The organism is Streptomyces sp. NPDC059874, assembly GCF_042731135.1.
Classification (GTDB): domain Bacteria; phylum Actinomycetota; class Actinomycetes; order Streptomycetales; family Streptomycetaceae; genus Streptomyces.
The window spans coordinates 1-56,787 of record NZ_JBHWJY010000001.1 but is presented as its reverse complement, the minus strand read 5'-3'; the positions used below and the strand labels follow the sequence as shown (position 1 = coordinate 56,787).

At 71.6% G+C, this 56,787-nt stretch carries 47 protein-coding genes (1 of these 47 only partly in view); 24 read left to right on the top strand and 23 right to left on the bottom strand.

The features are described 5' to 3' along the window. Positions 1–937 carry the 3' end of an ATP-binding cassette domain-containing protein gene (locus ACFV9H_RS00235; RefSeq protein WP_385391313.1) on the top strand. It extends 1,796 nt beyond the left edge of the window, so only the last 937 of its 2,733 coding nucleotides appear in the window; its start codon lies off the left edge, out of view; the stop codon is at positions 935–937. Position 938: 1 nt separating this feature from the next. Here the strand turns inward: ACFV9H_RS00235 and ACFV9H_RS00230 are convergent, their stop codons facing one another. Further along, positions 939–2,003 (bottom strand): enoyl-CoA hydratase/isomerase family protein, encoded by a 1,065-nt coding sequence (locus ACFV9H_RS00230; protein WP_385391312.1) that lies wholly within the window; start codon positions 2,001–2,003, stop codon positions 939–941. A gap of 27 nt (positions 2,004–2,030) precedes the next feature. On the opposite strand from ACFV9H_RS00230, the gene ACFV9H_RS00225 reads away from it, so the two are divergent. Next, positions 2,031–2,600, top strand: coding sequence for a dihydrofolate reductase family protein (locus ACFV9H_RS00225; protein WP_385391310.1), 570 nt, complete (start codon positions 2,031–2,033; stop codon positions 2,598–2,600). Here the strand turns inward: ACFV9H_RS00225 and ACFV9H_RS00220 are convergent. Then, on the bottom strand, positions 2,585–3,334 hold the full coding sequence (locus ACFV9H_RS00220) for an AraC family transcriptional regulator (RefSeq protein ID WP_385391309.1): 750 nt from the start codon (positions 3,332–3,334) through the stop codon (positions 2,585–2,587). The two genes, ACFV9H_RS00225 and ACFV9H_RS00220, sit on opposite strands and share 16 nt — an antisense overlap. A gap of 120 nt (positions 3,335–3,454) precedes the next feature. Between ACFV9H_RS00220 and ACFV9H_RS00215 the strand changes: the two genes are divergently transcribed. Continuing rightward, the gene (locus tag ACFV9H_RS00215; RefSeq protein WP_385391583.1) at positions 3,455–4,603 is read left to right on the top strand and encodes an MFS transporter; all 1,149 of its coding nucleotides are present in this window, start codon (positions 3,455–3,457) and stop codon (positions 4,601–4,603) included. Positions 4,604–4,605: 2 nt separating this feature from the next. Here ACFV9H_RS00215 and ACFV9H_RS00210 read toward each other — a convergent pair whose 3' ends face one another. Continuing rightward, on the bottom strand, positions 4,606–5,178 hold the full coding sequence (locus tag ACFV9H_RS00210; RefSeq protein WP_385391307.1) for a DUF6434 domain-containing protein: 573 nt from the start codon (positions 5,176–5,178) through the stop codon (positions 4,606–4,608). An 85-nt stretch (positions 5,179–5,263) separates the two neighbouring features. On the opposite strand from ACFV9H_RS00210, the gene ACFV9H_RS00205 reads away from it, so the two are divergent. Together ACFV9H_RS00205 and ACFV9H_RS00200 are read left to right on the top strand one after the other, a co-directional pair. Continuing rightward, positions 5,264–5,698, top strand: coding sequence for a MarR family winged helix-turn-helix transcriptional regulator (locus ACFV9H_RS00205; protein WP_385391305.1), 435 nt, complete (start codon positions 5,264–5,266; stop codon positions 5,696–5,698). A gap of 48 nt (positions 5,699–5,746) precedes the next feature. Further along, a complete protein-coding gene (locus tag ACFV9H_RS00200; protein ID WP_385391303.1) occupies positions 5,747–6,331 on the top strand; it encodes a hydrolase in 585 nt (194 codons plus the stop codon). A 31-nt stretch (positions 6,332–6,362) separates the two neighbouring features. Here ACFV9H_RS00200 and ACFV9H_RS00195 read toward each other — a convergent pair whose 3' ends face one another. Beyond that, entirely contained in the window at positions 6,363–6,815 is a 453-nt protein-coding gene (locus ACFV9H_RS00195) for a YbhB/YbcL family Raf kinase inhibitor-like protein (RefSeq protein ID WP_385391301.1), read from the bottom strand. Between the two features lie 146 nt (positions 6,816–6,961). Between ACFV9H_RS00195 and ACFV9H_RS00190 the strand changes: the two genes are divergently transcribed. From ACFV9H_RS00190 to ACFV9H_RS00180, 3 genes are read left to right on the top strand one after another with little or no spacing between them, the layout of a single operon-like run. Then, entirely contained in the window at positions 6,962–7,177 is a 216-nt protein-coding gene (locus tag ACFV9H_RS00190) for a hypothetical protein (protein ID WP_385391300.1), read from the top strand. Positions 7,178–7,214: 37 nt separating this feature from the next. Continuing rightward, positions 7,215–7,682, top strand: coding sequence for an ATP-binding protein (locus tag ACFV9H_RS00185; protein WP_385391299.1), 468 nt, complete (start codon positions 7,215–7,217; stop codon positions 7,680–7,682). Between the two features lie 41 nt (positions 7,683–7,723). Then, positions 7,724–7,906: a DUF6126 family protein gene (locus ACFV9H_RS00180; protein ID WP_385391297.1), complete on the top strand. Its 183-nt coding sequence runs from the start codon at positions 7,724–7,726 to the stop codon at positions 7,904–7,906. 3 nt (positions 7,907–7,909) lie between these two features. Here the strand turns inward: ACFV9H_RS00180 and ACFV9H_RS00175 are convergent, their stop codons facing one another. The 4 genes from ACFV9H_RS00175 to ACFV9H_RS00160 all read right to left on the bottom strand — a co-directional run bounded on the left by ACFV9H_RS00175 (position 7,910) and on the right by ACFV9H_RS00160 (position 12,191). Continuing rightward, entirely contained in the window at positions 7,910–8,161 is a 252-nt protein-coding gene (locus ACFV9H_RS00175; RefSeq protein WP_385391295.1) for a hypothetical protein, read from the bottom strand. Between the two features lie 66 nt (positions 8,162–8,227). After that, on the bottom strand, positions 8,228–9,133 hold the full coding sequence (locus ACFV9H_RS00170; protein WP_385391294.1) for a DUF6339 family protein: 906 nt from the start codon (positions 9,131–9,133) through the stop codon (positions 8,228–8,230). Further along, positions 9,130–10,107 carry a hypothetical protein gene (locus ACFV9H_RS00165; protein WP_385391293.1) on the bottom strand — a complete coding sequence of 326 codons (978 nt, stop codon included), beginning with the start codon at positions 10,105–10,107 and terminating at the stop codon, positions 9,130–9,132. The genes ACFV9H_RS00170 and ACFV9H_RS00165 overlap by 4 nt, the downstream gene beginning before the upstream one ends. After that, entirely contained in the window at positions 10,104–12,191 is a 2,088-nt protein-coding gene (locus ACFV9H_RS00160) for a helix-turn-helix transcriptional regulator (protein WP_385391292.1), read from the bottom strand. Before ACFV9H_RS00160 ends, ACFV9H_RS00165 begins: the two co-directional genes overlap by 4 nt. Before the next feature lie 525 nt (positions 12,192–12,716). Here ACFV9H_RS00160 and ACFV9H_RS00155 point away from each other — a divergent pair. From ACFV9H_RS00155 to drmB, 5 genes are all read left to right on the top strand, one after another. Continuing rightward, positions 12,717–12,866 carry a hypothetical protein gene (locus tag ACFV9H_RS00155; RefSeq protein WP_385391290.1) on the top strand — a complete coding sequence of 50 codons (150 nt, stop codon included), beginning with the start codon at positions 12,717–12,719 and terminating at the stop codon, positions 12,864–12,866. A 103-nt stretch (positions 12,867–12,969) separates the two neighbouring features. Next, positions 12,970–17,766: a DEAD/DEAH box helicase gene (locus tag ACFV9H_RS00150; protein WP_385391289.1), complete on the top strand. Its 4,797-nt coding sequence runs from the start codon at positions 12,970–12,972 to the stop codon at positions 17,764–17,766. After that, on the top strand, positions 17,763–19,700 hold the full coding sequence (locus ACFV9H_RS00145; protein ID WP_385391288.1) for a UvrD-helicase domain-containing protein: 1,938 nt from the start codon (positions 17,763–17,765) through the stop codon (positions 19,698–19,700). Before ACFV9H_RS00150 ends, ACFV9H_RS00145 begins: the two co-directional genes overlap by 4 nt. Continuing rightward, positions 19,693–22,926 carry a helicase-related protein gene (locus ACFV9H_RS00140; RefSeq protein WP_385391286.1) on the top strand — a complete coding sequence of 1,078 codons (3,234 nt, stop codon included), beginning with the start codon at positions 19,693–19,695 and terminating at the stop codon, positions 22,924–22,926. Before ACFV9H_RS00145 ends, ACFV9H_RS00140 begins: the two co-directional genes overlap by 8 nt. A gap of 3 nt (positions 22,927–22,929) precedes the next feature. Beyond that, positions 22,930–24,777: a DrmB family protein gene (gene drmB, locus ACFV9H_RS00135; protein WP_385391285.1), complete on the top strand. Its 1,848-nt coding sequence runs from the start codon at positions 22,930–22,932 to the stop codon at positions 24,775–24,777. Positions 24,778–24,803: 26 nt separating this feature from the next. On the opposite strand, the gene ACFV9H_RS00130 is transcribed toward drmB, so the two are convergent. From ACFV9H_RS00130 to ACFV9H_RS00100, 7 genes are all read right to left on the bottom strand, one after another. Continuing rightward, positions 24,804–25,310, bottom strand: a complete 507-nt coding sequence (locus ACFV9H_RS00130) for a nitroreductase/quinone reductase family protein (protein ID WP_385391283.1) — start codon at positions 25,308–25,310, stop codon at positions 24,804–24,806. A gap of 93 nt (positions 25,311–25,403) precedes the next feature. Next, positions 25,404–27,230 carry an ABC transporter ATP-binding protein gene (locus tag ACFV9H_RS00125; protein ID WP_385391281.1) on the bottom strand — a complete coding sequence of 609 codons (1,827 nt, stop codon included), beginning with the start codon at positions 27,228–27,230 and terminating at the stop codon, positions 25,404–25,406. 92 nt (positions 27,231–27,322) lie between these two features. Continuing rightward, positions 27,323–28,642: a cytochrome P450 gene (locus ACFV9H_RS00120; RefSeq protein ID WP_385391279.1), complete on the bottom strand. Its 1,320-nt coding sequence runs from the start codon at positions 28,640–28,642 to the stop codon at positions 27,323–27,325. A 130-nt stretch (positions 28,643–28,772) separates the two neighbouring features. Continuing rightward, positions 28,773–30,104: a TfuA-like protein gene (locus ACFV9H_RS00115; RefSeq protein ID WP_385391277.1), complete on the bottom strand. Its 1,332-nt coding sequence runs from the start codon at positions 30,102–30,104 to the stop codon at positions 28,773–28,775. Beyond that, positions 30,104–31,279: a YcaO-like family protein gene (locus ACFV9H_RS00110; protein ID WP_385391275.1), complete on the bottom strand. Its 1,176-nt coding sequence runs from the start codon at positions 31,277–31,279 to the stop codon at positions 30,104–30,106. Before ACFV9H_RS00110 ends, ACFV9H_RS00115 begins: the two co-directional genes overlap by 1 nt. Before the next feature lie 20 nt (positions 31,280–31,299). Continuing rightward, positions 31,300–32,109, bottom strand: a complete 810-nt coding sequence (locus ACFV9H_RS00105; protein ID WP_385391274.1) for an ABC transporter permease — start codon at positions 32,107–32,109, stop codon at positions 31,300–31,302. 4 nt (positions 32,110–32,113) lie between these two features. Next, positions 32,114–33,055, bottom strand: a complete 942-nt coding sequence (locus tag ACFV9H_RS00100) for an ABC transporter ATP-binding protein (RefSeq protein ID WP_385391272.1) — start codon at positions 33,053–33,055, stop codon at positions 32,114–32,116. Positions 33,056–33,225: 170 nt separating this feature from the next. Between ACFV9H_RS00100 and ACFV9H_RS00095 the strand changes: the two genes are divergently transcribed. From ACFV9H_RS00095 to ACFV9H_RS00070, 6 genes are all read left to right on the top strand, one after another. Continuing rightward, the gene (locus ACFV9H_RS00095) at positions 33,226–34,239 is read left to right on the top strand and encodes a hypothetical protein (protein ID WP_385391271.1); all 1,014 of its coding nucleotides are present in this window, start codon (positions 33,226–33,228) and stop codon (positions 34,237–34,239) included. Between the two features lie 13 nt (positions 34,240–34,252). Beyond that, positions 34,253–34,702 carry an aroma-sacti cluster domain-containing protein gene (locus tag ACFV9H_RS00090; protein WP_385391269.1) on the top strand — a complete coding sequence of 150 codons (450 nt, stop codon included), beginning with the start codon at positions 34,253–34,255 and terminating at the stop codon, positions 34,700–34,702. A 52-nt stretch (positions 34,703–34,754) separates the two neighbouring features. Next, positions 34,755–37,739 carry an adenylate/guanylate cyclase domain-containing protein gene (locus ACFV9H_RS00085; protein WP_385391267.1) on the top strand — a complete coding sequence of 995 codons (2,985 nt, stop codon included), beginning with the start codon at positions 34,755–34,757 and terminating at the stop codon, positions 37,737–37,739. Positions 37,740–37,983: 244 nt separating this feature from the next. After that, positions 37,984–38,847 (top strand): S8 family serine peptidase, encoded by an 864-nt coding sequence (locus ACFV9H_RS00080; RefSeq protein WP_385391266.1) that lies wholly within the window; start codon positions 37,984–37,986, stop codon positions 38,845–38,847. After that, positions 38,844–39,482: a GAF domain-containing protein gene (locus ACFV9H_RS00075; RefSeq protein WP_385391265.1), complete on the top strand. Its 639-nt coding sequence runs from the start codon at positions 38,844–38,846 to the stop codon at positions 39,480–39,482. Before ACFV9H_RS00080 ends, ACFV9H_RS00075 begins: the two co-directional genes overlap by 4 nt. An 81-nt stretch (positions 39,483–39,563) precedes the next feature. After that, positions 39,564–40,853 (top strand): helix-turn-helix domain-containing protein, encoded by a 1,290-nt coding sequence (locus tag ACFV9H_RS00070; RefSeq protein WP_385391263.1) that lies wholly within the window; start codon positions 39,564–39,566, stop codon positions 40,851–40,853. 22 nt (positions 40,854–40,875) lie between these two features. Here the strand turns inward: ACFV9H_RS00070 and ACFV9H_RS00065 are convergent, their stop codons facing one another. The 5 genes from ACFV9H_RS00065 to ACFV9H_RS00045 form a co-directional block, all read right to left on the bottom strand. After that, complete coding sequence (locus tag ACFV9H_RS00065; RefSeq protein WP_385391261.1) at positions 40,876–42,723, bottom strand: S9 family peptidase; 1,848 nt, start codon at positions 42,721–42,723, stop codon at positions 40,876–40,878. Continuing rightward, a complete protein-coding gene (locus ACFV9H_RS00060) occupies positions 42,713–44,125 on the bottom strand; it encodes an NAD(P)/FAD-dependent oxidoreductase (protein WP_385391259.1) in 1,413 nt (470 codons plus the stop codon). The genes ACFV9H_RS00065 and ACFV9H_RS00060 overlap by 11 nt, the downstream gene beginning before the upstream one ends. Continuing rightward, a complete protein-coding gene (locus tag ACFV9H_RS00055; protein WP_385391258.1) occupies positions 44,122–44,427 on the bottom strand; it encodes a PqqD family protein in 306 nt (101 codons plus the stop codon). Before ACFV9H_RS00055 ends, ACFV9H_RS00060 begins: the two co-directional genes overlap by 4 nt. Next, positions 44,402–45,901 carry a StsB family radical SAM/SPASM domain sactipeptide maturase gene (stsB, locus tag ACFV9H_RS00050; protein ID WP_385391256.1) on the bottom strand — a complete coding sequence of 500 codons (1,500 nt, stop codon included), beginning with the start codon at positions 45,899–45,901 and terminating at the stop codon, positions 44,402–44,404. Before stsB ends, ACFV9H_RS00055 begins: the two co-directional genes overlap by 26 nt. A 76-nt stretch (positions 45,902–45,977) precedes the next feature. Next, entirely contained in the window at positions 45,978–46,244 is a 267-nt protein-coding gene (locus ACFV9H_RS00045; RefSeq protein WP_329376901.1) for a StsA-related sactipeptide RiPP, read from the bottom strand. A gap of 368 nt (positions 46,245–46,612) precedes the next feature. Here ACFV9H_RS00045 and ACFV9H_RS00040 point away from each other — a divergent pair, with 368 nt between their 5' ends. Both ACFV9H_RS00040 and ACFV9H_RS00035 read left to right on the top strand, forming a co-directional pair. Further along, on the top strand, positions 46,613–47,365 hold the full coding sequence (locus ACFV9H_RS00040; RefSeq protein ID WP_385391255.1) for a BTAD domain-containing putative transcriptional regulator: 753 nt from the start codon (positions 46,613–46,615) through the stop codon (positions 47,363–47,365). 121 nt (positions 47,366–47,486) lie between these two features. Continuing rightward, complete coding sequence (locus ACFV9H_RS00035; RefSeq protein WP_385391254.1) at positions 47,487–48,104, top strand: DUF4232 domain-containing protein; 618 nt, start codon at positions 47,487–47,489, stop codon at positions 48,102–48,104. A 38-nt stretch (positions 48,105–48,142) separates the two neighbouring features. Here the strand turns inward: ACFV9H_RS00035 and ACFV9H_RS00030 are convergent, their stop codons facing one another. Genes ACFV9H_RS00030 through ACFV9H_RS00020 form a run of 3 tightly spaced genes read right to left on the bottom strand, consistent with a single transcriptional unit; the run spans position 48,143 to position 52,181 of the window. Continuing rightward, positions 48,143–49,342, bottom strand: a complete 1,200-nt coding sequence (locus tag ACFV9H_RS00030) for an NAD(P)/FAD-dependent oxidoreductase (RefSeq protein WP_385391253.1) — start codon at positions 49,340–49,342, stop codon at positions 48,143–48,145. Further along, positions 49,339–50,748: an FAD-dependent oxidoreductase gene (locus ACFV9H_RS00025; protein ID WP_385391252.1), complete on the bottom strand. Its 1,410-nt coding sequence runs from the start codon at positions 50,746–50,748 to the stop codon at positions 49,339–49,341. The genes ACFV9H_RS00030 and ACFV9H_RS00025 overlap by 4 nt, the downstream gene beginning before the upstream one ends. Next, a complete protein-coding gene (locus ACFV9H_RS00020; RefSeq protein ID WP_385391251.1) occupies positions 50,745–52,181 on the bottom strand; it encodes an FGGY family carbohydrate kinase in 1,437 nt (478 codons plus the stop codon). The genes ACFV9H_RS00025 and ACFV9H_RS00020 overlap by 4 nt, the downstream gene beginning before the upstream one ends. Positions 52,182–52,469: 288 nt before the next feature. Between ACFV9H_RS00020 and ACFV9H_RS00015 the strand changes: the two genes are divergently transcribed. From ACFV9H_RS00015 to ACFV9H_RS00005, 3 genes are all read left to right on the top strand, one after another. Then, the gene (locus ACFV9H_RS00015; RefSeq protein ID WP_385391249.1) at positions 52,470–53,450 is read left to right on the top strand and encodes a hypothetical protein; all 981 of its coding nucleotides are present in this window, start codon (positions 52,470–52,472) and stop codon (positions 53,448–53,450) included. A gap of 84 nt (positions 53,451–53,534) precedes the next feature. Then, on the top strand, positions 53,535–55,067 hold the full coding sequence (locus tag ACFV9H_RS00010) for an amino acid permease (protein WP_385391248.1): 1,533 nt from the start codon (positions 53,535–53,537) through the stop codon (positions 55,065–55,067). Positions 55,068–55,591: 524 nt separating this feature from the next. Continuing rightward, positions 55,592–56,536 carry a restriction endonuclease gene (locus tag ACFV9H_RS00005; protein WP_385391246.1) on the top strand — a complete coding sequence of 315 codons (945 nt, stop codon included), beginning with the start codon at positions 55,592–55,594 and terminating at the stop codon, positions 56,534–56,536. Positions 56,537–56,787 lie beyond the last annotated feature (251 nt).

The window sequence follows — 56,787 nt, the reverse complement described above, 5'->3', positions numbered from 1 at the left end:
ACACCGGGCGCGTCTGCGGGAGTCGGTGCGCGTCCCGAAGGGCCACCTCTCCGTCAAGGGCGCCGATCTGCACAACCTGAAGGACGTCAGCGTGGACGTGCCGCTGGGGGTGCTGACCGTGGTGACCGGGGTCGCCGGCTCCGGGAAGAGCTCGCTGATCCACGGCCATCTGGCCGGGCGGGACGGGGTGGTGGTCGCCGACCAGTCGCCGATCCGCGGTTCGCGCCGCTCCAACCCGGCCACGTACACCGGCCTGTCGGGCCCGATCCGGACGGCCTTCGCCAAGGCCAACGGAGTCAAGGCGGCCCTGTTCAGCGCGAATTCGGAGGGAGCCTGCGCGAACTGCAACGGCATCGGTCTGGTCTACACGGACCTGGCGATGATGGCCGCCGTGTCCTCGGTCTGCGAGGAGTGCGAGGGCAAGCGGTTCACGCCCGAAGTGCTCACGTACCAGCTGCGCGACAAGAACATCAGCGAGGTGCTGGACATGCCGGTGGCGGAGGCGTACGAGTTCTTCACCACCGGCCAGGCCCGGGCGATCCTGGGCCGCCTCGCCGACGTGGGGCTGGGCTACGTGCGGCTCGGCCAGCCGCTCAGCACCCTGTCGGGCGGTGAGCGTCAGCGGCTGAAGCTCGCCATCAGCATGGCGGAGAAGTCCTCGACGTACATCCTCGACGAGCCGACCACCGGCCTGCACATGGCCGATGTCGACAAGCTGCTCGCGCTGCTGGACCGGCTCGTCGACGACGGGAACTCGGTGATCGTCATCGAACACCACCAGGCGGTGATGGCGCACGCCGACTGGCTGATCGACATCGGCCCGGGCGGCGGTCACGACGGCGGCCGGGTGGTCTTCGAGGGCACCCCGTCGACCCTGGTGGCCGAGGCGGACACGCTGACCGCCCGCCATCTGCGGGAGTACGTCAGTCGCGGCTGACCTACGGGAAGGTCAGTTCGCGGCCGGCGCCGAGCGGGGCGAAGAACCGCTCCACCTCGGCGTCGGTGACCTCCTCCAGGCGGGCCGGGGACCAGCGGGGGTCGCGGTCCTTGTCGACCACCTGGGCCCGGATGCCCTCCACCAGGTCGGGCGAGGTCAGCGCGTTGCAGGAAACCCGGAACTCCTGGGCCAGTACCCGCTCCAGGGTGGTCAGGCCGGCGGCCCGGCGCAGGGCGGCGAGGGTGGTCTTGAGGGCGGTCGGGGACTTGGCCAGGATCGTCTCGGCGGTCTCCTTGGCGGCCGGGTCCCCGTCGGCGAACAGCCGCTCGACGATCTCCTCGACGGTGTCCGCCGCGTAACAGCGGTCGATCCAGGCCCGCCGCTCGGCGAGTTCGCCGGGCGGCGGCGTGGCCGCGTACCGCGGGAGGACCTCCGCCACCGGGGCCCCGGCGAGTTCGGCGGTCAGCTCCGGGAGCCGGGCGGCCGGTACGAAGTGGTCGGCGAGCCCGCACAGCAGTGCGTCGGCGGCACCCACGGCGGATCCGGTGAGGGCGAGATGGGTGCCGAGCAGGCCGGGGGCGCGGCCGAGCAGCCAGGTGCCTCCGACGTCGGGCACGAAGCCGATGCCGGTCTCGGGCATGGCGACGCGCGAGCGTTCCGTGACGATGCGGACGCCGCCGTGGGCCGACACCCCGACGCCGCCGCCCATGACGATGCCGTCCATGAGGGCCACGTACGGCTTGGAGTAGCGGGCGATATGGGCGTTGAGCCGGTACTCGTCGCGCCAGAAGGCCGCGGAGGCGGTGGTCCCGGCCTTGGCGTCGTCGTGGATGGCGCGGATGTCCCCGCCCGCGCACAGCCCGCGCTCACCGGCCCCGCGGATCAGGACCTGATGGACGGCGGGGTCGTCCTCCCAGGCGGTGAGGGCCTCGTCGATCCGCAGCACCATGGGGTGGGTGAGGGCGTTGAGGGCCTTGGGGCGATTGAGGGTGACCACCCCCGTCCGGCCCTTCACGTCGAACAGGACGGTGTCGTCGGTGGCGGCCGTGTCGTCTGAGGTCTTCACACCGGCCAGTATGTAGCGTGCCTGGGTATGCGGAAGATCATCCTGATGTCGGGCATCTCCCTCGACGGTTACATCGAGGGGCCCGGGCGGAACATCGACTGGCACCAAGTCGACGACGAGCTGCACCAGCACATGAACGACGCGCTCCGCCCGATGGGCGGTTTCCTCAGCGGCCGCGTCACCCACGAGCTGATGGTGGACTTCTGGCCGACCGCCGACACCGACCCGGCGAACGCCGGGCCGATGGCCGAGTTCGCGGAGATCTGGCGGTCCATGCCGAAGTACGTGTACTCGCGCACCCTCCCGCCGGGCCCGACCGACTGGAACACGACCGTCGTGCGTGACGTCGTCCCGGAAGAGGTCGCCGCGCTCAAGGCGGCGCCCGGCGCCGACCTGATCCTGAGCGGGGCGGATCTCGCCGCCTCCTTCCTGCGCCTCGACCTCGTGGACGCGTACCGGATCTACGTGCACCCGGTGCGCATCGGTCGCGGCAAACCGCTCTTCCCGCCCACCGACAGCGGCCTGGTGCCACTGCGCCTGGCGGGCACCCGCAGCTTCGGCAACGGCGTGGTGCGGCTGGACTACGAGCGGCCGTAGGCCCCCGGCGTGTGCCCGAAGGCGCGCCGGAAGACGTCGATGAACGCGCTCGCGGACGACCATCCGCAGCGGTGCGCGACCGCCGTCACGGGGGTGCCGACGGCCAGCAGCCGCAGTGCCTGGTGCAGCCGCAGCTGCGTGCGCCACTGCGGGAACGTCATCCCCAGCTCGGCGCGGAAGAGCCGGCTCAGCGTCCGCTCGCCGGCCCCCGCCCCGGCCGCCACCGCGAGCTCGGCCAGCCCCCGCGGGTCCCCCGGGTCGGCGTGCAGCAGCGCGCACACCGCCGCGAGCCGCGGGTCGGCGGGGGCGGGCAGGTGCAGCGGCTGGAGCGGCGAGGCGCGCAGCTGGTCGAGGAGGACCGCGAGCAGCCGGCGCCGCGCGGGGGTGTCGTCCTGCGGGGCGCGGGTGTAGGCCAGGATCAGCTCGCGCAGCAACGGGCCCACGGCGATGACGGCCGGCGCGGCCAGGGACAGCGGGTTGAGGCGGGTCGGCAGGCCCACGGAGTGCAGATCGGTACGACCGAACGCGCGGTGTTCGTGCACGGTTCCGGCCGGGATCCACAGGGCCCGGGTCGCGGGGGCCACCCAGGTGCCGGCATCGGTGGTGATCGACAGGACCCCGGAACCGGCGTAGGCGATCTGGTGGTCGTCGTGGCGGTGCGGGTCGATGCCGATGTCGGTGTCGAGTTCGCGGATGCTGGTGGCGGCGCGCGGCGTGTGGCGGATTTTCTGCATCACTCGGCAATTTATCGGAAGCGGGACGGCTGCGCCGACGGCGATTCTCGATGGGTGAAGCCCTCGAACCCCGTCAAGAATCCGGCGGAGCCGTCGCGTTCCGCCCTCCCTGCGGCTCCGGTGCGGCGCCGTGTCGCCGCCCTCGCGGCGGGTCACGCCTGCGTGGACGTCTACCAGGGCGCCGTCGCCGCGCTCGTGCCCTTCCTCGTGTCGGAGCGCGCCTACGGTTACGCCGCCGCGTCCGGCATCGTGCTCGCCGCCTCGCTGCTCTCCTCCGTGGTCCAGCCGCTGTTCGGCCTGATGACCGACCGCCGGCCGATGCCCTGGCTGATCCCCCTGGCCACGGCCGCCGCGGGGCTCGGCATCGCCCTGGTCGGACTGGACGCCGGGTACGCGGCCACGGTCGCGGCCGTCGCCCTGTCCGGGCTGGGCGTGGCCGCGTACCACCCGGCGGCCGCCCGTACGGTCCGCACCGCCCCGGGCGGTACCGGGCACACGGCGATGAGCTGGTTCGCGCTCGGCGGGAACATCGGCTTCGCCTGCGCTCCGCTGCTGGTCGTGGCCGCGCTGGCGGTACCGGGGGCGGCCGGCTGGTGGCTGCTGGCCCTCCCCGCCGCGCTCGGAGTCCTCCTGGGCCGGCCGACCGCCCCGGCGGGTGGGGCAGGACCGTCCGTGGCCGCGCCGCGGGGCGTCCCCGCGGCCGCCGCCGCGGAGAACCGGCGGGCCTTCCTGCGGCTGTGCCTGGTCGTGATCCTCCGCTCGGTCGTGTTCACCGGCCTGAGCACCTTCGTCGCCCTGTACGTACGTGAGCGCGGCGGCGGTGAAACCACCGGCGCCGTGGCCCTGTTCGCCCTCTTCGCGGGCAGCGCCGGCGGCACCCTGCTCGGCGGCCGGCTGGCCGGCCGGTGGGGCCGGGTGACCACCGTCCGCCGGGCGTACGCCGCCGCCGTGCCCGCCGTCGCCGGGGTCCTCTTCCTGCCGCTGCCCCTGGTGCCCGCCTGCGCGGCGCTCGCCGCCACCGCGCTGTACGTGCCCTTCTCCCTCCAGGTCACCCTGGGCCAGGACTACCTCCCGACGCGGATCGGCACGGCGAGCGGGGTCACGCTCGGCCTGACCGTCAGCGTGGGCGGCCTCGCGAGCCCGCTCATCGGCGCGTTCGCGGACGCCGCTTCGCTGCGCGTCGCGCTGCTGCCACTGGCCGTACTCCCGGTCCTGGCGTGGGCGCTGGCGCGGCGACTGCCGGAGCCGGATGCGGAACCGGCCCGCTGAGGTCAGCTCCTGGGCCGGGCCCGGTGATCCCGCCAGGCGGCCAAGGCCTCGGTACGGGTGCCACCGGGATGGTCCGCGTGCCAGGCGCGCAGGAAGCGGTTGAACTCGAACCGGGCTCCCACCTCCTGCGGTTCGGCCGCGCGGGCCCGGGTGGCGTGCCAGTGGGCGACGGCGTCGGCCAGGGTGTGTCCCGCGCGGCGGCCGACGTACTCGCGCATGAAGGCGTGGAAGTGGAAGCCGGGGCCGATCTCCCGCGTGAAGTACTCCCGGAGCACCTGACCGCACCGCTGCCCCGGCGGGATCACGGTCGAGCCGTCGACGGGGGGGGTGAGCCCGCGCCCCGCGCGGCGGGCCGCGGGCGGTGCGGGCCCGGCCGGAGCGAGTGCCGGCTCGGGGAGGCCGTCGAGGGCGGCGGCGAGCCGGGCGGTGACGGCGGCCTTGCCTCCCCCGGCCGACAGTCCCATCTCCCGCGCCAACGCGCTCAGCTCCGCCAACGTCCAGTACCAGCGGGCCAGTTCCGCGCCGGTCAGCGCCGACGTCAGGGCAGGCCGAGACGCCGCCATATTCGTACTCACGTTCGCATCACAGCCAGGGGCCCGCGACACTCGGATCAGTAAGGATGACTTGCAAGTTTGACTGAATACGACCTAATGTCCCCCTATGCCCGCAGAACCTCCCCGGCCCCGCGACACCGCCGAAGAGCTCCAGCTGGCCCTCGGCATGCTGGTCCGGCAGATGCGGGCCGCCGCGGGCGGCGGGGTGAGCCTGTCGCAGATGTCCGTCCTCAAGCGGCTCGACCGGCTCGGCCCCTGCACCGCCACCGATCTGGCGCAGGCCGAGAAGATCCGACCGCAGTCCGTGATCGCCACGGTCAACACCCTGCAGGCCGGCGGCTACGTCACCCGGAGCCCGCACCCCACCGACGGCCGCCGGCTGGTCATCTCCCTCACCCCCGAGGGGCAGGCCCTGGTCCGCGAGCGCCGCGAGGCCGGACACGGCCGGATCGCCGAACTGATCGACGAGCGACTGAGCCCCGCCGAACAACGCCTGCTCGCCGAAGCCGTCCCCCTGCTGCGACGCCTCGCCGAGGACTGACCGGCCCCACCCTCAGCCGCCCGCCCCGCCCCGCGCGAAGGAGCCCGCATGACCTCCACCGACCCGAACCGCCTCACCCTCGGCGACGACACCGCCCTGGTCCTCATCGACCTCCAGACGGGCATCCTGGGCCTGAGCACCGCCAAGCCCTCCGCCGAGATCCTCCGGAAGGGCGTCGAGCTCGCGGAGGCCTTCCGCGCCCGCAAGCTCCCCGTAGTGCTGGTCAAGGTGGCGTGGTCCCCCGACGGCGGCGATCTGCCGACCTCCAACGTGGACCGCCCGGGCCCGGCCTCCGCCCCGCCCGCCGCGTTCTCGCAGATCCCCGCCGAGCTCGCGGCCCTCGGCGACGTCGTCGTCACCAAGCGCCACTGGGGCGCCTTCACCGGCACCGAGCTCGACCTCCAACTGCGCCGCCGCGGCATCCACCGCATCGTGCTGGCCGGCATCTCCACGAGCGTGGGCGTCGAGTCCACCGCCCGCACCGCCTGGGAGCTCAGCTACGACCTGGTCTTCGCCGAGGACGCGACCGCCGACCTGGACGCCGACTCCCACACCCACACCTTCGACAAGATCTTCCCGCGGATCGGCAAGGTCAGCAGCACGGCGGAGATCCTCGCCGCCCTGGACTCCTGACGGACGCTCCCCCGTCGGGTTCGTGCGCGGGTCAGCGCTCGTAGGTGCCCACCAGGGTTCCGGCGGCCAGTTCCCGGCCCTTCAGCGCGCGGTGCAGGGCGTCGGAGTCGGGCCGGCCGGGGAGCTGGAGCGGCTCGGAGACGGCGTAGAGGCGGAAGAAGTAGCGGTGCCTGCCGTGCCCGGGGGGAGGCATCGGTCCGGCCCAGCCCATCCGCCCGAAGCCGTTGGGCCACTCCTGGCTGCCGGGTGGCACCCCGCCCTCGGCCACGCCGGAACTGCCCGGGTCGATACCGGTCACGAGCCAGTGCAGGAACGTCCCACTCGGCGCGTCGGGGTCCTCGCAGACGAGGACCAGCTCCTCCGTCCCCTCCGGCGCCTCCGACCAGGTCAGGGGAGGTGAGACGTCATCCCCCTCCCCGCTGTGGCGCTGCGGGATCACGTCGTGGTCGCCGAACGCCGTGCTGACGATTTTGATTGCGGTCATGGTCGCCGCCCTACCCGGTGCGGGGCGCCCACATCACCCGCCGGACGGGAAAGCGCCCGTTCGGACCAGGCCGGACCGCCGTACGATTGCAGAGTTCTTCGAATCACCATGTGCTGCGGAGATCAAGTGTCGGGGAGGCGGTCGCAGTGGGCGGATTCGCCGAAGCAGCACGGGAGCGGGTGCGGCAGGCTCGCGCCCGGCTCCGGACCGCGCTCGACGAGCGGGACGAGTACGAGGCGGATCTGGCCCAGGACGAGCTGGAGGACGCACTGCGCCTCGCGCGCAAGCACGGCATCAGCACGGAGGAGCCCGAAGGGGCGGAAAGGTCCGGAGCTGCGGAAGAAGGGGCGGCTGATCTGTGAGAGTGTCGGTTCCGCCGTACCGGGGAACGGGTCCGTGATGGGTGCGGGACGTTTCCTGCCCTGGCGCAGGGGCCGGTCCGGATCCGCGGTCGAGCACACCCGGCCCGAGGTGCGTCGGCACGTGGTCTCCCTTGCCGTGGAGCCCGGGGCCGTGCCGCGGGCCCGGGAGGTGGCGGCCGCCCGGCTCGCCCAGGTCGGGGTCGAGCCCCGCTCCGCGTTCGCGGACGCCGTACTGCTGGTCGTCAGCGAACTCGTCACGAATGTCGTACGCCATGCCCATGACTCACCCGTGGCGGAGGTGGGCATCACCGTCGGCTCCGGGCAGCTCGTGGTCAGCGTGGACGACGCCGATCCCCGCCTTCCCGATCTTTCGTCGCGGGGAATGGGCGCGGGGTTGCGTACGGTGTCGGAGCTGGCCGCCGAGTACGACGGCGAGCTGAGCGTGGAACCGACCATCGCGCACAAGGGCAAGGTCATGCTCGTACGATTCCGGATTCCCGCCTGATGGCCCGCCCCACCGACCCGATACCCCTTGGAGACCCACGGATGAGCGACGTACGGGCAGCCGCCCCGAAGCCGGACGGGGAGCCCGAGTCCGGGGCCAGGGCCGAGGCCAGGTGGTTGGAGCGCGGCGTGGCGCTGCGGGCCTTCTTCTACATCTTCGGGACGCACGTGTTCGCGGGCTTCGTCTACCTGCTCTTCCACCTCGGCGAGCACGCGAAGAAGTAGCGGCTACACGGCGTCGTCACAGGCGGCGCAGACCAGGCTCGCGTACTCCGGGGCGTACCACGTGGCACCGGGATGCTCGGCGGGCTTCCACGGGGACACCTCCATGGCGAAGGTGTCCCGGCCGCAGTAGGTGCGCGGCCCGGCGACGGCCGCCCTCCCGGGGGCGGCGGGCACCGCGTGCACGCGGAGGACGGACGGTTCGGCGTCGCCCGCCGTCGGCTTGTCCAGCTCGTACACGACGACGATCTCGCTCATACCTCGACGGTAGGCCGCCCCGGGCGGGCCCGCCCCTCCCGACCGCGCCCGTCCCCCCGGACCGCCTCAGGAATCGGACGGTCGGACCCGGTCGCGGTCTCGAAGGGGCGCCGCGGAGCCGAACCTCTCGAACATCACCGTGAGGAGGTCGAGGGAGGCCCTCCTCGCGGTGCCGTCCTCGGGGCCGTCGGGCAGCCGGTCCCACGGGACGGCCGGCGCGACCTCGGACTCCTCGATCCACCGCGCCAGGGCGTCGTGGTCGGGCGCGTCGTGCGGTGCGATCACGTCGTACATCAGCGTGCTGCCCGCCGCGTTCACCGCCGTGCACAGCGCGTTGACGCGGTCGCCCAGTCGCGTCGCTCTCGAATCGGCCAGTCCCTTCAGGACCCGCACCATCGCCAACGCCGTGGGTTTGTGGTCGATGGCGTCCAACCGCAGGGCCGTGTTGATCATGTCCTGATTTCCGCACGCGATCTCGACCGGTCGGTAGTCGTGCCCGTCGCGGAACATCTCGGCCGCCCACCACAACCGGGCGAAGGCCTGCGTGTAGTGGGGTCCGGAGAACCTCGGGGTGCTGACGCGCCTCGCCGCGTCGTCCCCGGACTCGCCCACGGCGAGGTGCCGCCACAGGACGTAGTCCGGCGCGACGGCCAGCGCGAGGAAGTTCCACAGCTCCGGGCGCGCCGCCTCGGAGCGGGTCATGCGCAGGGTGGCGTGCAGCCTGGGGGCGAGCCAGGCGTCCGCGCCGGCGCGGGAACCGGCGAACCGGTACATCGCCTCGTCCAGCAGTTCTCGTACGGGAGCGGTGTCCCAGCGGGCGGAGTCCTCCGCGATCGCCGTGCTCGCGCGCAGTATCGCCACCCGCGGCAGCGGCTCCTGCCCTGCTCGCACCCCGCTGGTCAGGTACGTGGAGACGGCCGCGGAGGGAAGTGCCGCCAGGCGTTCGGGGGCTTCGGACGGGGTGGACGTCATCGGACCGGTCCTTCCTGGGCGCGCGACACGGCTCGGATCGTCGAAGTGAGGTTCTTGGGGACCTGGGCCCGTCGTGAGGCCGCGTACTGGATCCGGGGCAGCAGCTCGGCCCAGCCGACGCCTTCCTTGCGTCGGCCGTGGGCCTCGGTCAGGGCGTCGGCGATCGGACGGCCCGGAAGGACGTCGGGGAGCATGGCGCGCAGGACGGACTCCCGCCATCCACCCGGAAGGTGCGGCGTCCCGTTCTCGTCCTGTTCGAGGTCGCCGAGGGCGGCGTGGAACATCGCGGCCCAGACCTCGCCGGCGATGTGGGCCGCCACGAGCCCTGCCGTCGCCTTCTCCAGCGGGCCCCGGGCCGCGTTGAGCAGACCGGTGAGTCCCTCGAAGGACGTGTTCAGCAGGATGGTCGGCATGTCGCCGGTGGTGTCGACGAACCACGGGGCGTCCTTGAACGGGCGGAGCCATTCCCGCGGTCCGTCGCGGAAGTCCTCCTCCACGATCTCCGTATCGCGCTGACGTGTGGCCGTCCGCGCGAGGAAGTCGATGACCCACGGCGTGTCACAGACACCGATGATCCGGCCGTCGACACCCCCGTAGCTGCCCACGACACTCACCTCGAGGACGGCGCGGGCCACGTGCTCCGAGCGTCGGACGCGCATCTCGCCGTGCCAGTGCTTCTCGCCGCGGGCCCGCTGGAGGCGGCTGACCACGCGGGTGTTCGTGGCTCCCTCGGTCAGCACCGCGACGCAGGTGACCCCGGCCCAAGGGCCGTCGGCCAGTTCGTCGTTGGGGACGGAGACCTCCAGCTCCAGGAGTCCCTCCACCCAGTCGTCGCGTTCGACCTGGTGGAAGGCGACGACGCGCTCCCGCTGGGACACGAGGGACAGCTGCAGGGGAACCCCGTCGATACCGGCCTGCCGCACGGTGACGTCGATCTTTCCGACGAGGGTCGGGTAGGGGTAGACGGTGGTCATGCGGAGGCCTCCCGTGCCTGCTGGATGTCCACGATCACGCCTGCCAGGGCGGCGGCGACGGGATGGCTGCCGACGGCGGTGACCCCGCCGAACCGGACGGTGCGCACCTCGGGTGCCACGACGACCGTGCCGTCGAGGACGGCGCAGTTCTCCTTCGCCGTCAGTTCGGCCCACTCCAGGGCGGGCCTCCCGCCGGAGCGCACGTCGAACCGGACGACGGGAACGAGGCGCCACGGGTCCTCGCGCTGCGGCACCGTCACCGTCACGTCGAGGGTCCACGCTCCCTCGGAATCGACGCGTCCGGTGACGCGTTCGACGACCGGGTACCCGTGCCCGCGCCGCCCGGTGGCCGTCGCGGGCACGTCGAGCCGAAGGAGGCTCCGGAGGACCTCGGGCCCGGCGGAGACCTCGCGGGCGCCGCGACGGCCGATGAGGCCGCGGAGCGCGGCGTCCATGCCGGCGTTGAACTCGGTCAGCCGTCGCGGGGCGTTGGGATACAGCGCGGACACTTCCTCCGTGACGCCCCACCGGTCGTGTTCCGGCGGCTCGGCGGCCCGGAGGAAGGCCTCGGCGGCGTGCACCGCCTCGCCGTCGTCACCGGTGGCGAACCCTGCGAGGAGTACGGCCTGGAAGGGGTCGACTCCCATGCCGAGACTCCGCGGGCGACGGGACGTGACCGTCATGCGGGTGCCTCGCATGCACACGATGCGGCTGTGGTCCTCGTCCGAGTCCGCGGCGGGCGTCACCAGCAGGACCGCCCGGTGGGTGACCGGTGCGGCCTTGCGCCCCTCGGACCGCGGCGGCGGGACGTCCAGCCGCACCTCGGCCGCGGCGACCTGGTCCGCGGCGGTGAGCTCGGTGACGGTTTCACCGTCGAGGTAGGCCCGGAAGGCGCGCGCGAGCGCCGGGTGGCGTTCGTGCGGATCGACCCGGCGCTCGGGAACGACGGTCTCGTCGTCGCGGAAGGCGCGGACGGAGGCCTCCAGGGTCGCCGGGGTCGAGCGACCCGCGGTCATGGCGGCCCAGAAGTTGTCGGCGATGGCGACGCTCAGGGCCTCGGCCATCTCCTGGAGCGTGTTGCCGGCACCGGCCGCGTCATGGGCGCCGACGACGAGGAACGACGTACCGGGGTCGTCGCTGTCGCGGTCGAGCCGCAGGTCCGCGACGTCCTGCTCGTCCGCCCACCAGGATCGGGAGACGCTCTCGCGTTCCTTCTCCGTGTCCGGCTCGCCGAGCCATGCCGGTCCGGCGTAGGCGACGCCCTCCACTTCTCGCCACGGGAGGTCGAGCCGTCCGATGACGCGACGGGCCGTGCGCCCCTCGTGGCTCTCCGACAAGGTGCTGTTCATCAGCACCAGACCGAGACGGCTGGCCGCCCAGAGGGTGGCCTTCCCGAGCCCGAACGACCCGCCCGCGCGGTCATTGCGCTTGTGGCTGTCGAGCTGCCGCCGCACCACGGCGGCGAACCGGCCGTCCCCGTACTCCGGGCCGGTGAGCCCGGCCGCGTTGTAGTCGTCCACCCGCAGGAGCAGCAGCGACGACTCGTCGCGCAGGGCTCGCAGTGCCTCCTCCAGCACCCGGCCGACCTTCTGTCGGGACCGAGCCGCGGCCTCGTAGTGAGCCTCCAGTTCCTCCCACCTCAAAGCGGCCAGGAACGCCTGGAGGGTCTCGCCCCTCAGCTCGTGCAGGGTGAAGCGGACGCGCACGGGGCGGGTCTGATCGAGCCGCTCGTCCAAGGAGTTCTGTACTGTCTCGCGCGCGAGCACGGCCAGCCCGGCATGGAACGCGAAGGCCGCCGCGTTGCCGTACTCCCGCCCACCGTCGCGGTGGGCGAGGCGGTGGTGCCATCCGATCGGTCGCGCGGACCCGGCATCGGTGTCCCGCGTCAGCACGGTGGAGACATCGGTGTCGAGCAACTCCGCGATCCTGTGCATCAGCTCGACACGCGGTTGCGCCCTGCCGGTCACCCACGCGGACACGGCGGCACGGGTCAGCCCGAGCCGCTCGGCGAACTCGGCCTGCGTCAGGCCGCTCCGTCGGAGCTGACGTCCGAGCCAGACCCCGAAGTCCTCGCCGTCTTCCATGGCCGCCCCTCCCAGTCCGTCCCTCTTGACGATCAAGGGGCAGCCTACCAGGGCGATTTGACAATCAAGATCACGTCAAACGCCATTTGACATCCCCCGCCCGGTGCGCGCCAGCAAACCCTTCGAGGAATTGCCGGAATTCCGACTTTCAGGGACGGACCCATCGCCGATCAGCGGCCCTTCGGGGAGGCTGGACGCGACCATGATCGTTCCGGTAGTTTCGATGACGCCCCTCCCCATCGCGGAGCGGGCAGGGGGACACAATCCCGCTCGGGCGAAGCCATGTCCAAAATCGGCCATGGCCGGTCTCCGCCCCAACGCCCCTTCGGCCAGGGGGATCTCGACCGCACCACGAGCGAGTCCGCACCAGCGGCAGCCATCCTGTCGATCGGCTGGACGCGACCATGATCGACCGGCTAGCTTCAATGAAATTCCGCTTCACCGGAACGAAATCGGCGGCAATTCCGTCGTGGCAGAGCCATGTCGAATTCCAGAACCGTGAAGCACATTCCCAGGGGGGAACAGATGTCCAAGGAAGCGGACTCCCGGGTTCATTCGGCTGCCCCCCGTCGAAGTGGGCGTCCCGGCAGCCACGAGCGGCGCCGGACGTTCACGGTGAGCAACCGCGACGGCGAGCAGATCTTCGACATCACCATCGTGATCAAGGAGCGCTGACCTTCAGGGTCATCAACCTCCCCGGGGGCCGGCTCTCCGCCGGCCCCCACCCCAGTGCGTCATTCGTCATCGGTTCGGATCCTCTTCTCGAGACAGGTGCTCCATGGCTGACCGGCAGTTCGCCGACCCCTCGCTCTCCCCCGTGATCGCCACCGTGCTGCGCCAGTCCGCGGTGGTGCTGCAGACGTACAAGGTCGATCCGGGGCTGGTACAGGAACACGCGAACGGCGAACGCCGCATCACCCAGGGCGGGTACGGCGAGCGCCAGCTGTTCGAACTCGTGCAGAACGCCGCCGACGAGATCGCCGCGAGCCCGGGCGGCAAGCTGCACGTCGTCCTGACGGACCGGCACCTCTACTGCGCCAACGAGGGCTCGCCGGTCACCCCCGAGGGCGCCGAGACGATCCTGCGCATGAGCGTCTCCCGCAAGCGCGGCGGTCAGATCGGTCGCTTCGGCGTCGGCGTGAAGTCCGTCCTCTCGGTCAGCGACACGCCCCAGTTCTTCAGCCGCACCGGCAGCTTCGGTTTCGACCGCGACTGGTCCGCGGCCGAGATCGCCCAGGCCCTCGGCGCGGAGGGCGACATCGACACGGACACCCCGGTGTTGCGGATGGCCCGTCCGCTCGACGTCGAGCAGGAGCGCGCGGACGACCCCGACCTGGACCGGCTGTTGCGGTGGGCCACGACGGTCGTGCGTCTGCCGCTGCTCCCCGGCGCCGCGGACCGGCTCGCCCGCGACATCAAGGGCCACAAGTCCCGCGACGGTCGGGAGACGGAAGCGTTCCCCTCGCACTTCCAGCTCTTCTCCTCGCACGTCGGGCACGTCCTCCTCCACGACGAGCGCAAGCTGCCCCCCGTCCGGCGTGACATCTCGGTCGAGCCCAACGGCGTCCACCGCGTCCTCAAGGAGGTGGCCACCGGCGCGAAGCAGACCATCGAGGAGTGGAAGGTGTTCACCATCTCCCACGCGCCCACCGCCGAGGTCGAGGCCAGCGCCGGCGAGCTGCACAACCGCCCCGAACTCGACGTCTCGTGGGCCGTGCCCCAGTACACGGTCCGCAACGACGGCCTGCACACCGTGCCCGGGGGCAAGGGCTCCTTCTGGGCGTTCTTCCCGACCAAGTACGAGGTGTCGCTGACCGGCATCCTCAACGCCCCCTGGAAGACGAACGAGGACCGCCAGCACCTGCTCGACGGCAACCCGTTCAACCTGGAGCTGCTGCGCGCCGCGGCCCGTCTGATCGTCGACACCCTGCCCGCGCTCGTACCGGCCGAGGACCCCGCCGCCTACCTTCCGCTGCTTCCCGGCCGTACCAAGGAGAAGCTGAACTGGGCGGACGACTACCTCCTGCGGACGGTGTGGGCCCTGGCGGCCGAGCTGCCCTCCCTCCCGGACCAGGACGGCAGGCTGCAGCGCCCCAAGGAACTCTTCATCACGCCGGCCAACCTCGAGAAGGAGTGGGTGCGCATCTGGTCGGAGTACGAGGGCCGGCCCGCCGGATGGCTCCACCCCTCCGTGGACGCCGACGCCCAGGGCCTGCGCCGCGGCAAGGTGAACCACATACTGGAGGCCGCCGGGAAGAAGCCCGAGAGCGTCAAGGACTGGCTGGAGGCCCTGGTCGCCGACGGCACCCCGGAGTCCTCGTGCCACGCCATCGAGATCCTCTCCTCCATGGTGATGAAGGATCAGGCCGGCCGTCTGCGGGGCGACTCCGACATCACGGCCGAGGCCCGGCGCGCGAAGATCGTACTGACCGAGAAGAACGGCATGATGGCCGCCGTCGCGGGCGAGATCTTCCACCGGACCGCGGCCGACTCCCTGCGCGACGACATGGACTACGTCGACTCGCGCATCTCCGAACGCCCCGAGATGGGGCGGCACCTGCACAACATCGGCATCCGCGTCGCCGACGCCCAGGGCCGCTTCGAAGGCGTGCTCGACCAGGGGTTCGCGCACTACGACGACCAGGCGTGGTCCAACTTCTGGCTCCTGCTGCGCGGCGCCGGGGGCAACGCGCAGGTGGACCGCATCCGCGCGAAGGTCCCGAAGTACATGGAGATCCTTCACGTCCGCACCGTCGACGGGCGATACCGTGCGATGCGCGACTGCCTGCTGCCCGGACCGGTCGTACCCGCGGACGGAAGCCGTGACGCGTCGATCGCCGTCGACCTCGGGTTCCACGAGGGCGACCGGCCCGTGTTCCGTGACCTCGGCCTCGGTGACCGCCCGACGGTCGGTCACCGACCGGGCAAGGACTGGTGGTTCGAGGAGTACCGCGAGAGCGTCCACGAGCGGCACCTGCGCTCCCTGCCCCCGAACTCGCCGCGTCCGAACATCTCTCGGCTGACCGTCGAGGGCGCGCCGACGGCGGGGCCGCTGCACCTGCTGCCCACCCTTTCCGAGGACGGCCGGGCGGCGTTCGTCGCCGCGCTGCCCGAATCCGGGGTCGTGCAGAACTGGAGCAGTCAGTACGGCACGGCCGTCAGCTCCCGGCAGGCGATCGTCTCCCCGCTGCGCTGGATGATCTCCAAGCACGGTCTCGTCAAGACGTCCATGGGCCTGGTCCGCGTCGCGGAGGCCGTCGGCCCGCAGCTCAAGGAGTTCGCCGCGATCCTCCCCGTCGCGGAGATCGGCCCGGAGATCGCCAAGGGGCTGAACATGCCGACGACCCCGGAGGGCGTCCCCTCCGCGCGTTGGGGCAAGCTGCTCGAACGGGTGCTGAAGAGCGAGGACGACGCCTTCATCGGGCGGGCCTACGCCCTGCTGCTGCGGGTCGAGTTCGAGTTCCCGGACGGCATCGCCACCCGGTGCCGGGTGGGGAGCACCTGGGAGGAGCGTCCCGACGCCGAGATCGCCGTCGCGACCAACACGGCCGACTTCAACGAGCTCGTCCGCGAACGCCTGCCCGCCCTGCTCGTCGTCGACAAGGCGGACGCCGCGAGTGCGAAGGCGATGGTCGAGGAATGGGGGATGCTCAAGGTCTCGGACGTGATCGCCAAGGAGATCTCACACGTCAAGGCCGGCCCCTCGACGCCGCTCTTCGACGAGTTCACCACGGTCCGCACCCGTATCGGCAACGGCGGGAGCAGCATCAAGATCCAGCGTTGCTCGGAGCTCGAACAGGTCGTCCGTACGCCCATGGGCGTGAAGCCGAACCCCCTCCAGTGGGCGCGCAAGGGCCAGACGCTCTACGTCCTGGAATCCCTGAACGGCCTGCAGGTCCTGCGCGCCGCCGACGAGGAGTTCAAGTGGGGCTTCGGGCTCAAGGGCTGCGAGCAGGCGCTCGCGCTCCAGGAGCGCCAGGCGCAGGACAAGGAACTCCAGGCGCGGCTGCGCGCGGTGCGGGAGAGCGAGAGCATCATCGACAAGATCGCTCTGCTGATCGGCGAGGACGCGCTCCGCGGCGAGCTTCCGCCGGGGCTCATGGAGAGCGAGCTCAACGAGCAGGGCGCCGAGCCGGACGCGCGTCGGGTCGCGGAGATGGCCTTCAACGCCCATGGCGAGTCGATCCTGCGCGTGCACACGCGTGATCTCGCGCTGGAGTTCCCGACCCGGGCTCCGAGTTCCTTCACCGGGAACGACAAGGCGCTGCGGTTCGTCACCGACCTGGGCTTCCCCGACTCCTTCGCCGGTTCGCGGGTGCCGGCCCTCGATCCCCGGTTGGAGGTCGACGGGCCCTCGGAGTTCCCCGCGCTGCACCCGTACCAGGAACAGCTCGCCCAGGCCCTGCTCCGCCTGTTGACGAACCCGGTGCCGCAGCGCGGCATGCTGAGCCTGCCGACCGGCAGCGGCAAGACGCGTGTGACGGCGGAGGGCGTCATCCGCTGGATGCGTGACAGCGGCGAGCTGCCCGGCCCCGTCCTGTGGATCGCGCAGACCGAGGAGCTGTGCGAGCAGGCGGTGCAGAGCTGGAAGTTCGTCTGGTCCAAGGTCGGGCCCGAGCTGCCCCTCGTCATCAACCGACTGTGGACGACCAACGAGGCCACGCCCGTGGACGGTCGACCCCATCTCGTCGTCGCCACCGACGCCAAGCTCGACCACTGTCTGGGCACGGACGACTACGCCTGGCTGCGGGACACGGCGTCCCTGGTCATCGTCGACGAAGCCCACACCGCGATGTCCCCGCGGTACACGGAGCTGCTCGCGCACCTGGATCTGACCCACTACCGGACGAGCCGGCACCTGGTCGGGCTCACCGCGACTCCCTACCGGAACAACGAGGAGCTGACCCGACTGCTCGTGCAGCGCTTCGGCAATCGGCTCGACACCGGCGTGTTCGACGGTGATCTCGCCGATGCGATCCGGCAGTTGCAGGACATCGGCGTGCTGGCCCAGGTCAAGCACCGGGAGCTGCACGGTGGCGAGATCGTGCTGACGCCCGACGAGCTGAAGCGGTCCGAGCAGTTCGCCACGCTGCCCAAGGGTGCCGAACAGCGGCTCGCCGACGACCACGACCGCAACCAGCGCATCGTCGACGAGATCGCCGCGATGCCGGACGACTGGCCCGTCCTGGTGTTCGCCACTTCGGTGGCGCACGCCAAGTTCCTCGCCGCGAAGCTCGGTGACCGGGAGATCAAGGCCGCCGCGATCGACTCGGCCACGCCCACGGCCGAGCGCCGCAAGCGGATCGACGACTTCCGAAAGGGTCGCATCCAGGTGCTCACGAACTACGGCGTGCTCACCCAGGGCTTCGACGCGCCGGCCACCCGCGTCGTGGTCGTCGCCCGGCCGACGTTCAGCCCGAACGTCTACCAGCAGATGATCGGACGCGGCCTGCGCGGGCCGAAGAACGGCGGCAAGCCGACCTGCCTGATCCTCAACGTGCGCGACAACATCACCAACTTCGGCGAGGAGCTCGCCTTCACCGAGTTCGAGTACCTGTGGAGTGAGAACCGATGAGTTCACCGGTCCTTGCGCAGCACCTCCTCACCGCCGAGCAGCAGGCCGTGGTGGACCAGCCCTGGGACGCCCGCGTCCTGGTCACGGCCGGCGCCGGGGCGGGCAAGACCCACACCCTGGTACGACGTCTCGACGCGCTCGTGGAACGGGAGGAGTTGGAGGCCGGGGAGATCCTGGTGCTCAGCTTCTCCCGGGCGGCCGTGCGCGAACTGACCGAGCGGATCGAACGGCACGCCTCCGCCGCGCAGCGGGTGCGGGCCCAGACGTTCGACGCCTGGGCGTCGTCGTTGCTGACGCGCGCCTATCCCGACACCGATTGGCGCGCGTACGCGTTCGACGAGCGGATCGAGGCGGCCACGACCGCCATCGATCGTGGCGCCGTCGAGGTCGGCGAGCAGGGTGTGCCCGCGCACGTGGTGATCGATGAGGTCCAGGACCTGGTCGGGGTCCGCCGGGAGATGGTCGAGTCGTTGCTGGACCGGTTCCAAGAGAACAGCGGCTTCACGGTCGTGGGGGATTCCGCCCAGGCCGTGTACGGGTTCCAGGTGTCCGACCCGGAACAGCGAGCCGAGGAGACGGACCGCTTCCTGGACTGGGTCCGCGCCACCTTCGGCGAGGACCTGGTCGAGCTGCACCTGGGGGACAACTTCCGGGCGCGTACGGAATCGGCCCGGGTCGCGCTCCCCTACGGCACCCGGTTGCAGCGGGTGTCCCGCGATCCGGTCGAGGCCGCGGGCGAGGCGGAGCGCATCCACGGCGATCTGCGTTCGCTCCTGCTGGAGGAGCCGAACTTCGGCAGTCTGGACGACGAGTACGTACGGTCCGCCCTGCGCGACTTCCCGGGCACGACCGCCATCCTGTGCAGGGACAACGGCCAGGCCCTCACCCTCTCCGGCATGCTGGCGGACGCCGATGTCCCGCACACCCTGCAACGCTCCGCGCGCGAGCGCTCGGCGCCCGCGTGGATCACGGGCCTGCTGGCGGGGACCGGCGCGTCGATGCTCGGCCAGGACCGGTTCCTGGAGCTGTCGGCCGGCCTCTCGCTCCCGGCGGGCAGCACGCCCGAGGCGCTGTGGCGCTCGATCCGGAAGGTCGCCCGGGGCACGCGCGGCACCGTGGACGTCGGGGCGCTGCACCGGGCCGTGGCCGAGGGGCGGCTGCCCGACGAACTCACCGCGGCGCAGCCGTCACCCCTGGTGGTGTCCACGGTGCACCGCGCGAAGGGTCTGGAGTTCGACCGGGTCCTGCTCGTGGAGCCGCGCGTACTGAAGGAACCCCGACGGGTGGACAGGAAGCGGTACGACTACGACCCGGCCGCGGAAGCCCGCCTGCTCTACGTCGCCATGACCCGGGCCCGGGACGATCTGTACGTGCTGGACGCGCCCAACTCCTGGCTGGTGCGCAAGGACAAGCGCCTCGATCGCTGGTACGTCGGGGGACGCAGCACCTGGGCGCGCAACGGGATCGAGCTGCTCGCACGGGACGTGTGCCACGAACAGCCCCCCGGCGCCGAGGACATCCCCTCGGACCCGGTGGCGCTGCTGGGCCGGCTGAACGACGCGGTGGAGCGCGGGATGCCCGCGGAGCTGGAGCTGCTGCACGGCATCCCCGTCGCGGCCGACCAGTCCCCGCCGTACGCGGTGGTGGTCGGCGGGTGCCCCGTCGCCGTCGTTTCGGAGCGGTTCCGTACGGATCTGCACCGCATGCTGCGCCGCACGGCGCACGGCGAGGTCGACCGCTGGCCGCTTCGGATCTCGGGGCTGCGCGTGGACGGGGTGGAGAGCGTGGCCGGAAGTCCCGCGGTGACGGAGCGGGCCGGCCTCGGCCCCCACGGCGTGTGGCTGGCGCCCCGACTGTGCGGACTGGGCCGGTTCCACTGGTACGACGACGAGACCACCGAGTTCGGCGGCACCAAGGGGGAAGACGATGAGTGAGTCGGTTCACCGCGAGCACTACGAGGTCCGCGACTCGCTGGTGGAGTCCCTGCGCGGCGACCTGTTGGGGCCGGTGGGCGGCGAGGACGAGGTGCTCGTCGACGACGCCCCGATCACCATGTATCCCGTCGGCGTACTGTTCCCGCGCCCGAAGCCCCAGGACGTGGCTGCCGAACCGGGCGAGCTGGAGTCCGTACGCGACGGGCTGGACTCCGCTCCGGAGCCGTCCCGCCGCGACAGCGAGGAAGAGGCCAACGACCTGGGCGTCTCCCTGGCCAACGTGCGCATGCCCTCGTCGTTCGGGTTGACCTTCGCCGTGGATCCCGCCGTGTCCCGGCGGATCCGCTTCGTCGTCCGGGCCGCCGTCTACCTGCCGGAGGACGCCGACGGCAACCCGGTCGCCGCGAAGCGGACCGAGGCGCGCAGCACCCGGGCCCAGCGGGAGCGCTGGCGTCGTGTCACGCTGCGTCCGGAACCGGTCGTCGTGGACGTGACGGTTCCGGGCTCGCGCGACGCCGTCACCTTGCACGACCCGGGGTTGGAACTGAGGGTGCTGGTCCGCCCCGCGTCCGGACCGGACGGATCCGTCTCCGTGACGGCCACGGTCGTCAACGGCCTTCAGGTCGGCATGTTCGACCTCCGCGACGCGCATTGCTTCTACCAGCCGACGCTGGAGGTGACCGCCGAGGACGGCGATCGCGCCGCCTTCGTGGTACGTCCCGTGTCCCTCGGCGCGGTCGATTCGGAGCAGGCGCTCAGCCGGCTCCTGCACCGGCACGCCCCGAGCTTCGCCACGGGGCACGGCTGCGCGGCGCATTGGGACTGGACGCCGCCCGCCGTCGGCACCGTCGACCCGCGGCCGCCGGCCGTCACGTCCGTGCGCACCGAATTCGTACCGTCCCACGAAGTGCTCCTGACGGACTCCAATCCGGACATCGACGACCGCGCCCTGACCATGTACGGGCTCGGCACGGACCCTGCCGAGGACGTGGTCGGGGCGCTGCGCCGGCTGCTGTCCGACTACGAGCGGTGGATCGAGGCCCAGGCGCGGCAATCGGAGCTGCTGGCGGGCACGGAGCACGAGTCCGTCGCCCGGGACCAGCTCAGGCGCTGTCGCCGGGCTCTGGAGCGGATGCGCGCCGGAGTCGATCTGCTGGCGGACGGCGATCGGCCGGAGATCCTTCGGGCCTTCCGGCTGGCGAACATCGCCATGGCCGACCAGCGTGCCCGAACGTCCTGGATCAAGGAGGGCAGGCAGGGTACGCCCGACGTGCACGCCGGCAGGTGGCGTCCGTTCCAGGTGTCCTTCGTGCTCCTGTGCCTCGCCGGGATCGTCGACCCCGCCCACGAGGACCGCGACGTGTCGGACCTGCTCTGGTTCCCCACGGGTGGTGGCAAGACGGAGGCCTACCTCGGACTGATCGCCTTCACCGCCTTCCACCGTCGTCTGCGCGACGGGGAGGCCGGGGCGGGGGTGACGGTGCTCATGCGCTACACGCTGCGGCTGTTGACCTTGCAGCAGTTCGAGCGTGCCGCGGCGCTGATCTGTGCCATGGAGAGGCTGCGGGCCGCCGACCCGTCCGCCCTCGGCCGCGAGGAGATCTCGATCGGCATGTGGGTGGGGCGGTCGGCGACGCCCAACACGCTGGCCGTTGCCGCGGAGAGGATCGCCGAGCTCCGCGCCAATCCGCTGAAGGCCATCCAGACGGAGAATCCGGTCCAGCTGCGGAACTGCCCCTGGTGCGGCGAGGCCCTCTCGCCGGACGCGTACGCGGTCGACGAGGATGCCGAACGCATGGACATCCGCTGCCCGGCGGCGTCTTGCGACTTCGGCTCGGGCCTTCCCGTGCATCTGGTCGACGAGGCCGTCTACCGGGCGCGTCCCACACTGGTCATCGCCACTGTCGACAAGTTCGCGTCGATGCCGTGGCGGCCGGCGACGGCGGCGCTCTTCAACCGCGACCGGGAGGACGGCACGCGACCGCCCGAGCTCATCGTCCAGGACGAACTCCACTTGATCTCGGGGCCCCTCGGCACGCTGACGGGCCTCTACGAGACGGCGGTGGACGCGCTCGCGAAGCGCCCGAAGATCATCGCCTCGACCGCCACCATCCGTCGCGCCGATGAGCAGGGAACCCGGCTCTTCGCGCGTTCGGTCGACCAGTTCCCGCCCGCCGGGATCGATGCGCGCGACTCCTGGTTCGCCGTCGAGACCCCGCGCGAACGCAAGGCCGCGCGTCGGTACGTCGGACTGCTGACGTCGAGCACCAGCCAGTCCACGCTGTTGATCCGGGTGTACGCGGCTCTGCTCCACCGTGCGATGACCTGCGAGGCCACGCCCGAGGTGAAGGACGCCTACTGGACGCTGGTCGGGTACTTCAACAGCCTGCGACTCCTCTCCTCGGCGGAACTCCAGGTCCTCGACGACGTCCAGGACCGCCTCGAACACCTCGCCGCGCGCGACGGCACCAAACCCAGGCCGGTCACCGGTCTCACGGAGCTGAGCAGCCGCGCCAACGCGAGCGACATCTCCAGGCGCCTCAAGGAAGTCGAGCGTCACCTGCCGATGTCGGACGTCCTGGACGTCCTCCTCGCCACCAACATGATCTCGGTGGGCGTGGACGTGGACCGGCTCGGGCTGATGGCCGTGATGGGCCAGCCGCAGACGACCGCCGAGTACATCCAGGCGACGAGCCGCGTCGGCCGCCGACACCCGGGCCTGGTCGCGGTCATGCTCAACTCGACGCGTTCGCGCGACCGTTCGCACTACGAGGACTTCCAGCACTTCCACTCCGCCCTGTACCGGGAGGTGGAGTCCACCAGTGTGACCCCCTTCTCGGTGCGTGCCCGGGACCGCGGTCTGCACGCCGTGATCGTGGCACTGGCCAGGCTGATGCTCCCCGCCGCCCGTCCCAACGACGCCGCCGCCCGCGTCGAGGACTTCGTCGACGACCTCGAACGGAAGGTCCGGCCCATCCTCCTCGACCGGGTGGGGAAGGTGGAGGGATCGGAGTCCAAGGCCACCGCCAGGGCCTTCGACGACTTCGTCGAGTGGTGGCGGGACGAGGCGGCCCTACAACCCCGTCTCGTGTACGAATCCACGCGTGCGAACCGTGCCCCCGCTCTGCTGAGCGGCTACGACGACGAGACGGACGGCGCGGGCCTGCCGACCCTGTGGAGTCTGCGTGACGTGGACGCCTCGTCCACCTTCTTCGAGGAGCGCTGAATCATGAGCCCCGCCAATCCCCGTCTGCGTCGCCGCGGGCTTCCCGCCGGCCCCGTCCGGACGGCCCGTCGCCTCGGTGAGGTCCGGCGCGCCCAGCTCGTCACCACCTATGGCGTGGGTGCCGTGATCGCGGTGGAGAACGAGTCCTTCCTCGTCCGCGGCGTCGATTCCTGGGACGTTTCCGAGGCCCCGTTCATCATCGAGCCGCGGCTGTCGCGGAAGCTCGGGGTGAAGGGCTTCCGACTGCCCCCGGCGCCCGATCCCGACAGGGCGACCGACGGCGTGCGGGCCGTGCGGTTCCCGGTGATGTACTCGTGCCCCGCGTGTCGGCTCCTCCAGCCGTTCCGCAAGTTCAACCCGCCCACGGGCAAGGCCGAGTGCTCGACCTGCCAGGAGAGCCTCGTCCCGTCCCGCTTCGTGATGGCCTGTACCCGCGGGCATCTGGAGGACTTCCCCTTCTGGAAGTGGGTGCACCGGGGCACGCGCCGCACGGAACCGGGCACGTGCGGGGGCGAACTGAGCTTCCACGCCGACGGATCGACGGCGTCGCTGCGCGCCGTGCGGATCGCCTGCAGCTGTGGGGCCGAGGAGGTCTCCATGGAAGGAGCCTTCCGACGCCAGGCCCTCAGGGACCTCGGCATCCGCTGCGGCGGTCGCCGGCCGTGGCTCAAGGACGCCCCGGCGGAAGGCTGCGACGAGCCGCCGAGGACGCTCCAGCGAGGCTCCTCTTCGGTGTGGTTCCCCGTCATGCACTCGGCCCTGTCGATTCCTCCGTGGAGCGAGGGGATCGACAAGATCACCGCCCGTGTCTACGCCAAGCTCAAGGACGAGGACGCCGCCTTCATCCGCCGGTACGTCCAGGTCGAGAACGTCCTCAAGCACCATCCCCAGTACACGCCGGACGAGGTCGTCGCCTGCGTGGAGCGCTGGCGCGCCCAGGAGTCGGAGCCGCCCGAGGAAGCGGAGGGTGACGACGACGCCCGTGCCGACTTGTACCGGGGTGAGTACGACAGCCTGTGCAAGCCGCACCCCGAGCGTGAGGACGCCGCCGACCAGGACTTCGTCTGCGAGCCCCCCGTCGACCCGATCGACGCGCTGCGCGCGTCCCACGGCGTGGCGCAGGTGATGCTGCTCAAGCGGCTGCGCGAGGTCCGTGCGCTGCAGTCGTTCCGCCGGGTGGAGGAGCCGAGCCCGGCCGACGGCCCCCAGCGCCGCGCGGCGATCTCCCTGGAGAAGCCCGACTGGCTGCCCGCGTTCGAGGTGAGCGGCGAAGGCGTGTTCCTGCGGCTGGACAACGAGCGCCTGCGCGCCTGGGAGGAGGAGCATCCGGGCGTCGACGCCCGCGCCCGAAGGATCCGGCACAACCACGAGCGGCTGCTGCGGGAGCGCATCGGCCCCTCGGGCAAGCCCGTACCGACGTCCCAGGCCACGCCCCGCTTCGTGCTGCTGCACACGCTCGCGCACGTGTTGATCAACGAATGGAGTCTGGACGGCGGGTATCCGGCCGCCGCGCTCCGCGAGCGGCTGTACGCGGACGAGGAGATGGCGGGCGTGCTCATCTACACCGCCACCAGCGACTCCGCGGGCAGTCTCGGCGGCATCGTGGCCCAGGGGGATCCCGACCGCCTGGACGCCACGCTGCGCGCGGCCCTCCAGCGGGCGCGCTGGTGCTCCAACGACCCGCTCTGCATGGAGTCCGAGGCGAGCGGTGCGGACGGTCTCAACCTGGCGGCCTGTCACGCGTGCGTGCTGCTCCCGGAGACGAGCTGCGAGAACAACAACATCCTGCTCGACCGGGCCGCCCTCATCGGCACTCCGGACCTGCGGACACCGGGCTTCTTCACCGGGTGACCGTCACGGGGTGAGGCGTACGCCGTTCACTCACCCCGCGTCGCGTCCGATGCCGCGCCCGGCCTCGGCTCCAGGACCACCACCGTCGTCTCGGACGGTCTGAGCGCGGCGTACGCGTCCAGGTGCGTGTCGATCTCGCGCCAGCGGGCCCACAGGCGGGAGCGCTCCTCGCCCGTGGCGGCGTAACCGCGCACCGGGCGCCGGCCGTCGACCAGGTCGACGGTGGCGTCCGGGTGCGCGCGCAGGTTGAGCCACCAGGCGGGTTCGCCCGCGCCCCAGCCGTTCATGGCCAGGGAGACCAGGTTCGGGCCGTCCTCGAAGTATCCGATGATGACGCTGCGCTGCCCGCCGGTGCGGCGCCCGGTGGTGGTCAGCCGTAGCGTGCCCCATGCCCGTCGACGACTCGCGCCCGGTCGCCACAGGCCGACCCTGCGTCCGGAGACCCGGTGCACGGCGCGGTGCGCCGACCAGAACAGGCGGATGAACCAGCGCGGTGGGAGCCGCGGTGCTCGGGCAGGGCGCTCGTCCGCCATGGTGACCTCCACACACCCGGGGTCCGCTACCGGTCACGTCCGGACGATAGCGGCGACCCCGGGCCCCCGGTAGAGCCTGCGGGCCGCGAGGGTTCAGGGCACGTCGGCTCCGGCAGGGGTCTCGTCGAGGAAGCCGCCCGACTGGTGCTGCCAGAGCTTCGCGTAGGCGCCCTCCACGGCGAGGAGTTGTTGGTGCGTGCCCTGTTCCACGATCCGGCCGCGGTCGAGGACGACGAGCTGGTCCATGCCCGCGACCGTACTCAGCCGGTGCGCCACCACCAGCGCCGTCCGCCCGTCCATGAGTCGCCACAGCGCGTCCTGGACGAGGATCTCGCTCTCCGAGTCCAGGGCGCTGGTCGCCTCGTCGAGCAGCAGGATCGGCGCGTCCCGCAGGATCGCCCTGGCGAGGGCGACCCGCTGGCGCTGGCCGCCGGACAGCTTCACGCCGCGCTCGCCCACCATGGTGTCGAAGCCGTCCGGGAGCCCGTCGGCGAACTCCGTGACGTGCGCGGCCTCGGCTGCCCGGCGGATCTCGGCGTCGGTGGCGTCCGGCCGGGCGAACGCGATGTTGTCGCGCAGGGTGCGGTGGAACATCGCCGGGTCCTGCGGCACGTACGCGATCATGCTGCGCAGGTCGGCCTGGGACAGCTTGCTGATGTCCTGCCCGCCGATCAGGATCCGGCCGGCGTCGATGTCGGTCATGCGCAGCAGCAGCCGGGTGAGCGTGGTCTTGCCGCCGCCGGACCGGCCGACGAGGCCGATCTTCGTACCGCTGGGCACGGTCAGGTCGAGGCCCTCGAAGAGCGGCTCCTTGCCCGCACCGGCGTGCGCGAAGGTCACCTTTTCGAAGCGTACGTCGGCGGCCTGGGACCGCAGCGGCTCCGGCGAGACCGGGTCGAGCACCGTCGACGGTGTCAGCAGCAGTTCGGTGAACTGCGCCGCCTCCGTCATCGAGCTCTCCAGGCGGCGGTAGATCTGGTTGAACTCGAACATGATCCGTGTCGCGCTCGCGTAGTAGGTGAAGGCGACGATGATCGCCTCCACGCCGTGGTCCCCCGCGCCGAGCGAGACGGCGAGCAGCAGGCCCAGCGCGTTGGTCAGGACGGACATGGGCGCGACCACCGTGTCGATGCGCAGGTTGCCGTAGTCCCACGAACGCAGCATGAGCCGGCGGGACTCCGCGACGCGGGAGCGGTGTTCGGCGGCCTCGCGTTCCTCGGCGGCGAACGCCCGGACCGTGTCCATGTTCATCAGGCTGTCGGCGACGTGGCCCGACACCCGGGCGATCGCCTCCTCGCGCTGGGCGACGAGCGCCTGGCGGCGCCGGATCAGCGGTGTGACGCACAGCGCCGTGAACGTGATCAGCGCCAGGAGCCCGGCCACGAGCAGCGGGTCGTACTGCCACAGCACGACCGAGGCGAACACGAGCGGCACGAAACTGCCCATGACGGAGAAGGTCAGCGTGTCGACGAACTCCTCGAAGCGGGAGGCGAAGCTGAGGACCCGTTTGGTCAGCGACCCGGCGAAGTTGTCGTGGAAGAACGAGGCGTCCTTGGCGTACAGCTCTTCCATGCCGATCACGTACAGGTGCTCGATGCCGCGGGCGTCGACGCGGTTGATGCAGTGGAATCCGATGCGCCACAGCGTCTCGCCGACCAGCAGCGCACCGGCGAAGGCCAGCAGGTAGGGAAGCATCGAGCCGATGTCGAGGTCGGTACCGGAGTCTCCCGCGATGTGGCCGACGAGCTTCGCGACGACCAGCGGCGCGATGTAGTTGATGCCGATGTTGCCCAGCGCCGGGAGCAGCATCGCGGGAGCCGTGAGCCACCGCAGTCTGGCCAGCTCCCGGCCGTAGTAGCGAAGCGCGAGGAGCACGGAGCCCCTGCCCGGCGAACCTTCGTGCGATTCGGGCGATCCCATCCCAACCCTGCCTTGTCGGACCAGAAGGACAAGGTCCGCAGTGTCCCGCGGCAGCGCCCGCGCAGTCCAAGTGTTTTTCCGCCGGACAGGCCCTAGCGCAGCGTTGCGGGCGTCGGGCCGCCGGGGTGGACGGTGAGGCCGTACACGGCCTTGGCCGGGGTCGAGCGGAAGCGCGGGGTGTGGGCGGGCAGCAGGTGTTCGAGGAGGACGGTCGTTTCCCGGAGGGCGAACTGCAGGCCGAGGCAGGCCCGGGGCCCGATGCCGAAGGGGAGGTAGCTCCCCGGGTGGGTGGGGCGGCGGCCGGGGGTGGTGAAGCGGCCCGGATCGAACCGCTCGGGGTCTTCCCAGAGTTCGGGGTCCCGGTGCGTGAGGTAGGGGCAGACCAGCACGTCTGCGCCGGCCTCGACCTCGTACCCGGCGAGGACGTCGTCCTCCTCCGCACGGCGCGGCAGTATCCAGGCGGACGGGTAGAAGCGCAGCGTTTCCTGGACGAGCGCCTGGAGGGCCTGCCTCCGCTCCGGGGAGCCCTCGGGGCCCGCCGCGAGGGCCTGCTCGCGTGCCTGAGGGTTCCGGTCCAGCAGGAGGTGGAGCCAGGTCAGGGTGTACGCGGTGGTCTCGTGCCCGGCGACCATCAGGGTGACCAGCTCGTCGCGGATCAGCCGGTCGGTGTACTCGGGGCGCGTTCCGGCGGCCTCGACGAGGACGTGCAGCAGGCCCGGGCCGTGGGGTCCGACCGCGCCGTCGCGGGCGGCGGCGATCGCGCGGCTCGCCACGGCGTCGATCCGGGCCAGCTCGGCGGCGACGGCCCCTCGGGCGGCGGCGCCGTCCGCGGGCAGGCTGGGCATGGCGGCCACCACGGTGGGCACGGCGGCCAGTTCGCGCGCCGTGTCGGCGTCGAGGGGATGCCCGGTCAGGGACCGCCAGATGGTGTCCAGGGCGAAGCGGCGCATCTCGTCACCGACGTCGAAGACCTCCCCGGTGTGGGCGTACGAGGCCCAGCGCGCGGCGGTGGTCCGCGCGGCCTCGGTGATCCGCTGCTCGTAGCGGCGCATGCCCGGCCCGGTGAACTGGGACTGCAGCAGCCGCCGTTGCCGTTGCCACGCCTCGCCCGTCGCGGCCAGGACGCCATCGCCGATCAGCAGCCGGGCGCGGTGCGAGCGTTTCACGTACCGGTCGGGGTGGAGCGCGAGCACGTGCTGCACGGCCCGGGGGTCGGTGACCAGGACGGTGGGGCGCGGCGCGAGCCGGAACGCGGCGACGCCGCCGAGGCGTTCGCGCGCCCGGGTGAAGAGGTCGATGAGCTCCCCTCCCCCGGCCCGCCACTGCTCGACGAGGGCGGGTTCCAGCTCGGGCACCCGGCGACCGGCCGGGGGCGGGCTCGGCAGGCTGCCGGGGCGGGCGTGGGTGGCCACGGGTGTGCTCCTGTACGTCGTCACCGACCGGGTGCGGGCATCACGCACTGTAGGGGAGCGGACGCGGTGGGCGACACCCCGCCTCCGGGGAGGCGGTACGGGCGCCGGGCCGCGGTGCCCGGCGCCCGGCTCACCGTGCCCCGGCAGTGCCCCGTCCGCGGCCGCGTCGAACGTCGTAGGCGAAGAACCTCGTGACCGCCCCGCCCAGTTCGTCGAGGCCGGCGAATCCCCGTCGGGCCGTTTCGACCTCCGGTGACGTGTCCCGCCGTTGCCAGTGGCGCAGGAAGAGCTTCGCGCACATCGCCGGCGGCGGGACCACGAGTCGGGGCCGGGCCTGCTCCGTCGCCTCGTCGGCCCGGACGACGAGCTCGCACCACTCGTTCCAGTGCTCGGACTCGCGCAGGCGGGCCAGGACCGCCGGTCTCCAGTCGACCGACCGCCACACCGGCCACACCCTGACCATGAGGAGCCGGGTCCGGTCCGCGACCGTGAGTTCGGCCGCTTCCGACTCCGTGAACCAGCGGGCGAGGGGGTCCGGCAGCTGCGCGCTCCCGTCGAGCCCGAGCTTGGCCAGGGCGTACGCCTCGAACGTCATGCCCCTGGCGGCAGCGAGGTCTTCCAGCACTCCCGTCAGGACGCTCTCGTGCAGCGCGGGGTAGTCGGCGTCGAACAACCGCGCCGCGTCCAGGACGTCGAGGTCCGACATCGACCGACCGGGGGCGTGCTCCCGCCGGGTCCTGCGGATCAAGGACTGGGTACGGCTGATCCCGGTGACCGGCACCTCGGCCGTGAAGGGAGCGGGTGCCACGGCGCCACGGCGGGCGATCGCCCGGAGGGCCGTCATGGCGTCGAGCCGTTTCACGTCCCAGACGCCCGAGCCGATCATCTCCTCCAGCGTCCGCAGGGCGTCGTGGTCCTGCTCGTCCAGGGAGCGCTCGATGTCCTTCCAGCCGCGGTGGGTGAAGGGGAGCGCCGCGGCGGCCGCCACGATCCGCTGCCCGGCCTCCGCCGGGATCAGCTCGGTCTCGGCTCCCTCCTTGCAGCCGTAGCGCAGGTTCACCAGTGCCACGGTCTGCGCGGGGTAGCCCATTTCGGCCGGGCCGTGCAGCACGCCGACTTCGTCGTCCCCGTCGATCTCGCCCGAGGCGTACATCTCGTAGACGGCGCCGAGGCCCCGCATGCCGCACGGGACCAGTTCCGCGGCCCGCAGCGCTCCCATGCTCGCGGCGCCGACGACGTCCACGCCTTCGGTGAGCACCTGGAGGATCTCCTTGTGGCCGACGGACCGCCGCTCCCGGAAGTAGCCGTCGATGACGACGACGACGTCCCCGGGTTGCCATTGGTCCGCCAGCAGATCGCCGCGGCCCGCCGGCGGCCTGACTTCGGCCTCCGGGAGCGCCGCGCGCACATCGGCCGCCGAGATCGTCGGCCCCGCGTAGACCACCACTCTGGGCGTGCTCACTACAACACCTCCGGACACACGCGGCTCCCCGGCGCGACGACCTTGACGACCGGAACCCCGATCTCGTCCCGCGTCAGGTCGACCACGACGGGCGGGTGGGAAAAGGCCTCGGCCGACTGCCGGACCACGTGGGCGAGGTCATCGACGAGGCTGTCGTGCCGCGGGGGCTCCGCGACGAGGCCGCCGATGTCGGCCGCCGAGCCGGACCGGGCGTCCTTCAGGCGGCCGACGTCCACCTGGCCGAAATCGGTCCGCAGGTCGTCCCTCGCCCCCGATATGTACGCGAGCCTGGCCTGGGCCGCTTCGGAGATGGCGCGGGTGAGGGCGATCTCCGTGCCGAGGTGGCAGCCGAAGCCGAACATCGGAGCCGGGTAGTCGTGGCAGGCGACCCAGGACAGGAAGCACGGCAGACCGGTCGGCGACGGCACGAAGCGCACCTCGAGGGTGACGTCGGCCCGCTCGATCAGCTCGCACAGCTCGTCGGCCACCGCCGATCCCGCCGTGCGCGGATCGACGCGTACGCCCATCTCCCCGCCCTGTCTGACGGCCGCCGTCATCGCGTCCCGCTCGATGACTTCACACAGCGCGTGCAAAGCGGCCTCCACCAGCGTGTTTCCGCTGGCCAGACCGTTCGTCGACTCGAAGAAGACGGGCGGGTTCCAGTCGGTGTTCTCCTCCAACGTCAGCCGGGCCAGGTTCACCGGGACGAAGGTCCGCGCGCCGTCCACGAGCGATCTGGCCGCCACCCAGTCAAGCGGCAGCCCGTCGTGCAGGAGACTCGGTACGCAGGGCGCCAAGGCGGCGACGTCGTAGCCCAGTTCCGCGCCGATGTCGCGGGGAGCGGCCGTACGGTCGGGCGATACGGGTTGTTCCAGGTGCCAGGTCTCCACCGACTCCATCACCGCGGACACCTTCGCCAGCTCGGGCGTCATCCCCTTGCCCTGGGAGACGGCGAGCGTCCTGGACAGGGGCCGGATCGCCTGGAAGGTCGGGATGCCGATGGTGTCGAGCCGGGTGATGTCGGCGACCCGGGTGACGCCCACCTTCGCTGCCGCGCCGCTCGCCATCTCCCATGTGGCCGCCGGCGGCCGGGCTCTGTTCGTCCCCGGCAGGCAGAGTACGGAGCGGTCTTGTGGCGAGGCGAGCCAGGACAGGGTCGAGTGTTCGGTCTGCACGGTCAGGGACTCCCCGCGGGTCAGAGGTTCCGGGTACGCCGCAACAGCGCGCGGCCGGCGACGAAGTTGGCGACGAGGGCGACGGCGGCCAGGATCAGCAGGGAGGGCCACGCCTTCTCCAGGCCGAAGATCGCGGCGTCGCGCATCCCGTTGACCGCGTACGACACCGGGTTCACCGTCGAGATCCACCGCAGGACGGTGGGGAGTTGCTCCGCCGGGGACAGCGACGGCGCGGCGAAGACGAGGACGGGCATCGACACGCTGGTGAGCACCATGAAGGTGCGGTAGTCGCTGATGAGGACCGCGGCGGCGAGGTACAGCCCGTTGAACGCCGCCGACGACAGCACCAGCGCCACCAGCAGCCAGATCCAGTGGGACGCGTGGAACGGGTAGTCGAAGATGATCGCGGCGACGATCAGGGCCAGCACGCTCTGGGCCAGCACCAGCGAGACTCCGGCCAGCAGCTTGCCGGCCAGGAAGCGCGATCTGCGCAGCGGCCAGCTCCACAGCTGGGTCGAGACGCCGCTCATCTCCTCCTGGAACATCGCCATGCCCGTCGTCCCCGAGGCGCTGACCACCGACATCGCCAGCACCATGGGCAGGAGGAAGACCGCGAACGGCAGGCTTTCGCCCCGGTAGGTGATCTCGCCGACGACGTTGCCGAGCGAGGTGTTCACCAGCAGCAGGTACACGAGCATGGGCGTCAGGCCGAGGATGAGGTTGACCCTGTTGCGGGCGAGGAGCGCGTACTCGCGGTAGAACACGGCGGTGAAGTCGGCCGGTTTCGCCCTGCTGACCGGCGCCTTGTTCTTGAATGCCAGCTCGGTCACGGTGTCAGCCCTCGTTCCCGGTCATGCGCAGGAAGACCTGCTCCAGCGAGTCGGTGACGGTGGAGATTCCCGAGATCGGGACTCCGGCTTCGTGGCAGTGGCTCGACAGCTGCGGCAGCACGTCCCGTACCTGCACGTTCTCGATGCGCACCTCGGCGTCCTGGGCGGTCGCGGTCAGTCCGGCCGTGCCGGCCCATTCCTTGACGACCTTGGCGCCGACCGCGTCGTCCACGGTCACCAGCAGGTGAGCGCCGCCGAACTCCCTGACGAGCTCGCTCGGCTGGGCGAAGCGGACCACCCTGCCCTTGTTGATGACCAGGACGCGCTGGGCGTTGCGCTCCAGTTCCTCGATGATGTGGCTGGTCCAGATCACGGTCATGCCGTTCTCCTCGCGGAGCCACCGCACGAATCGCTCGATCTGGTGCCGGCCGGCCACGTCCAGTCCGGCCGAGGGCTCGTCGAGGATCAGGAGCCGGGGGATGGTCAGCAGCGCCCGGACGAGCTGGAGGCGCTGGCGCTGTCCCCCGGACAGCTGGAAGACGAGCCGCGACATGGCCTCCTCCAGACCGAGGTACTCGGCCACCTCCAGCGCCCAGGGCCGGGTGGTGCGCCAGGACAGGCCCTTGAACCGGGTGGCGATCTGCAGGTTGTCCAGGACCGAGAGCATCTCGTCGTAGGGGGCGGACTGGTGCATCGCGCCGATGCCGCTCTTGGCGGCGACCGGGTCGCGCGCCGGGTCCGCGCCGAACACCCGGATCGTCCCGGTGGTGGGAGGGGTGACGCCGCAGATCATCTTCATCAGGGTCGTCTTCCCGGCACCGTTGGGTCCCAGCAGCCCGATGGTCTCGCCTTCGGCTATGTCGAATGAGATACGGTCGACAGCCGGTGTTTCCTTTCCGCGGTAACGCTTGGTCAGTTCCCCGGCGTTCACCACACCATTCGCCACGATCCCTCCCTCCACAATGCACTTGACGGTTCTTCAGGAATGTCGATCGAGTCGCTGCGGGTGGACGTTACGCCTGTCGGACAGCGCGGAAGCGGCAGGTGTCCAAGCTGCCTTGGAACTGCCTCCGTTCTGCCGCCTCGCTCGCGATCCCGTTGGCTAGCATTCGCAGCATGAGCCGGTTGGGAAATGCGGAAGGCCATGACGGAAAGCCCGTCGTGGTTCTCGTGAATTGCGCGGGCGGCCCCGAATTGGAGATCGTTCGCAATGCGTTGACGGGACCGCTGGAAACACCGACGGTTCTGATCCGGCAGGGGGAACTCCCGTCGACGCCCATGGCGCTCGACGTGGACACCGGCCTGCTGGACGTCGCCGGGCGCCGGGTCAGACCCGCCGTGGTGTGGGTGCGCCACGGATCGTCCTGCGCGATGCTGGCGCAGGCGCGGCCGGCGGGCTCGGTGACCCCCTTGCAGGCGGAGTCGTGGTCCGGGTTCCTGCGGCAGGTGGCCGGGGCGGCGACCACCGCGCTGCCCGGTGGCACGGTCGTCGGCCCGGGCCAGCTGGCGGAGGCCCACCGGCTGGGGGTGAAGACGCCCCGGACGGTGATCACCAACGACGTGCCCGCAGGGGCACGCCGGGTGGGAGCGCCGACCGTCATGGTCAAGACACCGGACTTCCGGCTGTTCGAGCCGGACCGACGGAACTGGCCGGCCTGCCTGCCCTCGGTCGTCGGCCGCGAGGCGGTGCCGCAGGGCCTCGGAGCGGCCAGGGCGGCCGAAGCACCCGGTTCGGCCGCCGCCCCGGCGGGCGACGGGCGTCCGGTGGTCGTCCAGGAGTACGTGGCTCACGCCCGTGAGCTGCGCGTCTACCACCTCGACGGCGGGATCTGCGCCTTCGAGGTCCGCAAGCCCGATCCGTCGAGCCCGATGACGGATCCCGACAGTGTCACGGTGACACGGGTCGACTGCCCGCGGCCCGCGGCCGACGCGGTGCGCACCCTCTGCGCCGCGTGGGACCTGCGGTACGGGGCGTTCGACCTGCTCGTGTCGGACACCGGGGAACCGGTGTTCCTGGAGGCGAATCCGGACGGCGACTGGCTCTGGTTCGAACGCAAGGCGCGCTGGCACGGCGTCTCGTTCATGGCCGCCGTCATGGTCCGTGAGTTGTTCGTACGGAGTACGTCGTGAGGAGCTCGCATTGATGACGGCGATACGGGGTCCCGAGATCTCCACCCGGGGCCAGGTGCTCGTGGCCATGGTGGCGCGGGGGCACACCACCGACCGCGTGGCCCGTGCGCTGCGCCTGAGCAGACACACCGTGGGCGAGGAGATCAGCGTCCTCCTCGACCGGTTCAACTGCAGGAACAGAGCGGAGCTGGTGGCGTACTGCTACGTCCACCGGATCCTGCCGATCGGTATCTGGCCGCCGCCGTGCGGCCCCGTGAAAGAGGTGAGTGACGTGTTCGACCCTCTGACCACCTTGCGCGAAGCGGGACTGCCGGTCGACCAGTTGAGCGCCGCGCAGCGCGACGTGCTGGCCCGTCTGACCGAGGAGGAGACCGCCGTCGTCGTCTCGGTCCAGCACCGGCTGGACCAGGCGGACGCCGGGTCGGACGCCGAGGTGTGGGCCCACAACCTCAAGCTGCTCTGATCCCCCGGTACCGACCCGTTGGACGGCAGAGGCCCTTGGAGGAGGACCAGGCATGAGCCGCAGACTGGTGGTCGTTCTCTTCCTGGACCTCGTCGGTTGGACGCGGCTCGCGGAGCGCGTCGATCCGGAGCCGTTGCAACAGCTCCTCGATGAGTACTACGAGATCTGCTCGACCGCGGTGGAGGAACACGGCGGGGTCGTCGAGAAGTTCATCGGTGACGCCGTCATGGCGGTGTTCGGCGCGGACACCTCCCAGGAGGACGACGCCCTGCGGGCGCTGCGCGCGGCCACGCACATCCGCGCCGAAGTCCGTGACCTGCGCACTCCGGCGGCCGACGCGGCGCCGGTCGAGGTCCATTGCGGGATCGCGGCCGGCGAGGCCCTGGTGACGCGCTCGGTCCGGGCCGGCATCCGCCTCGTCGGCGACGTGGTCAACCTCGCCGCGCGCCTGCAGTCCGTGGCGGTCGCCGGGGAGATCATCGTCAACGAGACCGTGGCGCACCTGGCCCGCCCGCACTACACCATGGCTCCGGTGCTGCCGGTGACGCTGAAGGGCAAGGCCGAGCCCGTTCCGGTGCTGCTGGTGACCGGCGAGGCCGCCGACGGCGCCGTCGAGGGGGGTGGCGACGGCTCACCCATGGTGGATCGCAGGGCCGAACGGCACCGCCTGCGGCAGATCTACCACCGGGTGGCCCGCGATCGGCGGCCGGAACTGGTGACCGTGCTCGGGCCACCGGGCATCGGCAAGACCCGCCTGGTCAGGGAGGCCGTGGACGACCTCGTCGCGGCCGACTCGGGGACCGTCGCCGTCTTCGGCAGCTGTCCGTCGTACGGCACGAACGGGAACCACGCGGCACTCGTCGAAGTACTGGACGCGCTGACGCGACAGGCGCCGGCCGGCGCGGAGTTGCTGCGGTCGGACGCCCGGATCGCCGGGGTGCTCGGCAGTCTGCGCGACGCCTCGCTCTCCCGCCTCGCCGACTCCGTCCCCGGTCCGGGTGTGGAGGAGGTGTCCTGGGCGACGCGCGAACTGCTCACCGCCGCGGCTTCCGGCCCGCTCGTCGTGGTGTGGGACAACCTCGCGTGGGCGGGGCAGTCGCTGCTGCGGCTGATCGACGAGCTGAAGGGCAGTCTCCCGGGCATCCCGCTGCTCATGGTCTGCGTGTCCAGACCGGAGCTCTCGGGGCCCGACGGCTCCTGGTTCCGGGACGACGACGTGATCGACGTCGGCGCGCTGGTGCCGATCGACAGCGCGCGACTGGCGATGTCGCTGGCCGGGCGCAGCAGCGGCGACGAGGTGGAACTGCACGACCTCGACGTGGTCGACCGGGTCGCCGTGTACAGCGCGGGCAATCCGCTGTACATCCGGCTGATGATGGACTGGCTGAGGGACGGCCGGACCCTCGACGAGGTGCCACCGACGATCACCGCCATGGTGGGCGCGATGATCGACCGGTTACCCGCGCCGGCCCGGCGGCTGTTGGGAGCGGCTTCCGTGATCGGTCCGACGTTCACGCTGGAGCAGCTCGCGCTGCTGGGCGAGGAAGTGCCGGCGGCGAACGTCGAGGCCCTCGCGGCACGGCGGCTGTTCCAGGCGACGGCGGAGGAGGGCGGCTACCGCTTCGTCCAGCAGCCGGTGCACGAGGTGGCGTACGGCAGGCTGGAGAAGGAGCAGCGCATCACGTGGCACCGGCGGCTGGCCGAGCGCGGTTTCAACCCCGGTTTCCACCTGGAGGCGGCCACGCGGCTGCTCGGCGGTCTGCGCCCGGACGACGCGGAGCTGCCGCACCTGGCCCGGCGGGCGGCCGAGGCGCTGCTGGGCGAGGGGACCGTGGCGCTCCGGCAGCGGGACGTGCCCACCGCGATCGGACTGCTCGAACGAGCCCTCATGCTGGCGCCGAACGGGCCGGACCGGTGGCGGTCGGTCGCGGCCATCCGTCTCAGCGACGCCCTGATGCTCTCCGGGGACACCCGGAGAGCGCTGGACGTGGCCGCGGACGGCGCCCGGCAGGGCCCCGACGGCGAGGGGCAGCGGCCCTGCCAGGTGCAGCGGTACCTGTTGGCGGCGCGACTCGGCAAGGTCACCGCGGCCCACGTCGAGAAGCTCCGGGGCGAACTGGACGGCGACGAAGTCGACGCCGGCGCGCCGGACCGGTTCGCCTGGTGCCGGTTCGAGCAGCTGCGGATGCTGCTCCACCTGGACCACGGTCGGTTCGGGGCGGCCGAGGAAGCGGCGTGCGCCGCGCTCGCGCACGCCCGGGCCATCGGTGACGCGTACGAGGAGGACCGCCTCCTGGTGGCCCTGTGCGAGGTCCGGCAGTGGTCGCCGACTCCGATGGCGGAGAAGCTGTCGGGCTGCGCGGAGCTCCTCGAACGGTTCGCCGCCGACCGGTTCCTGGCACTGCCCGCGCTGGCCGCCCGGGCCCGCTGCCTGGCGCTGACCGGGGACCGCGCCGGGGCGCGCTCGGCACTGGCCGAGGCCGAATCCGTCGTGGCGCAGCTGCGGCTGACCATGGGGCGCGTCCTGGTCGATCAGGTGGCCGGTCTGGCCGCCTCGCTGGAGGGTGAGCACGGGGAGGCCGAGCGGCGTTTCCGCGGCGCGGCGGACGCGCTCGCGCAGGCCGGTTACATCCCGGTCGCGCTGACCATGCGGGTGCAGGCGGCCCGCGAGTGTGCCCGTCGCGACGAGAAGGACGGCGGGGCGGGCGGCGGGGCGGGTGAGGCCGCCGGCCTGATCGCGCGGCTCCTCGAACGGCGCGACGAGATGGACGTACGGGGGCGGATCCTGTGCATGGCGGCAGCCGTGCTGATCGCCGCCGAGGAGGGCCGGGCCGACGCGATGCGCGCCGAGACGCTGACCCTGCTGGAGGACATCGACGACCCGTGTCTGCGCGGCGAGGTCCTCTTCGACCTGGCCCGGGCCCACCGCCTGCTGGGCGAGACGTACGAGGCCGGGGTCCTGGCCGGGCTCGCCGCCGACAGCTACCTCGCTGTCGGTGCGACGAACCCTCTGAAGGCGGTGCGGGAATGGATTTGAACCCTCCCCCGGCTGCTGCGGGGGGATTCCTGGCTCACGCTGCCTGCGGGTCTACGGCTCGGCGGGTCTTCCGCGATCAACACCGGCCGGGTTGGAACCAACCCGGTTCGGTACGGCAAAGCTTGGAGGTGCATGTGCCGTCTTGGTTCTCGATCGGCACGGTGTGCGCGCTTGGTTCTCGCAACGCACGACGCGCGCCTCACCCGATCACGTGGGCGGTCTTTCGCGTCCTCGGAGACATCCGGTGAACGACGTGCCCTGGCGGCGCGAACGGATGCCGCACCTGTTGGGTATGCCCGCGTGGAGCATGTCCGCCGACGGTGATCCCGGCGAGCCCGTGCCGACGGCCCTGTTCGACGGGATCGGCCCGCGCTGGGCCTGGGAGGGCGCGGACGGCGAGGGCATACGCGTCTGTGTGCTCGACAGCGGTGTCGACGCGACGCATCCGCTGGTCGGGTCCGTGGACCGGGCGTGGCAGGTGGTGACGGCCGAGGGCCGGGCGCCGCGCGTCGAGGAGTGCGAGCCCCTCGACGGCGCGGGCCACGGGACGGCGTGTGCCGGGATCATCCGCGGTATCGCCCCCCGGGTCTCGCTCAGCTCGCTGAAGGTCCTCGGCGACGGCAGGTCCGGCAGCGCCTCGGCACTGATCTCCGGTCTCGCCTTCGCGATCGAGGAGGGCTTCGACGTGGTCAGCATGAGCCTGTCGACGACCAGGGTCGAGTTCCGCGACCGGCTGGCCGAGCTGTGCGACCGTGCCTACTTCCGCCGTACGACCGTGGTGGCGGCGGCGCACAACCTGCCCATCGAGAGCTTCCCGTGGAACTTCTCCTCAGTGATCTCGGTCGCCAGCCATGCCGAGCCGGACGGCATGCGCTTCTACTACAACCCCGCGCCGCCGGTCGAGTTCCGGGCCCGGGGGGTGCGCGTGCCGGTGGCGGGGCAAGGCGGCGGCACCGTACTCAACACCGGCAACAGCTTCGCTGCACCGCACATGGCCGGGATCGCCGCGCTCGTCCTGAGCAAGCACCCGTGGCTCACGCCGTTCCAGCTCAAGAGCGTCCTGTATCACTGCGCCGCGAACGTATCGGTCCAAGGAGGCGGAGAATGAAGCCCTGGTCGCACGATCTCATGGCCACCGAACGCCGGCTGCTGCAGTCTGTCGTCGCGGTGGCCCGGTACATCTACGGAGCCGCCGCGTCATCGGTGTTCATGGTCAGTCCCGACACCGGTGAGCTGATCTTCGCCGCGGTCGCCGGCGAAGGCGAACAGGGCCTGGTCGGCAAACGCTTCGACGCCGGTACCGGCATCGCCGGCTGGGTGGCGGCCAGCGGCCAGCCCCTGATCACGGACAACGTGGCGGGCACCGCCCAGTTCGCCGGTGACGCCGCGGCCTCCACCGGCTACGTTCCCGCGAGCATCATGGCCGCCCCGCTCATCGCGGACGGGGAGTGCATCGGCGTCATCGAGGTGTTGGACCGCCACACCCACGACGCGAACGCCCCCGGCCGGGAGCTCGACGACATCGAACTGCTGGGTCTGCTCGCCACGCAGGCCGCGCTGAGCCTCGCGTTGCTGCGGCGCGGCGAGCAGGCGGCGAGCGCGGCGCCGCGCATGGGCGATCTGGTGGCGCGGCTGTCGGAGCACGCGGTCATGGACTCGTCCGACCCGCTGGCCGTCTCGTTGCTGAGCATCTCGCTGGACCTGTTGGACCGGCGTGCGCACCCGGCCTCGAAGTCGGGCTGACCGCAGCCGGAGACGGCCGGCAGACGGGCCGGCGACGGAGCGGAGACGCCGGCGGAACGGGCCCCGCCTACGCTCCCGCGCATGGTCAACACAGCCGAGGTCGAGGCACCGTCCTTTCCCGAACTGCTGCGCCACAAGCGTGTCCAGGCGGGGCTCACCCAGCGGACGCTGGCCGACCTGTCGACGATCAGTCCGCGGACGATCCGCGCTCTGGAGTCGGGCCGGGTGAACGCGCGGACACAGACCGTGCGCCTGCTCGCGGACGCCTTGCGGCTGGAGGGCGTGACCCGGGAGCTGTTCGTCAGCGCGGGCCTGGGCGGGCAACGGCAGGGTCCGGCCGAAGTCGATCCCTGCCTCGCGGTGCCCAGGTCCGTCAACGCCCTGCTCGGGCGCGACGTCGAGGTGCGGGCGATGGTGGGCGCCCTGGCGTCGGACCACCGGCGCATGATCTCCCTGTCCGGGCTTCCCGGAACGGGCAAGTCGCGGGTGGCCGCGGAGGTGGCGGTCCGGCTGAGCTCGCGCCGCGGGTGGCCGGTGCTGTGGATCGGGGCGGGCACGGTGGACCCGGGCGGTCACGGGGCGGCGCTCGGCTCCCTGCTGAAGTCGTTGCGGCTGCTCGTGGAATCGGGTGCGGAGGACGTTTCCACGGTCTGCCGGCTCATCGGCCGGCACGAGGTGCTGCTGGTCCTCGACGGGGTCGCCGACGCGAGGAGCCCGGTCGGCGTGGAGGAGTTACTGGCGTACTGTCCGGGCATCCGCGTGGTCAGCACGTCACGGGCGCCGTGGCACGTCCCGGGCGTCCAGGGAACCGTGGTCCCGCCGCTGGCCACGCCGGAACCCGAGGGGGACCGGGCGAGGTCGCTCGACGCCCTCGTCGGTGTGCCGTCGGTGCGGCTGCTCGTGGACCGGCTCTCGGAGGTCCGACCGGGGTTCGCGCTCGGCCGGGCAGACGCCGGGGCGGTGGTGCGGCTGTGCCGGAGGCTGGACGGTCTGCCCGTCGCGCTGGAGGCGGCGGCCGCCGGATTCGGCGTGCTGGGTCTGCGGCAGCTCGCGGACCTGCCGGAGGCGGACCTGCTCGATCTGCCGGTGGCGACGCGGTCCGCCGGTGGTCACGAGACGATCGGCGGCTTGATCCGGTCCGGCTTCGAGCAGCAGGACGCCGTTCGCCGCGCGATCCTCCGGGAGCTGGTGGACCTCGACCGGGCGCCGACGGTCTCCGAAGCCGCCGAGGCACTGCGCCGGCCGCTGAACCGGTTGGTGGACGATCTGGGCCCGCTGATGGGCTGTGGCCTCGTCCGGGCGTCCCACGAGGAGCCGGAGACCCGCCTGTACCTGCCGAACCTGCTGCGGGCGGTCTTGACCCGGCAGTGACGGCGACGGCCCACCGGACACGTCACGCCATGTGCGCGGCGAGGAATCGTTCGACCGCGGCGTAGTACGCCTGCCGGTTGGCGGGCCGGGCCAGACCGTGGCCTTCGTCGGGGAACAGCAGGTACTCGTGCGGAAGGCCCTTGGCCGCCAGCGCCGCGACGATCTGCTCGGCCTCCGCCCTGGGCACGCGGACGTCGTTCGCGCCCTGGACCACCAGGATCGGAATGCGGATGTCGTCGACCCTCGACAGCGGAGAACGCGCCCACAGCATGTCGCGCTCGGATTCCGGATCGCCGACGTTGGCGTGCATGAACGACTGCAACGGCGTCCGGGTGGGCGCCCCGGCCGCCAGCATCGTCAGCAGGTTCGACGGAGCGCACAGCGCTATCGCGCAGGTGAACACGTCCGGGGTGAACGCCGCACCGACCAGCGCGGCGTAACCCCCGTACGAGCAGCCCATGATCGCGACCCGGGAGGCGTCGATCCCGCCGTCCGCGACGAGATGGCCGAGGGCGTCCAGCAGATCGGTCTGCATGGCGGCGCCCCACTGCTTGGCGCCCAGGTTGCGGAAGTGCTTGCCGTAGCCCGTGGAACCCCGGAAGTTGACCTGGACGCAGGCGTAGCCGCGGTTGGCCAGCAGTTGCGCCTCCTCGTCGAAGGCGAAGGTGTGCCGGGCCCAGGGTCCGCCGTGTACGTTCACCACCGCCGGCAGGCCGCTGCGCGGGACGCCGGGCGGCCAGGTCACGTAGCCGTGCACCGTGACCCCGTCGCGCGCGGCGAACTCGAAGGGCTCCATCCGGGCCAGCCGGTACCGCTCCAGCTCGCGCTGGTGGCTGAAGAGGTACCGCAGCCGGCCGGCGGGCCGGTCGTAGACGTAGTAGAGGACGGGACCGGCACCGGTCACCACCGAGACCGTCCACAGACGGTCGGAGCGGTCGGTGCGGTCGACGTAGATCTCGCCGTCGATCTCCTGGAGCGCGAGCTCACCGCGGATCCGCCCGAGGTCCTTGCCGAAGCCCTCGTCGAGGAAGACCCACTCGTCGCGGTCCTTCGCGAACAGCACGGCCTGCGGCCTGCGGGTCACCGGGTCCATCTCGACCTGCTTGACGTCGTGGACCGGGTCGTGCGCGAGCAGGGTCCGACGTCCGGTCGCGACCTCGACCTCGTACAGGCGGCCCGCGTTGGCCCCGATGGAGGACAGGAGGTGGCAGGTGGCGCCGTCGCGCGCGAAACCGATGACGCGCGTCCCCATGGCGTCCTCGTAGGGCACTTCGAGCCAGGGCGGCGAGCCGTCCGGTCCGTCCGGCGGGTCGAGGAAGACGGCCGTGCCGCCGTCGGGCTTCATCCTCGTGCCGCCGCGGACCCGCAGGTCGGTGTCGATGATCCAGCTCAGATAGCCCGGATTCTCCGCGACCTTGGTGAGCCCGCCCGTCACCAGATCCAGGCTGTAGACGTCGTGCAGGGCCGGGCGGTCCTTGTTCAACCCGAGCAGCACGGTGGTGGGGTGCCAGCGGTTGTGCGCGAGCACGCGCGCCTGCACACCGTCGAACGGCGTGGCGCAGCGCTCCTCTCCGGAGACGAGATCGACGAGGTACACCCGCCGGTTCTCGTCGCCGTTCTCGTCGCGCAGGTAGAACAGCGTGCGGTCGTCGTGGCAGAGGCCGTACGTCCGGATGCCGCGCCCCCGGTCGTGCGTCACGACCGTCGCCTCGTCCGGCCGGTCCACCGGCGCCACCCATACGTTCAGCACGCCGTCGTCGGGAGCCAGGTAGAGCAGACGCGTCCCGTCCGGCGAGATCTCCGGCACGAGGTACGAGGGGTTCCCGAACAGGACGGACTGCGGAATCAGCGGTACGGCTTCAGTCGTCACGGCTCTCTTCCCGGGTGGGTTGCTGATGGCTGCGCCCCGAGAACCACCACTCGGAGAGCCGGGGAAACTGCGCGACCGCCCCGTCGGTGTCGAGCGGCGGGTTCGGGCCGGCGGACGGGAACCGCGGGACGGACGGGTCCGCGGCGACCAGCGGGGGAACCAGCGTCTGGGCACGGAAGAGCCGGGTCATCAGCGCCGGGCTGCCGAGCACGGCCTCGGACATCCTGGCCCGCACCCGCTGCTGTCCGACGGTGGACGCGGAGCCGTGCGAGCCGGCCCGCACCACGCGGTCCTGCTCCGTGGCCATCCGCCACGACCTGTCCGCCACTTCCGCCACCGCGGTCTGGACGGCGGGAAGGACGGAGGGTGCGGCGCCCCGCTCCGCCAGCTCGAGATCCAATCGCACGGCGCTGAGCAGTGCGACCGACATCCCGTGCGAGTAGACCGGATTCACCGCGGTCAGCGCGTCACCGACGACCAGGAAGCCCTCGGGCACGGGTCGTCGTTCGAAGAACCTCCGGCGGTTCGCGGTGGCACGGTACGGTCGCACTCCCCCGAGGGGTTCGGCGGCCGCCAGGAGTTCCGCCACGATCGGTGAGCGCAGCGACTTGGCGCAGTCGGCGAATCCCTGCGCGTCGGTCGGCGGTGTGGCGGCCCGCGTGCCGGTCAGGGTGACGATCCACCGGTCGTCCTCGATGGGGAACAGCGTCGCGCCGTACGCCGGCACGCCGTTCGACGGGCGGGGGTGCACCATGAGCGCGGGCATCCCGGCGGTGAGGCCGGCGGGCGCCCGGTAGATCCGGGTGGAGTACGCGAGCCCCGGGTCGACGACCTCCTCCTCGACGTCGGGCCCCCCGATCCCGGCCAGCCACCGTCCGGCCCGCGACCGTCGGCCCGTCGCGTCCACCACGAGGTCGGCGCGGAGGGTTTCGCCGGCGCCGTCCTCGCCCGCGACCACGACACCGGTGACCCGCGAGGCGTCTCCGGCGAGTCCCAGGACGCGGGTGCGCTCCCGTACCGTCACCGCGCCGTCGGCCAGCGCCCGCTGTCGGATCACGTGGTCCATGAGCCAGCGACTGCACGAGACCAGGTAGGCGCCGGTGTCGTGGCGCCGGAACCAGCCGTCGGCGCTCAGGATCAGCGCGTCGTCGGGCAGGCCCCTGCGGTGCGCCCCCTGGCCGAGGAGCGCCCGCAGGGTTCCCGGGAGGAGCGTTTCCAGGGCTTCGGCCCCGGCGGTCACCAGCACATGGCTGTGGAACGCCTGGGGCACCCCCGACCGGACATCCGGGCCCACCGGGTAGCGGCCGCCTTCGACCACGGTGACGTCGTCGACGTGCCTGGAGAGCACCTTGGCCACCAGGACGCCGGCGAAGCCCCCGCCGAGCACGACGGCCTTGGTCATGCCCGCGCGGCCGACTGGTCCGCTTCCGTCTCCCGGAGCAGCTCGGCCTCGACCATGGACGTGATGAACGCGTCCACTTCCGCGCGGATGCGGGCCGTCATCACGGGGTTGTGGCCCGCGAACAGGAGGGACAGCTTGTGGATGACCGTCTCCCGGTCGCCGTCCTCCTCCACGAGCGCCCAGATCTGGGCGGCGGTCGCGTTCAGGGTGCGGAACTCACCGGACTCGGTGTGGTAGAGCGAGATGCCCTCTCCGCTCTCCTGCCAGATGACCGCGTCATTGATGCTGATGTGCGGGGACATCGCCCGACCTCCTGTTCACCGGCATGATGGGAATCAGTTCGCCGACCTTGATCGCGGGCTCGGGGGTGCGTGCCCAGGTCTTCCACTGCTCGTGGACCGCGTGCACCTCGCCGGTGGCGACCATGCGGGGGATCGTCATGTCGAGGTCCTTCAGGGCGAGCTCCGCGCGGCTCACCCCGGTCTCCTGCCAGAGTTGCGTGGTGATGCCGTGCCGCAGGATCCGGCACAGGTGCCGGCTGTTGCGCCGCAGGTCCCCGGACTCCGACATGTGCGCGGCCCGGCAACCGCCGCCGCAGTTGGCCTTGATGTAGCACTTGTCGCAGTCGGCGTGGAACTCCCCGCCGTACACGGTGCTCTTGCGCATCGCGCTCAGCACGGGACCGGCGAACATCTCGGACAGCCGCTGCTTCCTGATGTTGCCGGCGTACTCCCCCTTGCCGGTGACGAGCTTGCACGGGTACATGTCACCGAGGGAGTTGATGTAGATCTCGTTGCCGCCCATCCCGCAGTTGCCCTTGACCGAGCACGCGGTGACCGGCCTCGGCCCGTCCGGCTTGAACTTGCCGGCGACCGGCGAGGTCCAGACGAGCTGCTGCACCCGCAGGTGGTCCTGCCATCCGAAGTCGTACTCGTCGCCGACGCCCCGGCCCAGGTCGTTGTGGTTCATGAGGCGGACGCTGTGGATCTCGATCCCGTCGAGGAACGACGCGAAGTCCTCCAGCTCGTCGACGTTGTCCGAGGTGACGATGTGGTTGATGGCCGGCGTCACGCCCGCGTCGTTGAGCAGTTGGATCGCCCGGTGGGTCTTGGCGAACGCGCCCTTTCCGCGGGTGCGGTCGTGCGTCTCGGCCGTGCCTCCGTCGAGACTCACCGTGACCATGTTGAACAGCTCGGCGAACCGTTTCGCCGTCGCCTCGGTCCGGATCATCGTCGCGTTGGTGATGACGTTCGACTTCAGCCCGCTGCGGTTGGCGTGCTCGACGATCCGGAAGAGGTCCTTGCGGAGCATCGGCTCGCCGCCGGTGAAGACGATGGTCTCGCTGCCGAAGTCGGCGATCTGCGAGACGAGGTCCATCGACTCGGCGGTGTCGAGCTCGCCCGGAAGGCACTTCTCGGACGACGCGTAGCAGTAGGGGCAGCGGAGGTTGCAGCCGTCGGTGATGGCGTAATAGGCGATGCGCAGGGGTGCTTCCCCGAGCCTGACCGTGGGCTTGTTGCCGTTGAAGTAGACGATCCAGTTCAAGATGAGCTTGGCAAGGACGCGCTCCGTCTCGTCGCTGGGCTCCAGCGACGGCTGTTCCCCGCGGGCCTGGGCCGCGGCCAGGTCGCGGAGGACCCGGAACTCACGTCCGGTGAGGACGCACCGGGCGGCCACTTCCGGGTTGACCACGAGGTGGTCCTCGCCGTGCACAAAGTAGGTCAGGTCCTTCGGTACGTCGAACAGCGACAGGTTCCGGACCAGATTCCCACGCATCGCGCCTCCTTATCCGGGCGGGCACGGGCGCGGCCCGACGTCAACGACCGTCGGACCCCGCCCGTGAACTGTCGTACTACTGGGCCGCCTCGCCGGAGCCGGACCAGAGGCCGCAGGCACACAGCATGGCGGCGTCGAAGCCCTCCTTCGTGGCCTCGGGCGAGGACCATTCCTGGGAGTGCGCCACCACGTCGGGGAGGATCGCCGCAAGGCGGTTCTTGGTCGAGATGAGGACGTGGGTCTCCTCGGGAGTCAGGCTGGCGTAGAACTCCTCGAGTGCGGGTGCCATCGTGCCGCCGATGACGCCGGCGGCGCGGAGAGACTCCAGGGAGTTGAAGCTCATGTTTCCAACCCTTCGCTGTCACGATCGATACGGGGACGCCACCGAGACTGCGCGCGGCGGATCGGTGAAACAACCCCACGAATGTGGGTTGTGCCGGAGGCATGGCCGGGCCATACGCGCGCGGGCGGCGAGGCTTCCGGCGAGGCGCGCGGCACCCCGTCGGGCCGCTTGTCCGGCAGGGCGTCAGGCACCGGATCAGGGCAGCGGGAACCGGCCACGCGGGGGTGTTGACGATCTCCATGCCGTGCCTCACGCTCATACCACAGCTCTTGTGAAGCTCATGTGAAGCGACCGTGGAAATCAGCACCGGAGATCAACGCCACGCCCAGTCGGCGGCCAATGGTCCGTCGGACGACCCGAGAGGTGCGATGAACCCCACAGGCTTCGGCATCGTGCACATATCGCTGCTGCCAGGCTTCGTCTGCCGAACGGATCAGCGGGTCGCCGACCTGAGCGACATCCAGCAGCGGCTCGTCGCGGCTCTGGTGCTCAGCGAACGCCCGATGCGGCGCTGCGACCTGGCCGCGCGACTGTGGCCCGACGTCCCGCCCGCTCGGGCAGCGGCCCGATTACGCCAAACCCTGTGGCGCCTGAACCAGGCCACGTGCGGGGGGCTGTTGGAGACCACGCACACCACCATCTCCCTTGCCGACCACGTGGAGGTGGACTACAGGACGGCCGCACGGCTGATCTCGGCGGTGTCGAGAACCGGTGGAGCGGCGGTCGGCGGCGACTGGTTGCCCCACGCGTGGAGCGTGCTGCGGCACCCGCTGCTGTACGGCTGGGACCACGACTGGCTCGTGCCGTACCAGGAGAAGTGGAAGCTGCAACGCGTCCAGACGCTCGAGCGGCTTGCCGAGACGTTCCTGCAACGCCGGCAGCACTCCACGGTGCTCGAACTGGCCGACGCCGCGGCCCAGGCCGATCCCCTGCGGGAGGGCCCCCGGCGGATAGCCGTCCAATCGTGCCTGCACGTGGGCGAAGTCGCCGACGCGCACCGCCGCTACCGCCACTACCGCGAGCTGCTGTTCTCGGAGCTCGGCGTGGCCCCGAGCGGCGCCATCCCGCAACTGCTGAAGCAGGACCGCGAACGCCAACTCGCCTTGGCGGCGGAGTACTGACCTCGCGGACGGGAAAACCGTGGTGGACTCGGCGACGGACCGTCACCATTCTGTGAAGCCCCAGCGGGACGCTGATGCTCAGCCGGCGCATTTCGCGCCCCGCATTCAGGGGAGCAACACCATGAGCAACGTACGCAGTGCCGCTGTCGTCCTCGCCGCCCTCTCCGTCCTGGCCCTGACCGCCTGTGGGCCCACCGAGGACGACGCGGCCGGCGGCGCTCCGAGCCCGACCCCGACGAAGTCCACCGCCCCGACCCCGGCGAAGCCGTCCGCGTCGCCGAGCAAGGGCCCGTCGAGCAAGGCCCCGTCGACCGACCCCGACTTCGACGTCTTCCCGTGCAACACGAAGGACCTGAAGTTCACCGCGAGCCTGGCGGAACCCACGACCAGCAGCTACCTGCTGAAGATCACCAACAAGGGCACCAAGCCGTGCAAGGCCCTGGGCCACCCGATCGTGACCTTCGGCGATCTGGACGGACAGGCCACGGAGCGGGGCACGGCCCCCGGCATCGAGGCCGCGCTCAGGCTCGCCCCGGGCCAGTCGGCCTACGCGGGGCTCATGGGCGGCACGAACGACGGCAAGGGGAAGACCGTCAACTCGATCGCGATGACCATGAACACGGAGTCCGATCTGGTGCAGACACCGCTCAAGGCGTCGACTCCCGGCCTGTACGTCTCGCCCGACAAGAATTCCGTGACCCCGTGGGTCGACAACGCGGAGGACGCACTCAGCCTGTAGGGGCCGCGCCCGGGACCGCGGCACCGGTCGGGCCCGCCTCAGCCGATGTCCACCACGACCGGACCGCCCGCCCGGTCGACCCGGGCCGTCCACCCCGGCGGCAGCCGCAGCGACCGGGACGGGGACACCGGGCCCACCACCCGCCGCCGCCACAGCGGACGGCCGTCCTGGGTCACCGTCACCACCGGGCCGGTCAACCGCTCCCCGGACCGCAGCAGCAGCGGCCGCACGGCCGTGCCCGTGAGCCGGTTCGGCGTCACCCACAGGAGCGGGGCCCGGACCTCCAGCGGCGGCCCCGGCGCCGGCCAGGGGGCGCCCGCCAGGTGGGCCAGCACCGGGGCCGCCGCGGCGGCGCCCTCCCCGGCCGCGGTGGCCGCGCGTTCGATGCCGTGGAGGGCGTTGCCGACCGCGAAGACGCCCGGCGTCGCCGTACGGAAGGACGCGTCCACGCCGGGGCCCCGGGTGCCGGGGTCCAGCGGGACGCCCCCGCGGCGGGCCAGCTCGTGATCGGGTATCCAGTCGCCGGTGAAGACCACCGTGTCGCAGGCGAGGACCCCCGCCCGCCCGTCCCGATGGCGGACGACCACGCCGGTGAGCCGGCCCCGGCCGCGCAGTTCACCCACCGTCGTCGCCGTGAGCAGCGGCACCCCCGGCACCGCGACGGCCCGCGGGTGTTCGGTGATCATCGCCACCACGTAGGTACCCGCCCGCCGCAGCGTGCCCACCGCGTGCCGGGCCACCGGCTCGGCGCCCACCACCACGGCCCGTCGGCCGACGGACAGCCCGTACCGGTGGACCGACTGCAGCAGCTCCCCGGTGGTCAGCACCCCCTGCGGGCGGGAGCCCGGAACCAGCCGGGCGCTGCGGGGGCGTTCCCGGGCGCCCGTGGCGAGGACCACGGCGCGGGCCGTGATCCGCTCCAGGCCCGCCGGGCTCGTGGTCTCCAGGGACAGCGGGCCGGTCCAGCCCGTGGCGGTGACGCCGGTGCGGACCTCGGCCCCGGCGGCGACCGCCGCCTCCACCGCACGCCGCGCGTACTCGGTCCCCCGGAGCCAGGGGCGCGGCGGCCGGCCGAATCCGCCGTGGTGGAGGTGGCGCGGCATCCCGCCCGCGTCCTGCTCGCGTTCCAGGACTTCGACCCGGCCGGCGCCGGCGGCCGCCAGCCGGGCGGCCAGGGCCAGCCCGGCGGGGCCGGCTCCGACGACCAGTACGTCGACCTGCACGCCCGTACGGTTCACCGGCGGGCCTCCTCGAACAGCGCGCGGACGGCGGCCCCGCAGTGGAAGCCCTGGCAGCGGCCGCCCCGGGCGCGGGTGCGCCGCCGCAGGCCGTCGAGCGACCCGGGCGGGACGGTCCCGGCGAGCGCGTCGCGGATCTCCCCGCGGGTCACGCGCTCGCAGTGGCAGACGATCCGGCCGTACTCCGGGTCCGCCGCGATCATCGCCGCGTCGCGGTACGGGCGGGGGAAGGCCTCGCCGAGGTTCGGCATCCGCACCGGCTCCAACTCCCGTGCGCCGGCCACCGGCAGACCGCCGTCGGCGAGCAGCTCCACCACGTGCGCGGCGATCGCCATCGAAGCGGTCAGACCGGTGGAGCGGATCCCGCCCACGGTGACGTAGCGCTGTTCGGGATGTGCCCGGATCGCGTAGTCCTCCTGGCCGGTGGCCGCCCGCAGCCCGGCGTAGACGGCGGTGACCTCCTCCTCCAGGAGCGCCGGCAGGATCCGCCGGCCCTTCTCCCGCAGCAGCCGGAGCCCTTCGGCGGTCGAACCGGTGGCCGTCTTGTCGTCCAGGTCCTCGGCGGTCGGCCCGAGCATCACGTTGCCGTACACGGTGGGCGTGACCAGCACTCCCTTGCCGCGCGCGTCCGGCACCGGCAGCAGGATGTGGCGTACGAGGCCGCGGGCGAGTTCGTCGAAGACGATCAGCTGGCCGCGCCGGGGCGTCACGGTGAAGTCCGCGTGCCCGAGGAACCGGTCGATCTCGTCGGCGTACAGGCCCGCCGCGTTGACCAGGTACCGGGTGCGCAGCGGGCCCCGGCCGGTGGTCAGTACGTGCGGTTCGCCCTGGCCACCCGGAGCGACCGACCGCACGGGGCAGTCGAGGTGCAGGTCGACACCGGCCCGCACGGCCTGCGTCGCGTACGCGAGGGTGGTCGTCCAGGGGCAGATGATCGACTCGTCCGGCACGTGGAGCGCGCCCAGCACGCCGGTCCCGAGCTCCGGCTCACGGGCCCGCACCTCCCCCGCCGGGAGGATCCGCGCCGAGCCGTAGCCGTTGCGTACGGCCTTGTCGGCGAGGCCAGGCAGCGCCGCGAGCTGCTCCTCGTTCCAGGCGACGAGCAGGGCCCCGAGCGGTTCCACCGGAATGCCGCTGTCGGCGGCGTACGAGCCGAGCAGCCGCTGCCCCTCCCGGACGAGCCGGGACTCCAGGGAGCCGGGCACGGCGTCGAAACCGGTGTGCAGGATGGCGGTGTTGGCCTTGGAGGTTCCGTCGCCCACGTCGTCGGACGCGTCGACCAGCGCGATCCGCAGGGGAAGTCGGGCCAGTTCGCGGGCGATGGCCGAGCCCACCACGCCGGCGCCGACGACCGTCACGTCGTACGCGTCCCCGCCGGGCAGCGGGCCTGCGGTGGTGACGGTCATGCCGGTCCGTCGAGCAGGGCCGACACCGCCGTACGGAACCGGGCGCGGCGCTCCGCCGCCTGCCCGGCTCCGGCCCTCGGCTCGTAGACGGCGGACGGCTTCCACTCCGGGACGGCCTCGTGCACGGTGAGCGAGGGGTCGAGCCCCAGCCGGGCGACCGCCCCCACGCCGAGCGCGGTGACGTCCGGCAGCGCCGACACCTCGACGGGGATCTGCAGCAGGTCGGCCTGTGCCTGCATGAGCAGCGCGGACCTGGTCAGCCCGCCGTCGACGCGCAGGGTGGCCGGCGGGGCGCCCAGATCGGCGGCGACCGCGTCCGCGAGCTCCGCCACCTGCGCGGCTATGCCGTCGCACAGCGCGCGCACGAGGTGCCCGGCGGTGGTGTCGAGGCCGAGGCCGGTGACCGAACCCCGCAGGTCGCCCCGCCACCACGGGGCGGCGAGCCCGGCGAGCGCGGGCACGAAGGTGACGCCGCCGGCGTCGGGGGCGGTCCCTCCCACGGTGTCGATGTCCTCGGCGCCGGAGATCACGCCGAGGTCGGTGAGCCACCGTACGGCGGAAGCGGCCGTGTACACCTGCCCGTCCAGGCAGTAGCTGGTCTCCCCGCCGAGCCGCCAGGCGACGCAGCCGACGAGTCCGGAGGTGCTGCGGCGGGGGCGCGGGCCGGTCTGCGCGAGGAGGAAGGCCCCGGTGCCGTAGGTGCACTTGGCGGCGCCGGGCTCGGTGACGCGCTGCGCGAGCAGCGCGGCCTGCTGGTCGACGAGCAGCCCGGTCAGCGGCAGCGGGGGCCCGAAGGCGGTGGTGGTGGCGACGTGGGTGTCCGCGTCCACGACTTCCGGCAGCCGCTCGCCGGTGAGGCCGAAGACGTCGAGCGCCGCCGGCGACCAGTCGACGGTGTCGAGGTCCAGCAGCTGGGTGCGGCCGGCGGTCGCCGCATCGGTGACGAAGGCGCCGGTGAGCCGGTGCACCAGCCAGACGTCGCTGGTCGTCACGACTCCCCGCCGGGTCAGGTTCCGGCGTATCCAGGCCATCTTCGGCGCGGCGAAGTACGGGTCGAGCGGCAGTCCCGTCCGTTCCCGCAACAGTGCGGCGTGCGGGGCCAGTTCCGCGCACAGCTGCTCGGCGCGGCGGTCCTGCCAGACGATCGCGTCGGTCAGCGGCTCACCGCTCGCCGGGTCCCAGGCGAGTACGGTCTCGCCCTGGTTGGCCAGACCCACCGCCGCCACCGGCTCTCCGGCCGCGGCCAGGGCGGCGCGCCCCGCGTCGACGACCGAGTCGAGCAGCTCGCGGGGGTCGACCTCCACGCGGCCGCCCGGCAGGTACCTGGGCCGCACGGGAGCCGAGGCGGAGCCGATGACCCCCCGCACGGGACAGATGACGAGGGCCTTGGTTCCCGACGTGCCCTGGTCCACAGCGAGCACCGGGCCCGTCATCACCACTCCGTCCCTGGTATCGGCATGCTTGATCGTCGCTCGGAAGCCTTCACCAGCGGACTCCGCCCGTCAAGATCCTTCCGGGCGGCGGCCGTTCGATCTGACGTGAATTCATATCTTGAATGTGGCTTGATAGTTGCATTTGAAAAGATCCATGCCTCGAACGCTCACAGTCGCCCTATAGTGATCGCCGATCACCAGGCGCGACGGCCATGCGATGCGAGGACCTATGACCACGACCACCGCGAGACGCGCCCGCCCCGCCCACCCGTCGACCGGGACGAGGTGATGGCGGGCAGCGACTTCCGGCCCGTCTACCACCCCGCCGGCCACGACAACGAGTTACGCGTCGCCGTGCAGGACCTTCGCACCGGCCGCTGGCTGTCGATGGCGCACTTACTGGACCGCACCGACGACTGGGGGCTGTGGACCCAGCGCACCCAGGTGCTCGCCGCGGTCGCCGCCGGATCGGACGTGGTCGAGGCGTGGCGGGCCGAGGAACCGCACAGCGTCGCCGGATCCGTCATGTACACCCGTGTCGTCGTCGAACGGGCCGTCCGCGCCCACCGCGCACGGCACCCCCGCACGCACGAGCTGTGGCGCCAGGCGTGGGCGGCCTGCCAGGACGCCGCCGCGCTCAGCCCCGCCGATCCCGTCCCCTGGGTCTGCCTGCTCGCCCTCGCCCTCCTCGACGAACACCGCTCGCTGCACGAGCACCGGCTCCCACCACCCGTCCTGATGCTGCCCCCCGGCCCCTGGGGCATCCTCGCGCAGGCCGACAAGCGCGACCCGCACAACCGCGAGGCGTACCACCGGATGCTCCAGTTCGTGTGCGCGGGCACGCCAGGACCGCTCATCGAGGCCGCCAACTTCGTTCAGTGGGCGTCCGGTTCGGCTCCTGCCGGGTCGCCCGTCCACGTCCTGCCGCTCTACCTGAGCGTCGAGCGCTACCGCCGCGAGCGCGGGCAGGAGAAGGCGCTCGACCTCCACTGGGTCGCCGACGACGCCGTCCGAGACGCCGGTCACGCCCTGGACACCTGGTTCCGGTACGCCGACCGGCGCCGCGCCTCCCCGCTCGATCTGAACCATCTCGCCCATGCCTTGTGGGGAGCCAACCGGTTCGGTGAGGCGGCCCAGGTCTTCGACGCGATCGACCGGTACTGGACCACCCTGCCGTGGGCCTACCGGACCCGCGATCCGGCGGACCAGGAACGGGCCGCGGAGGTCTTCCTCCGGGCCCGGTCCCGCAGCCTGGCCGACCGGGGCTGACCCCCGCCCCGCGGCGCCCACACCCCACGCCCCACCCCCCGCTCACCGTCCCCTGGCTCCACCGACCCCCGGAGGTACCCCGCCATGTCCCGAACCGCGCCGACCGTCCGCCCGGACAGCAAGGCCCCACCCCGGCAGGACGAAGAGGAACGGCTCAGGGAGCTCGGCTACCAGCCCGTCCTCGCCCGCCGGATGGGCGGCTTCGGCAACTTCGCCATCAGCTTCTCCGTGATATCCGTCCTGTCCGGCTGCATGACGCTGTACGGCTTCGGCCTGGGCACCGGCGGTCCCGCCGTGATGCTGTGGGGCTGGGTCGGCGTCGGCCTGTTCGTGCTCTGCGTGGGTCTCGCCCTGGCCGAGGTGACCAGCGCCTACCCCACCTCGGGGGCGCTCTACTACATGGCCGACCGGCTCGGCGGACGCCGCTGGGGCTGGTACACGGGTTGGCTGAACCTGCTCGGTCTCCTCGGCGCGATCGCCGGGATCGACTACGGCGCCGCCCTGTTCACCGGCGCCTTCCTCAACCTGCAGTTCGGCTTCGTGCCGACACCCGGCTCGACCTTCCTGATCTTCCTGTGCATCCTGCTGCTGCACGCCGTGCTCAACCTCTTCGGCGTCCGTCTCGTCAGCGTGCTCAACTCCATCAGCGTCTGGTGGCACCTGGCCGGCGTCGCCGTGATCGTCGGCGCCCTGGCCTTCGTCCCCGACCACCACCAGTCGCCCTCGTTCGTCTTCACCGAGTTCGTCAACGACACCGGCTGGGCCAACCCGTTCTACGTGGCCGCCGTCGGCCTGCTGCTCGCCCAGTACACCTTCTCCGGGTACGACGCCTCGGCGCACCTCTCGGAGGAGACCTCCAACGCCTCCGTCTCCGCCGCCAAGGGCATCGTCCGGGCCATCTGGGTCTCCTGGATCGCCGGGTTCGCGCTGCTCGCGGGCCTCACCTTCGCCATCCAGGACTACGCGACGGTCCAGAGCAGCGCCACCGGTGTCCCGCCGGCCCAGATCTTCCTCGACGCCCTGGGCTCCGGCGGCGCCACCGCCCTGCTCCTCGTCGTCATCGTCGCGCAGCTCTTCTGCGGCAACGCCGAGGTCGCCGCCGCGAGCCGGATGGTCTTCGCCTTCAGCCGCGACAACGCGCTCCCCGGCTCCGCCCTGTGGCGCAAGGTCAGCAGCCGGACGCAGACACCGGTCCCGGCCGTCTGGCTCTCGGTGGCCGCCGCGGGCGTCCTCGCCCTGCCCTCGCTCTACTCCGCCACCGCCTACGGGGCCGTGACCGCCATCAACGTCATCGGCATCACCCCGGCCTACGCCATCCCGATCTACCTGCGCCTGCGCGCCGGCAACCGCTTCCAGCCCGGCCCGTGGAGCCTGGGCCGCTGGAGCAAGCCGATCGGGTGGATCGCCGTCGTCTGGGTGGCCGTCGTCACCGTCCTGTTCTGCCTGCCGCAGAAGTCGCCGGTCACCATCGACTCCATGAACTACGCGGTGATCGCCCTGGCGGTGGTCCTGGTCCTGGCCAGCGTCTGGTGGTGCGCCGCCCGGCGCTCGTACGGAACCCCGTCGGCGTACGGCAACGCCCGGGAACAGGCCGAGATCGCCGAGGGCATCGTCTGAGCACCCACGCGCGCTCCGTCGGACGGAGCGCGCGTACCGCTCCCCGAGAACGACCGAGGGGCCGTTTCAGATCGCTCTGAAACGGCCCCTCGGTCTACGACTCTTACGAGTCGGGACGACAGGATTTGAACCTGCGACCCCTTGACCCCCAGAAGCTGACGCCCAGTCCTGTCCGTCCACCCAGTCCGTGGAGTCTGGTAAACGTCCAGGTCAGCGCGCCGTGCTCCGTGTGGCGAGTCGAGGCCCGTGACACATCGGTGACACGGTCACGTCCGGCGAGCACCCGCCGCGCGTCACCAGAGCCTCCAGGAAGCGCGGTGTCGCCGCGGTCGGCTTGTTGATCAGCGGGAGACGAGCGCCTTCCTAGTGGATCTACGCGCCCCTACGTGAGGCCATACCGATCGGACAGCATCGCGGGGTCTGCGACCGATCCAGTTCCGCCATACGGGCAGATCACCAGCTTCTTGCGCGCTACGGTTACCGCTTGGTGACCATGAGTGGTGGTGTGTGCAGGAGGGGGCCGGATGCACGACGACAGCGACCGCAGGAAGACAATCAACCCGAGCGCGTACCTGGCGCTTGTGGAGGGTCTGACACACATCTTCTGGAACAAGGGTCCCTACGAGCTGTACCTCCGAGCGATGCTGCGGGACCACAGCGAGCTTCTGTCACAACTCGACTTCGGAGCCACCAAGCGCGAGGTCTCCGGTCAGCTGGTCAACCTGCTACGAGCCAACGAGGTTCGCTACGTGGATGTGACTGTCGCCCTCATGCTCGATATCGCTGCCATGGAGACCTTCCCCAACCTGACGAGCCAGGTTGACGGTGACGTCATGGTGGCCAAGGCCAAAGCAGCTGTGGCGGAGCTTCGTCGCTGGACGGCTAAGCAGCAAGCAGTGATCCAGGAGCACGAAGCACATGCTCGGGTCATTGCCCAAAGCGCCAAGGAGGCTCAGGACGGGCGCGCGTTCGCTCAGTCCCACGAGGAGCTGAAGCAGCGCTTCCTGCTCATGCACGGAGCCGGCGACCCGCACAAGCGCGGAACCGCCTTCGAGGGCTTCATCAACGAACTGTTCGCTCTGTACGACCTGGAGCCGCGGGCGGCATACAGCCTGGCCCACGAGCAGATCGACGGGGCGTTCGCCTTCAACACCGACCACTACGTCCTTGAGGCGAAGTGGTGGAAGGAGGCCATCGGCCGGCGGGAGCTCGACGTATTCAAGGCCAACATCGAGCGCAAGGGCAAGAACACGCTTGGGCTCTACGTCAGCATGAGCGGGTACAGCTCCGATGCCTTGGCGGTCTACAGCTACAGCACACCGTTCATCACGATGGACGGCCTCGACTTCATGGCCGTCCTTGACCAGCGCATCCGACTGGACGACCTTCTCGACCGCAAGAAGCGCCACGCCAGCCAGACGGGTCACTGCTACCTGCCTGTGGCTGAGGTGCTCGCCGGCGCGGAGTGATCAGGACAGGAGACACACGCTACCTGGCACTGGGTTCGCCCCAGATGACTCACACGAGCCATCCGGGGCAGTGCGGCCCTGGTCGTACTGCGTCCCGCAAGGGGGCACCGGGACCTATCCCGCACGCTCCATTCTGGTGCGGGCTGGGAGCAAGCTTAAGGGCTGTCCCGTAACTGCTGGTCACGGGTGAGATGATCTTGCGGTGGCTGGTGTGATCACGGCGTCTGAGCCGTCCTGGATAGCCCCGTTCA

What these genes read in the sequence shown, in the direction of transcription:
- ACFV9H_RS00150 (WP_385391289.1), top strand. Translation starts at nt 12,970, where the DNA reads ATGGCTGACCGGCAGTTCGCCGACCCCTCGCTCTCCCCCGTGATCGCC.
- stsB (WP_385391256.1), bottom strand. Translation starts at nt 45,901, where the DNA reads ATGCGTGGGAATCTGGTCCGGAACCTGTCGCTGTTCGACGTACCGAAG.
- ACFV9H_RS00220 (WP_385391309.1), bottom strand. Translation starts at nt 3,334, where the DNA reads ATGCAGAAAATCCGCCACACGCCGCGCGCCGCCACCAGCATCCGCGAA.
- ACFV9H_RS00075 (WP_385391265.1), top strand. Translation starts at nt 38,844, where the DNA reads ATGAAGCCCTGGTCGCACGATCTCATGGCCACCGAACGCCGGCTGCTG.
- ACFV9H_RS00130 (WP_385391283.1), bottom strand. Translation starts at nt 25,310, where the DNA reads ATGGCGGACGAGCGCCCTGCCCGAGCACCGCGGCTCCCACCGCGCTGG.
- ACFV9H_RS00155 (WP_385391290.1), top strand. Translation starts at nt 12,717, where the DNA reads ATGTCCAAGGAAGCGGACTCCCGGGTTCATTCGGCTGCCCCCCGTCGA.
- ACFV9H_RS00040 (WP_385391255.1), top strand. Translation starts at nt 46,613, where the DNA reads ATGAACCCCACAGGCTTCGGCATCGTGCACATATCGCTGCTGCCAGGC.
- ACFV9H_RS00185 (WP_385391299.1), top strand. Translation starts at nt 7,215, where the DNA reads ATGGGTGCGGGACGTTTCCTGCCCTGGCGCAGGGGCCGGTCCGGATCC.
- ACFV9H_RS00010 (WP_385391248.1), top strand. Translation starts at nt 53,535, where the DNA reads ATGTCCCGAACCGCGCCGACCGTCCGCCCGGACAGCAAGGCCCCACCC.
- ACFV9H_RS00090 (WP_385391269.1), top strand. Translation starts at nt 34,253, where the DNA reads ATGACGGCGATACGGGGTCCCGAGATCTCCACCCGGGGCCAGGTGCTC.
- ACFV9H_RS00015 (WP_385391249.1), top strand. Translation starts at nt 52,470, where the DNA reads ATGGCGGGCAGCGACTTCCGGCCCGTCTACCACCCCGCCGGCCACGAC.
- ACFV9H_RS00005 (WP_385391246.1), top strand. Translation starts at nt 55,592, where the DNA reads ATGCACGACGACAGCGACCGCAGGAAGACAATCAACCCGAGCGCGTAC.
- ACFV9H_RS00145 (WP_385391288.1), top strand. Translation starts at nt 17,763, where the DNA reads ATGAGTTCACCGGTCCTTGCGCAGCACCTCCTCACCGCCGAGCAGCAG.
- ACFV9H_RS00225 (WP_385391310.1), top strand. Translation starts at nt 2,031, where the DNA reads ATGCGGAAGATCATCCTGATGTCGGGCATCTCCCTCGACGGTTACATC.
- ACFV9H_RS00035 (WP_385391254.1), top strand. Translation starts at nt 47,487, where the DNA reads ATGAGCAACGTACGCAGTGCCGCTGTCGTCCTCGCCGCCCTCTCCGTC.
- ACFV9H_RS00160 (WP_385391292.1), bottom strand. Translation starts at nt 12,191, where the DNA reads ATGGAAGACGGCGAGGACTTCGGGGTCTGGCTCGGACGTCAGCTCCGA.
- drmB (WP_385391285.1), top strand. Translation starts at nt 22,930, where the DNA reads ATGAGCCCCGCCAATCCCCGTCTGCGTCGCCGCGGGCTTCCCGCCGGC.
- ACFV9H_RS00070 (WP_385391263.1), top strand. Translation starts at nt 39,564, where the DNA reads ATGGTCAACACAGCCGAGGTCGAGGCACCGTCCTTTCCCGAACTGCTG.
- ACFV9H_RS00165 (WP_385391293.1), bottom strand. Translation starts at nt 10,107, where the DNA reads ATGACCACCGTCTACCCCTACCCGACCCTCGTCGGAAAGATCGACGTC.
- ACFV9H_RS00095 (WP_385391271.1), top strand. Translation starts at nt 33,226, where the DNA reads ATGAGCCGGTTGGGAAATGCGGAAGGCCATGACGGAAAGCCCGTCGTG.
- ACFV9H_RS00205 (WP_385391305.1), top strand. Translation starts at nt 5,264, where the DNA reads ATGCCCGCAGAACCTCCCCGGCCCCGCGACACCGCCGAAGAGCTCCAG.
- ACFV9H_RS00175 (WP_385391295.1), bottom strand. Translation starts at nt 8,161, where the DNA reads ATGAGCGAGATCGTCGTCGTGTACGAGCTGGACAAGCCGACGGCGGGC.
- ACFV9H_RS00020 (WP_385391251.1), bottom strand. Translation starts at nt 52,181, where the DNA reads ATGACGGGCCCGGTGCTCGCTGTGGACCAGGGCACGTCGGGAACCAAG.
- ACFV9H_RS00180 (WP_385391297.1), top strand. Translation starts at nt 7,724, where the DNA reads ATGAGCGACGTACGGGCAGCCGCCCCGAAGCCGGACGGGGAGCCCGAG.
- ACFV9H_RS00060 (WP_385391259.1), bottom strand. Translation starts at nt 44,125, where the DNA reads ATGACCAAGGCCGTCGTGCTCGGCGGGGGCTTCGCCGGCGTCCTGGTG.
- ACFV9H_RS00055 (WP_385391258.1), bottom strand. Translation starts at nt 44,427, where the DNA reads ATGTCCCCGCACATCAGCATCAATGACGCGGTCATCTGGCAGGAGAGC.
- ACFV9H_RS00025 (WP_385391252.1), bottom strand. Translation starts at nt 50,748, where the DNA reads ATGACCGTCACCACCGCAGGCCCGCTGCCCGGCGGGGACGCGTACGAC.
- ACFV9H_RS00085 (WP_385391267.1), top strand. Translation starts at nt 34,755, where the DNA reads ATGAGCCGCAGACTGGTGGTCGTTCTCTTCCTGGACCTCGTCGGTTGG.
- ACFV9H_RS00125 (WP_385391281.1), bottom strand. Translation starts at nt 27,230, where the DNA reads ATGGGATCGCCCGAATCGCACGAAGGTTCGCCGGGCAGGGGCTCCGTG.
- ACFV9H_RS00195 (WP_385391301.1), bottom strand. Translation starts at nt 6,815, where the DNA reads ATGACCGCAATCAAAATCGTCAGCACGGCGTTCGGCGACCACGACGTG.
- ACFV9H_RS00200 (WP_385391303.1), top strand. Translation starts at nt 5,747, where the DNA reads ATGACCTCCACCGACCCGAACCGCCTCACCCTCGGCGACGACACCGCC.
- ACFV9H_RS00045 (WP_329376901.1), bottom strand. Translation starts at nt 46,244, where the DNA reads ATGAGCTTCAACTCCCTGGAGTCTCTCCGCGCCGCCGGCGTCATCGGC.
- ACFV9H_RS00140 (WP_385391286.1), top strand. Translation starts at nt 19,693, where the DNA reads ATGAGTGAGTCGGTTCACCGCGAGCACTACGAGGTCCGCGACTCGCTG.
- ACFV9H_RS00170 (WP_385391294.1), bottom strand. Translation starts at nt 9,133, where the DNA reads ATGACGTCCACCCCGTCCGAAGCCCCCGAACGCCTGGCGGCACTTCCC.